This window comes from Cupriavidus sp. GA3-3 (assembly GCF_000389805.1).
Classification (GTDB): domain Bacteria; phylum Pseudomonadota; class Gammaproteobacteria; order Burkholderiales; family Burkholderiaceae; genus Cupriavidus; species Cupriavidus necator_D.
The window spans coordinates 269,746-325,476 of record NZ_KB944504.1 but is presented as its reverse complement, the minus strand read 5'-3'; the positions used below and the strand labels follow the sequence as shown (position 1 = coordinate 325,476).

The 55,731-nt window shown below is 64.0% G+C and carries 56 protein-coding genes and 2 pseudogenes (1 of these 58 only partly in view); 49 read left to right on the top strand and 9 right to left on the bottom strand.

The genetic code is table 11. The features are described 5' to 3' along the window. The 15 genes from C265_RS30000 to C265_RS29930 form a co-directional block, all read left to right on the top strand. Positions 1 to 468 (top strand): methyl-accepting chemotaxis protein (locus C265_RS30000; RefSeq protein WP_010812716.1); only part of this gene is annotated, 468 nt, incomplete at its 5' end. A 101-nt stretch (positions 469 to 569) separates the two neighbouring features. Continuing rightward, positions 570 to 2,399 (top strand): methyl-accepting chemotaxis protein, encoded by a 1,830-nt coding sequence (locus C265_RS29995; protein WP_010812715.1) that lies wholly within the window; start codon positions 570 to 572, stop codon positions 2,397 to 2,399. A 44-nt stretch (positions 2,400 to 2,443) separates the two neighbouring features. Beyond that, positions 2,444 to 3,178, top strand: a complete 735-nt coding sequence (locus C265_RS29990) for a DUF4088 domain-containing protein (RefSeq protein ID WP_010812714.1) — start codon at positions 2,444 to 2,446, stop codon at positions 3,176 to 3,178. Between the two features lie 485 nt (positions 3,179 to 3,663). After that, entirely contained in the window at positions 3,664 to 3,981 is a 318-nt protein-coding gene (gene flhD / locus C265_RS29985) for a flagellar transcriptional regulator FlhD (protein ID WP_010812713.1), read from the top strand. Further along, the gene (gene flhC / locus C265_RS29980; protein WP_010812712.1) at positions 3,978 to 4,583 is read left to right on the top strand and encodes a flagellar transcriptional regulator FlhC; all 606 of its coding nucleotides are present in this window, start codon (positions 3,978 to 3,980) and stop codon (positions 4,581 to 4,583) included. Before flhD ends, flhC begins: the two co-directional genes overlap by 4 nt. Before the next feature lie 119 nt (positions 4,584 to 4,702). Then, entirely contained in the window at positions 4,703 to 5,566 is an 864-nt protein-coding gene (gene motA / locus C265_RS29975) for a flagellar motor stator protein MotA (protein ID WP_010812711.1), read from the top strand. 27 nt (positions 5,567 to 5,593) lie between these two features. After that, positions 5,594 to 6,559: a flagellar motor protein MotB gene (gene motB / locus C265_RS29970; protein WP_010812710.1), complete on the top strand. Its 966-nt coding sequence runs from the start codon at positions 5,594 to 5,596 to the stop codon at positions 6,557 to 6,559. A gap of 52 nt (positions 6,560 to 6,611) precedes the next feature. Further along, positions 6,612 to 8,618, top strand: coding sequence for a chemotaxis protein CheA (gene cheA / locus C265_RS29965; RefSeq protein ID WP_010812709.1), 2,007 nt, complete (start codon positions 6,612 to 6,614; stop codon positions 8,616 to 8,618). 28 nt (positions 8,619 to 8,646) lie between these two features. After that, positions 8,647 to 9,141, top strand: coding sequence for a chemotaxis protein CheW (locus C265_RS29960; RefSeq protein ID WP_010812708.1), 495 nt, complete (start codon positions 8,647 to 8,649; stop codon positions 9,139 to 9,141). Between the two features lie 30 nt (positions 9,142 to 9,171). After that, positions 9,172 to 10,083: a CheR family methyltransferase gene (locus C265_RS29955; protein WP_010812707.1), complete on the top strand. Its 912-nt coding sequence runs from the start codon at positions 9,172 to 9,174 to the stop codon at positions 10,081 to 10,083. After that, positions 10,083 to 10,733: a chemoreceptor glutamine deamidase CheD gene (gene cheD, locus C265_RS29950; protein WP_010812706.1), complete on the top strand. Its 651-nt coding sequence runs from the start codon at positions 10,083 to 10,085 to the stop codon at positions 10,731 to 10,733. Before C265_RS29955 ends, cheD begins: the two co-directional genes overlap by 1 nt. A gap of 23 nt (positions 10,734 to 10,756) precedes the next feature. After that, positions 10,757 to 11,839: a chemotaxis response regulator protein-glutamate methylesterase gene (locus C265_RS29945; RefSeq protein ID WP_010812705.1), complete on the top strand. Its 1,083-nt coding sequence runs from the start codon at positions 10,757 to 10,759 to the stop codon at positions 11,837 to 11,839. A gap of 70 nt (positions 11,840 to 11,909) precedes the next feature. Next, positions 11,910 to 12,296, top strand: a complete 387-nt coding sequence (gene cheY, locus C265_RS29940; protein WP_010812704.1) for a chemotaxis response regulator CheY — start codon at positions 11,910 to 11,912, stop codon at positions 12,294 to 12,296. A gap of 18 nt (positions 12,297 to 12,314) precedes the next feature. Further along, positions 12,315 to 12,950, top strand: a complete 636-nt coding sequence (gene cheZ, locus C265_RS29935) for a protein phosphatase CheZ (protein ID WP_010812703.1) — start codon at positions 12,315 to 12,317, stop codon at positions 12,948 to 12,950. 546 nt (positions 12,951 to 13,496) lie between these two features. After that, entirely contained in the window at positions 13,497 to 13,787 is a 291-nt protein-coding gene (locus tag C265_RS29930) for a hypothetical protein (protein ID WP_037025671.1), read from the top strand. Positions 13,788 to 13,976: 189 nt separating this feature from the next. Here the strand turns inward: C265_RS29930 and C265_RS31130 are convergent, their stop codons facing one another. Next, complete coding sequence (locus tag C265_RS31130) at positions 13,977 to 14,963, bottom strand: toll/interleukin-1 receptor domain-containing protein (protein WP_168163333.1); 987 nt, start codon at positions 14,961 to 14,963, stop codon at positions 13,977 to 13,979. A 208-nt stretch (positions 14,964 to 15,171) separates the two neighbouring features. Further along, entirely contained in the window at positions 15,172 to 16,047 is an 876-nt protein-coding gene (locus tag C265_RS29915; protein ID WP_246840267.1) for a PIN domain-containing protein, read from the bottom strand. 427 nt (positions 16,048 to 16,474) lie between these two features. Between C265_RS29915 and C265_RS29910 the strand changes: the two genes are divergently transcribed. The 7 genes and pseudogenes from C265_RS29910 to C265_RS33260 form a co-directional block, all read left to right on the top strand. After that, positions 16,475 to 18,088, top strand: coding sequence for a hypothetical protein (locus C265_RS29910; RefSeq protein WP_010812699.1), 1,614 nt, complete (start codon positions 16,475 to 16,477; stop codon positions 18,086 to 18,088). A 616-nt stretch (positions 18,089 to 18,704) separates the two neighbouring features. Further along, positions 18,705 to 19,559 carry a DUF1837 domain-containing protein gene (locus C265_RS29905; protein ID WP_010812698.1) on the top strand — a complete coding sequence of 285 codons (855 nt, stop codon included), beginning with the start codon at positions 18,705 to 18,707 and terminating at the stop codon, positions 19,557 to 19,559. Next, complete coding sequence (locus tag C265_RS29900) at positions 19,556 to 21,658, top strand: DEAD/DEAH box helicase (protein ID WP_081645174.1); 2,103 nt, start codon at positions 19,556 to 19,558, stop codon at positions 21,656 to 21,658. Before C265_RS29905 ends, C265_RS29900 begins: the two co-directional genes overlap by 4 nt. 150 nt (positions 21,659 to 21,808) lie before the next feature. Then, entirely contained in the window at positions 21,809 to 22,840 is a 1,032-nt protein-coding gene (locus tag C265_RS31975; protein ID WP_037025667.1) for a YaaC family protein, read from the top strand. A 106-nt stretch (positions 22,841 to 22,946) separates the two neighbouring features. Next, positions 22,947 to 23,360, top strand: a complete 414-nt coding sequence (locus C265_RS32440; RefSeq protein WP_144062278.1) for a hypothetical protein — start codon at positions 22,947 to 22,949, stop codon at positions 23,358 to 23,360. A gap of 283 nt (positions 23,361 to 23,643) precedes the next feature. After that, positions 23,644 to 23,889: pseudogene (locus tag C265_RS31970) on the top strand (IS30 family transposase); the annotation flags it as partial. Then, positions 23,883 to 23,999, top strand: a pseudogene (locus C265_RS33260) (IS30 family transposase); the annotation flags it as partial. The pseudogenes C265_RS31970 and C265_RS33260, both read left to right, overlap by 7 nt. A gap of 268 nt (positions 24,000 to 24,267) precedes the next feature. Here C265_RS33260 and C265_RS29890 read toward each other — a convergent pair. Beyond that, positions 24,268 to 25,164, bottom strand: a complete 897-nt coding sequence (locus tag C265_RS29890; protein ID WP_010812695.1) for an AraC family transcriptional regulator — start codon at positions 25,162 to 25,164, stop codon at positions 24,268 to 24,270. A 100-nt stretch (positions 25,165 to 25,264) separates the two neighbouring features. Here C265_RS29890 and C265_RS29885 point away from each other — a divergent pair, with 100 nt between their 5' ends. The 4 genes from C265_RS29885 to wrbA all read left to right on the top strand — a co-directional run bounded on the left by C265_RS29885 (position 25,265) and on the right by wrbA (position 27,923). Continuing rightward, positions 25,265 to 26,008 (top strand): SDR family oxidoreductase, encoded by a 744-nt coding sequence (locus tag C265_RS29885; protein ID WP_010812694.1) that lies wholly within the window; start codon positions 25,265 to 25,267, stop codon positions 26,006 to 26,008. A 43-nt stretch (positions 26,009 to 26,051) separates the two neighbouring features. Beyond that, complete coding sequence (locus tag C265_RS32435; protein ID WP_144062277.1) at positions 26,052 to 26,237, top strand: hypothetical protein; 186 nt, start codon at positions 26,052 to 26,054, stop codon at positions 26,235 to 26,237. 91 nt (positions 26,238 to 26,328) lie between these two features. Beyond that, positions 26,329 to 27,279: a ring-cleaving dioxygenase gene (locus C265_RS29880; protein WP_037025665.1), complete on the top strand. Its 951-nt coding sequence runs from the start codon at positions 26,329 to 26,331 to the stop codon at positions 27,277 to 27,279. A 17-nt stretch (positions 27,280 to 27,296) separates the two neighbouring features. After that, positions 27,297 to 27,923 (top strand): NAD(P)H:quinone oxidoreductase, encoded by a 627-nt coding sequence (gene wrbA, locus C265_RS29875; protein ID WP_037025737.1) that lies wholly within the window; start codon positions 27,297 to 27,299, stop codon positions 27,921 to 27,923. A 243-nt stretch (positions 27,924 to 28,166) separates the two neighbouring features. On the opposite strand, the gene C265_RS29870 is transcribed toward wrbA, so the two are convergent. Then, on the bottom strand, positions 28,167 to 29,075 hold the full coding sequence (locus C265_RS29870; RefSeq protein WP_037025663.1) for a tryptophan 2,3-dioxygenase: 909 nt from the start codon (positions 29,073 to 29,075) through the stop codon (positions 28,167 to 28,169). A gap of 50 nt (positions 29,076 to 29,125) precedes the next feature. Beyond that, positions 29,126 to 30,244, bottom strand: a complete 1,119-nt coding sequence (locus tag C265_RS29865) for an iron-containing alcohol dehydrogenase (RefSeq protein ID WP_010812690.1) — start codon at positions 30,242 to 30,244, stop codon at positions 29,126 to 29,128. Positions 30,245 to 30,502: 258 nt separating this feature from the next. Here C265_RS29865 and C265_RS29860 point away from each other — a divergent pair, with 258 nt between their 5' ends. The 11 genes from C265_RS29860 to C265_RS29810 all read left to right on the top strand — a co-directional run bounded on the left by C265_RS29860 (position 30,503) and on the right by C265_RS29810 (position 41,022). Continuing rightward, positions 30,503 to 31,186, top strand: a complete 684-nt coding sequence (locus C265_RS29860; RefSeq protein WP_010812689.1) for a nitroreductase — start codon at positions 30,503 to 30,505, stop codon at positions 31,184 to 31,186. 195 nt (positions 31,187 to 31,381) lie between these two features. Next, on the top strand, positions 31,382 to 32,293 hold the full coding sequence (locus C265_RS29855) for a LysR substrate-binding domain-containing protein (RefSeq protein WP_037025735.1): 912 nt from the start codon (positions 31,382 to 31,384) through the stop codon (positions 32,291 to 32,293). 174 nt (positions 32,294 to 32,467) lie between these two features. After that, positions 32,468 to 33,937, top strand: coding sequence for an amidase (locus tag C265_RS29850; protein WP_010812687.1), 1,470 nt, complete (start codon positions 32,468 to 32,470; stop codon positions 33,935 to 33,937). A 68-nt stretch (positions 33,938 to 34,005) separates the two neighbouring features. After that, entirely contained in the window at positions 34,006 to 35,049 is a 1,044-nt protein-coding gene (locus tag C265_RS29845) for a glutathione S-transferase family protein (protein WP_010812686.1), read from the top strand. A gap of 244 nt (positions 35,050 to 35,293) precedes the next feature. Beyond that, positions 35,294 to 36,727 carry a PLP-dependent aminotransferase family protein gene (locus C265_RS29840; RefSeq protein ID WP_037025661.1) on the top strand — a complete coding sequence of 478 codons (1,434 nt, stop codon included), beginning with the start codon at positions 35,294 to 35,296 and terminating at the stop codon, positions 36,725 to 36,727. 241 nt (positions 36,728 to 36,968) lie between these two features. Then, positions 36,969 to 37,958, top strand: a complete 990-nt coding sequence (locus tag C265_RS29835) for an alpha/beta fold hydrolase (protein ID WP_037025659.1) — start codon at positions 36,969 to 36,971, stop codon at positions 37,956 to 37,958. A 67-nt stretch (positions 37,959 to 38,025) separates the two neighbouring features. Beyond that, positions 38,026 to 38,751: a cysteine hydrolase gene (locus C265_RS29830; protein WP_010812683.1), complete on the top strand. Its 726-nt coding sequence runs from the start codon at positions 38,026 to 38,028 to the stop codon at positions 38,749 to 38,751. 51 nt (positions 38,752 to 38,802) lie between these two features. Continuing rightward, positions 38,803 to 39,072, top strand: a complete 270-nt coding sequence (locus C265_RS29825) for a DUF2798 domain-containing protein (protein WP_246840266.1) — start codon at positions 38,803 to 38,805, stop codon at positions 39,070 to 39,072. Positions 39,073 to 39,306: 234 nt separating this feature from the next. Beyond that, a complete protein-coding gene (locus tag C265_RS29820; RefSeq protein ID WP_010812681.1) occupies positions 39,307 to 40,059 on the top strand; it encodes an SDR family oxidoreductase in 753 nt (250 codons plus the stop codon). Positions 40,060 to 40,133: 74 nt separating this feature from the next. Continuing rightward, positions 40,134 to 40,613, top strand: coding sequence for a carboxymuconolactone decarboxylase family protein (locus tag C265_RS29815; RefSeq protein WP_010812680.1), 480 nt, complete (start codon positions 40,134 to 40,136; stop codon positions 40,611 to 40,613). 4 nt (positions 40,614 to 40,617) lie between these two features. Further along, positions 40,618 to 41,022 (top strand): cupin domain-containing protein, encoded by a 405-nt coding sequence (locus C265_RS29810; RefSeq protein ID WP_010812679.1) that lies wholly within the window; start codon positions 40,618 to 40,620, stop codon positions 41,020 to 41,022. Positions 41,023 to 41,167: 145 nt separating this feature from the next. Here the strand turns inward: C265_RS29810 and C265_RS32430 are convergent, their stop codons facing one another. Then, complete coding sequence (locus C265_RS32430) at positions 41,168 to 41,449, bottom strand: hypothetical protein (protein ID WP_144062276.1); 282 nt, start codon at positions 41,447 to 41,449, stop codon at positions 41,168 to 41,170. Between the two features lie 190 nt (positions 41,450 to 41,639). Between C265_RS32430 and flhB the strand changes: the two genes are divergently transcribed. The 6 genes from flhB to C265_RS29780 all read left to right on the top strand — a co-directional run bounded on the left by flhB (position 41,640) and on the right by C265_RS29780 (position 49,258). Beyond that, the gene (gene flhB, locus C265_RS29805) at positions 41,640 to 42,782 is read left to right on the top strand and encodes a flagellar biosynthesis protein FlhB (protein WP_010812678.1); all 1,143 of its coding nucleotides are present in this window, start codon (positions 41,640 to 41,642) and stop codon (positions 42,780 to 42,782) included. Beyond that, the gene (gene flhA, locus C265_RS29800) at positions 42,779 to 44,860 is read left to right on the top strand and encodes a flagellar biosynthesis protein FlhA (protein WP_010812676.1); all 2,082 of its coding nucleotides are present in this window, start codon (positions 42,779 to 42,781) and stop codon (positions 44,858 to 44,860) included. The genes flhB and flhA overlap by 4 nt, the downstream gene beginning before the upstream one ends. A 10-nt stretch (positions 44,861 to 44,870) precedes the next feature. Beyond that, the gene (flhF, locus tag C265_RS29795; RefSeq protein ID WP_010812675.1) at positions 44,871 to 47,201 is read left to right on the top strand and encodes a flagellar biosynthesis protein FlhF; all 2,331 of its coding nucleotides are present in this window, start codon (positions 44,871 to 44,873) and stop codon (positions 47,199 to 47,201) included. Positions 47,202 to 47,212: 11 nt separating this feature from the next. Further along, entirely contained in the window at positions 47,213 to 48,007 is a 795-nt protein-coding gene (locus C265_RS29790; protein WP_010812674.1) for an AAA family ATPase, read from the top strand. A gap of 97 nt (positions 48,008 to 48,104) precedes the next feature. After that, entirely contained in the window at positions 48,105 to 48,821 is a 717-nt protein-coding gene (locus C265_RS29785; RefSeq protein WP_010812673.1) for an RNA polymerase sigma factor FliA, read from the top strand. Then, complete coding sequence (locus C265_RS29780) at positions 48,821 to 49,258, top strand: flagellar protein FlhE (protein ID WP_010812672.1); 438 nt, start codon at positions 48,821 to 48,823, stop codon at positions 49,256 to 49,258. The genes C265_RS29785 and C265_RS29780 overlap by 1 nt, the downstream gene beginning before the upstream one ends. A 68-nt stretch (positions 49,259 to 49,326) precedes the next feature. Here C265_RS29780 and C265_RS29775 read toward each other — a convergent pair whose 3' ends face one another. The 3 genes from C265_RS29775 to flgA form a co-directional block, all read right to left on the bottom strand. After that, on the bottom strand, positions 49,327 to 49,788 hold the full coding sequence (locus C265_RS29775) for a flagellar protein FlgN (protein ID WP_010812671.1): 462 nt from the start codon (positions 49,786 to 49,788) through the stop codon (positions 49,327 to 49,329). A 5-nt stretch (positions 49,789 to 49,793) separates the two neighbouring features. Continuing rightward, positions 49,794 to 50,102 (bottom strand): flagellar biosynthesis anti-sigma factor FlgM, encoded by a 309-nt coding sequence (gene flgM, locus C265_RS29770; protein ID WP_010812670.1) that lies wholly within the window; start codon positions 50,100 to 50,102, stop codon positions 49,794 to 49,796. Positions 50,103 to 50,263: 161 nt separating this feature from the next. Then, positions 50,264 to 51,055, bottom strand: coding sequence for a flagellar basal body P-ring formation chaperone FlgA (gene flgA / locus C265_RS29765; RefSeq protein ID WP_010812669.1), 792 nt, complete (start codon positions 51,053 to 51,055; stop codon positions 50,264 to 50,266). A 245-nt stretch (positions 51,056 to 51,300) separates the two neighbouring features. Here flgA and flgB point away from each other — a divergent pair, with 245 nt between their 5' ends. The 6 genes from flgB to flgG all read left to right on the top strand — a co-directional run. Continuing rightward, positions 51,301 to 51,708, top strand: coding sequence for a flagellar basal body rod protein FlgB (flgB, locus tag C265_RS29760; protein WP_010812668.1), 408 nt, complete (start codon positions 51,301 to 51,303; stop codon positions 51,706 to 51,708). 24 nt (positions 51,709 to 51,732) lie between these two features. Further along, on the top strand, positions 51,733 to 52,140 hold the full coding sequence (flgC, locus tag C265_RS29755; RefSeq protein ID WP_010812667.1) for a flagellar basal body rod protein FlgC: 408 nt from the start codon (positions 51,733 to 51,735) through the stop codon (positions 52,138 to 52,140). A gap of 55 nt (positions 52,141 to 52,195) precedes the next feature. After that, positions 52,196 to 52,861, top strand: a complete 666-nt coding sequence (gene flgD / locus C265_RS29750; RefSeq protein ID WP_010812666.1) for a flagellar hook assembly protein FlgD — start codon at positions 52,196 to 52,198, stop codon at positions 52,859 to 52,861. Positions 52,862 to 52,926: 65 nt separating this feature from the next. Further along, complete coding sequence (flgE, locus tag C265_RS29745) at positions 52,927 to 54,153, top strand: flagellar hook protein FlgE (RefSeq protein ID WP_010812665.1); 1,227 nt, start codon at positions 52,927 to 52,929, stop codon at positions 54,151 to 54,153. 26 nt (positions 54,154 to 54,179) lie between these two features. Further along, positions 54,180 to 54,923, top strand: coding sequence for a flagellar basal body rod protein FlgF (locus C265_RS29740; protein ID WP_010812664.1), 744 nt, complete (start codon positions 54,180 to 54,182; stop codon positions 54,921 to 54,923). Between the two features lie 54 nt (positions 54,924 to 54,977). Beyond that, positions 54,978 to 55,731, top strand: partial view of a flagellar basal-body rod protein FlgG gene (gene flgG / locus C265_RS29735; protein ID WP_010812663.1) — the 5' portion only. Its footprint extends 32 nt past the window's final position; only the first 754 of its 786 coding nucleotides appear in the window; its start codon is at positions 54,978 to 54,980; the stop codon falls past the right edge of the window.

Genomic DNA, 55,731 nt, shown 5'->3' with positions numbered 1-55,731 from the left:
GCCGGCGAGCAGGGCCGCGGCTTCGCGGTGGTGGCGGGCGAGGTGCGCAGCCTGGCGCAGCGTAGCGCCAACGCGGCCAAGGAGATCAAGGGGCTGATCGGCGATACGGTGGAGCGCGTGGACAACGGCTCGGCGCTGGTGGGCCAGGCGGGCAAGACCATGGAAGAGATCGTGCAGGCGGTCAAGCGCGTGACCGACATCATGGGCGAGATCAGCGCGGCGTCGGCCGAGCAGAGCGCGGGCATCGAGCAGGTCAACCAGGCCGTGGCGCAGATGGACGAGGGCACGCAGCAGAACGCGGCGCTGGTGGAAGAAGCCGCCGCCGCCGCCGGCTCGCTCGAAGAGCAGGCCATGCGCCTGCGCGACGCCATCGCCACGTTCCGCGTCAGCATGCAGGCCGAGGTGCGTCCGCAGCGCCTGCCGGCCCATGCGCGTGCCGATGCGGCCCAGTCACTGGCACAGGCCTAGTCCGAATCAAAGACGAGGCAGGCGCGGAGCACCGGCCTGCATGCGTACAAAACGGGTGCGGCACGCCGCGCCCGAGGCTTCAGTTACAAGGGGGAGTTGCTATGCATTGGTTCAATCAATTGCGCGTCACGACCAGGCTGGTTGCCGGATTCCTGGTCGTTGCCGTGATCGGCGCCGTGATGGGGCTGCTGGGTGTGGTCAACATGGGGCGCATGGCCGACTGGACCGGCAAGATCTACAACGGCGACCTGCAGGCGCTGAAGGCCGTGCAGGACGCCAATATCAACCTGGTCTATGCCAGCCGCGCGCAGATCGGGCTGCTGTCGGCATCGACCATGGGCGAGCGGGCGGCCGAGAAGGAGCAGATCGTGAAGTCGCTCGGCGCCATGGACGAGCGCATCCGCCAGGTCGCTGGCGCTTTCGAGAAGGCCGAGGGCAAGGCACTGGTCAAGCAGTACCAGGAGCTGTCGCCGGCGTTCCGCGCGCGCATGGAGAAGTACGTCGAACTGATCAGCAAGCAGCCGCTGGATACCTCGCAGTTTGAAAGCCAGGTGTTCTCCGAGAGCGCCGAGCTGCTCAAGGACAGCCATGCGCTGGAAGCGGTGATGTTCCAGATGGTCAAGCGCCGCGACGACCGCGCCCGCAACAACATGGAAGAAGCGCGCAGCGTTTACGACGCGACGCGCCTGTGGATGCTGGGCCTGGTGCTGGGCGGCGTGGCGTTGTCGGTGCTGCTGGGCGTGCTGCTGGCGCGGGCGCTGTCGCGCCAGCTGGGCGGCGAGCCGGGCTATGCCGCCGCGATTGCCGCGCGCATTGCCGAAGGCGACTTCTCCGCACCGGTGGCCACGCGCGCAGGCGACAAGGGCAGCCTGGTCTATGCGATGCAGCAGATGCAGCAGCAGCTGTCGCGCATGGTGCGCGATTTCAAGGTGTCGGCCGAATCCATCGGCAGCGCCTCGCGTGAAATCGCCGCGGGCAACAACGACTTGTCGCAACGCACCGAGCAGCAGGCGGCAGCCCTGGAGCAGACGGCGTCGAGCATGGAAGAGCTGACCAGCACGGTGCGCCAGAACGCGGACAACGCGCGCCAGGCCAGCGGGCTGGCGGCGAACGCGTCGGAGACAGCGCTGCGCGGCGGCGAAGTGGTGGGCCGGGTGGTGCAGACCATGGACGAGATCAACGATGCCTCGAAGAAGATCGTCGACATCATCGGCGTGATCGAAGGCATCGCCTTCCAGACCAACATCCTGGCGCTGAACGCGGCGGTGGAAGCGGCGCGCGCCGGCGAGCAGGGCCGCGGCTTCGCGGTGGTGGCGGGCGAGGTGCGCAGCCTGGCGCAGCGTAGCGCCAACGCGGCCAAGGAGATCAAGGGGCTGATCGGCGATACGGTGGAGCGCGTGGACAACGGCTCGGCGCTGGTGGGCCAGGCGGGCAAGACCATGGAAGAGATCGTGCAGGCGGTCAAGCGCGTGACCGACATCATGGGCGAGATCAGCGCGGCGTCGGCCGAGCAGAGCGCGGGCATCGAGCAGGTCAACCAGGCCGTGGCACAGATGGACGAGGGCACGCAGCAGAACGCGGCGCTGGTGGAAGAAGCCGCCGCCGCCGCAGGCGCGCTGGAAGAGCAGGCCAGCCGGCTGCAGGGGGCCGTGGCGACGTTCCGCCTGGCGGCCGAGGATGCCCGCGCGGATTCGTTCGTGGCCCACTCGCTGCCTGCGGCGACGGCAGTGCCGGCCAAGGTGTCTCGTGCCGCCGGCGCGGTGCGCGCCATCGCTGCCGGCAAGCGGGTCGCCAAGGCCCTGCCCGCCAGCACGAAGGCCGCAGCCGAGGCGGCAGATGCCGTCGCCACGCAGCCGGCGCGGCTGGTCGCAGGCAGAGCCTCGCGGCCCGCGCTGGCAGCCGCCGACAACGGCGACTGGAGCGCGTTCTGATCCCCACTGGCAACGGGCCGCGCGGCGTCCCGGATGGCAAGGCTATGACGACCGAGATCAACCTGGCTCTGCCGCATGACGATGCGGCCCGTCTGCGCAAGGAATTCGAGCAGTTCGTCGGGGTCTCGAGCGGCCTGGACCGCGAGTTCCTGCCGCCCGATTTCCAGGAATTCCTGCGCGCGCGGCTGCTGCAGCATGACGGCCCGCTCACCGAGCGCGCGGTCTCGCGGCTGCTGTCCGGCGGTGAATACGGCTGGGCCCGCCGCGTGTTCGACAAGCAGTTGCCCAATGCGCTGGCGGCGCTGATGCGCGATGCCCAGCGCTTTGGCTTCGGGCTGGCGGTGCAGCCGGAGTGGACGCCGGACCAGCGCCTGGCGCATGCGCGCGAATGGGCGGCGCAGGTGCTGTCGGAATGCGGCGCCGATGCTGCCTTCACCGAGGCGCTCGCCACGCAGGTGGCGGCTTCCGCGGAAGACGTGCGGGTGCTGGAAGAGCGCATGCGCACGCCCGCATGGCGCCTGGCCGAAAGCCTGCGCCAGCGCGCCTATGACCTGATGTACGCGCTGCAGACCGAAGACAGCGAAGCCGCTGGCCGCGCACGTGTGGGCGAGCTGCGCGGCATGCTGGGCCTCGCCCTGGAGTACGGCTCGGTGCGGCCGGAAGAAGCCTCGCGCGTGCTGGAGCAGGTGGAGCGCATGCGCCCGGCACTGTTCCGCGAAGCGCCCGACGATGTGTTCGACCGGTTGGCGGCATGGCTGCGGCGCATGTTCGGGCACTGAGGGCGCGGTCGGAATCCGGCCCCGCTGCCTCCGGCCATGAATTTCGTACAGGGATGACGGACAGTGTCTGCGTGCTGAACGCCACATGCGGCACTCGTCAATAGAGGAATCCAGCAGGCTACCGAAGGCGCTGGTCGCGCGTTTGCAGAAATGACGCTTGCAGAACTGGTTTGCGCCAGATCAAGTGTCAGGGATGTGAACTGTTACAAAATGTGCGCGCCCATGTATGTTCCATGCGACATTTGGTTCCCCCCCGCGTAAGTAGGGATTGGCATTGCGGGTCGATTGCCGATATAAACGTAACAGTCTCACTTACACTCTGTAACACTTGTAACGGAGTTGATTACAGTTTGACACGGGCGTAGTTCCTTAGTCGTACGTTGTACCCGCCCAGCCGCATACAAACGATCTGGTCGCCGGGCCCGCAAGGGCATCGGTAAGCGCCGGACAAGCGGCCACGGTGGGTTTTTGGTAGCGGGGATAAATTGGAAAGCAGTGAAGTTCTCCAGGAGATCAGGGAGGTTAACCTCGCCTATCTGCTGCTCGCGCAACGCCTGGTGCGCGAAAACCAGGTCGAAGCCATGTTCCGGCTCGGGGTCAGCAAGGAAATTGCGGATATTCTTGCCAAGCTGACTTCCGCGCAACTCGTCAAGCTGGCGGCATCCAACATGGTGCTGTGCAGGTTCCGCTTCGACGACCATGCGCTTCTGTCCACTCTCACCCACACGGCCAAGAGTCATGACATGCAGCAGATCCACGCCGCGATCCTGCTTGCACGCCAGCCTGTGGAGTCGCTCAATTGACCGTGCTCCTGCAGGCCGAGCCGACCCGGAGTTACACGGCCACCTCCGTTCCCAGCCGCAAGAGCGTGCTCCAGGATGCGAACCAGACCCAGCTTGCGATCGAGCTGATCGGCCTGGGTGCGCGCCTGCAGGTGCTTGAAGCCGAGACCACGCTGTCGCGTGACCGGCTCATCCGCCTGTACAAGGAGCTGCGCGGCGTCTCGCCCCCCAAGGGCATGCTTCCCTTCTCGACGGACTGGTTCACCACCTGGCTGCCGAATATCCACTCGTCGCTGTTCTTCTCTGCTTACCAGTTCATGGTGCAGGAGGGCGAGACCGTGGGCATTCGCGCGGTGGTGGCTGCCTACCGCCTGTACCTTGAGCATGTTTCGCTGCTCGGCGGCGAAATTGTCTTAAGTTTCACGCGTGCCTGGACGTTAGTACGGTTCTTCGAGAGCAACATGCTGCAGCTGTCCCGGTGCACGTGTTGCGGCGGGCAGTTTGTCACGCACGCGTATGAGCCGCACGCGAATTTTGTGTGCAGCCTGTGCCGTCCGCCGTCACGCGCAGGGAAAGTGAAGAAGCTCTCGAAAGACGCCGCCGCCGTGCAGACCAACGCCTGATCCTGGTCAAGGTCCGCCGGCTGGCAAGCTTGCAGCGCTGGCGGACGGACCACTCTCCGTTCGCCCGTGCCCGGGCAATTGTGCGTGACTGACGCGCGTATTTAGACGGGGATCCGATCGTGCTAGTAGTTCTTGGCTATGTCGTCGTGGTTGTGGCGGTGCTTGGCGGTTACGCCATGACCGGCGGCCACATGGGCGCGCTATATCAACCGGCGGAATTTGTGATCATCGGGGGCGCCGCCTTCGGCGCCTTCATCGCCACCAATACAGCAAAGGCCATCAAGGCCACCATCAAGGCCCTGCCGGGCCTGTTCAAGAGTTCCAAGTACAAGAAAGAGCTGTACCTGGACGTCATGTCGCTGCTGTACGTGCTGCTGTCCAAGGCACGGCGCGAAGGCATCCTGTTCCTGGAAAAGGAAATCGCGGACCCCGCCGCCAGCAGCGTCTTCAGCCAGTACCCGCGCATCCTGTCGGATCCGGTAGTGATGGAATTCCTCACCGACTACCTGCGCATGATGGTCAACGGCAACATGAACGCCTTCGAGATCGAGGCCCTGATGGACCACGAGATCGAGACCTTCCGCCACGAGGCCGAGATCCCCGCCCATGCGCTGTCGCGCGTCGGCGACGCGCTGCCCGCCTTCGGCATCGTTGCCGCGGTGATGGGCGTGGTGCACGCGCTGGGTTCGGCCGACCTGCCGCCGGCCGAGCTGGGTGCGCTGATCGCGCACGCCATGGTCGGCACCTTCCTCGGCATCCTGCTGGCCTATGGCTTTGTCTCGCCGCTGGCCGCGCGCATCGAGCTGCAGGTATCCGAGAACGTCAAGGTCTACGAATGCATCAAGGTGGTGCTGCTGGCCTCGCTCAACGGTTACGCGCCGCTGGTGGCGGTGGAATTCGGCCGCAAGGTGCTGTATTCCACGGTGCGGCCGTCGTTCCTTGAGCTCGACGACCACGTGCGTGAAGTCAAGAGCCTGAATTAAGGCGCGCAAGCAGCAAGGGGCACCGTCATGAGCAGCGCACACGATATGCGTCCGATCATCGTCCGCCGGGCAAAGTCGCACGCCAGGCCGCACGGCAACCACAGCTGGAAGATCGCCTACGCCGACTTCATGACGGCGATGATGGCGCTGTTCCTGGTGCTGTGGCTGCTGTCCAGCGCCAACAAGAAGACGCTGGAAGGCATTGCCGAGTACTTCCGCATGCCGCTCAAGGTGGCCATCGTCGGCGGCGAGAAGAGCAGCCAGACCCCGAGCGTGATCCCGGGCGGCGGCCAGGATGCGCTGCGCAAGGACGGCGACACCATGCGCGCGCGCACCAACGAACCCAGCGACGAGCAGCGGCGCAACGAGCAGCAGGAAGCGCAGCGCCTGCGCGCGCTCAAGCAGCGGCTCGAGCAGATCATCGAGAACAACCCGGTGCTGCGCCAGTTCCGCCCGCAGCTGCTGCTGGACATCACCAGCGAGGGGCTGCGCATCCAGATCCTGGATACGCAGAACCGGCCGATGTTCCGCACCGGCAGCGCCACGGTCGAGACCTATATGCGCACCATCCTGCGCGAGATCGGGCCGGTGCTGAACGAGCTGCCCAACAAGGTCAGCCTGTCGGGCCATACCGATGCGGCCAACTATTCCAACGGCGAGCGCACCTACAGCAACTGGGAGCTGTCGGGCGACCGCGCCAACGCTTCGCGCCGCGAGCTGATCGCCGGCGGCATGCAGGAGGGCAAGGTGCTGCGCGTGCTGGGCCTGGCCGCGACCATGCCGCTGGACAAGGAAGACCTGCTGGCGCCGGTGAACCGGCGCATCAGCATCGTGGTGCTCAACCACAAGGCCCAGGCGCGCTTCGAGGCCGAGAACGCCAGCGCTGCCGAGGTCACGGTGGCGGCGCAGGCCGGCAAGGCCGCGCAGGAGATGCAGGCAGGGCTGGCAGCGGCCTCAGCGCCCGCGGCTGCGCCCACGGGCAGCAAACCATGACGCGCGGCCGTTGCGGCAGCGCCAGTGCAGTAACCAAGTGACTCAGGACGCCATGTCTGTCGATATCGATATCACACAGTTTTACCAGACCTTCTTCGAGGAAGCGGAAGAACTGCTCGTCGAAATGGAGCAGCTGCTGCTCGGCCTGGACATTGAGTCGCCCGATCCCGAGCATCTGAACGCGATCTTCCGGGCGGCGCATTCCATCAAGGGCGGGGCTGCCACCTTCGGCTTCGCGGCGCTGACCGAGACCACCCATATTTTCGAGAACCTGCTGGACCGCACGCGCCGGCAGGAACTGGCGTTGACCAGGACCATCATCGACACCTTTCTGGAAACCAAGGACGTGTTGCAAGACCAGCTCAACGCCTACCGCAACGGCACCGAACCCGATCCGGAAACGCTGGCGCGCATCTGCGCCGTGCTGCAACAGCTGGCGCAGGAAGCCGCCGGCCATGCCGGCGCAGCTGCCCCGGCGCCCGTACCTGTTGCCGCAACGCCCCCCGCTGCTGCTCCTGCGGGCGGCGGGCTCAAGATCCGCCTGATCCGGGTTTCCGCCTCCGACCAGGCGCTGCTGCGCGAGGAACTGGCCAACCTGGGCGAGATCACCGGCCAGCAAGAGGTGAATGGCGAACTGGTGGTGTGGCTCAACACCCAGTGCAGTGCCGACGACATCATCGCGGTGTGCTGCTTCGTGATCGACCTGGACCAGATCGTGATCGAAGCCGAAGCCGAGGCCCCTGCTGCTGCCCCCGCGGTGGTCGAGGCCCCTGTCCCGGCGCCCGTCCCGGTCGCCACGGCCCCCGCCCCCGCAGCGGCAGCGCCCGCCGCCGCGCGCGAGAAGGCCAAGCCGCAGGCGAGCGCCGCGCACGGCGAAGGCTCGATCCGCGTGCCGACCGAAAAGGTCGACCAGATCATCAACCTGGTGGGCGAGCTGGTGATCACGCAGTCGATGCTGGCGCAGACCGCCTCGGCGCTGGACCCGGTGCTGTTCGACCGCCTGTTCTCCGGCATGGGCCAGCTCGAGCGCAATGCGCGCGACCTGCAGGAAGCGGTGATGTCGATCCGCATGATGCCGATGGACTATGTGTTCTCGCGCTTCCCGCGGCTGGTGCGCGACCTGGCCAGCAAGCTCGGCAAGCAGATCGACCTGGTCACCTTCGGCAAGGCCACCGAACTGGACAAGAGCCTGATCGAACGCATCATCGATCCGCTCACGCACCTGGTGCGCAACAGCCTGGACCACGGCATCGAAACCCCTGACAAGCGCGTGGCCGCCGGCAAGGACGCGACCGGCCAGCTGATCCTGTCCGCGCAGCACCATGGCGGCAATATCGTCATTGAAGTCAGCGACGACGGCGGCGGCCTGAACCGCGAACGCATCCTGGCCAAGGCCATTCAGAACGGCCTGCCGGTGTCGGAGAACATCACCGACGAGGAAGTCTGGCAGCTGATCTTCGCGCCGGGTTTCTCCACCGCCGAGGTCGTCACCGACGTGTCGGGCCGCGGCGTTGGCATGGACGTGGTCAAGCGCAATATCCAGGAGATGGGCGGCCACGTCCAGATCAGCTCGCGCCCGGGCCTGGGCACCACCATCCGCATCGTGCTGCCGCTGACGCTGGCGATCCTGGACGGCATGTCGGTCAAGGTGGGCGAAGAGACCTTCATCCTGCCGCTGAACTGCGTGATGGAGTCGCTGCAGCCCAAGGCCGAGGACGTGCATACCGCCGCCAACTCCGATCGCGTCATGCACGTGCGCGGCGAATACCTGCCGCTGCTGGAAATGCACCGCGTCTTCAACGTCGCCGACGCGCTGCAAGAGCCGACGCATGGCATTGCCGTGATCCTGCAGGCCGAAGGCAAGCGCTTTGCGCTGCTGGTGGACCAGCTGATCGGCCAGCACCAGGTGGTGCTGAAGAACCTGGAAACCAACTATCGCAAGGTGCCGTGCATCTCGGCGGCGACCATCCTTGGCGACGGCAGCGTGGCGCTGATCGTCGATGTCGGCGCGCTGCAGCGCACCGGCGTGCGCCGGCAGGAACCGGCGCTGGCGCAGTAACCGACCAAACACAGGAGAACTAGACATCATGGCCGGCATCGGACACATCGATACCCCCGGAAGCGACGCTTCGGGCCAGGAGTTCCTGGTCTTCACGCTGGGGTCGGAGGAATACGGCATCGACATCCTCAAGGTGCAGGAGATCCGCAGCTACGAGACCGTGACTCGCATCTCCAGCGCGCCGGACTTCATCAAGGGCGTGACCAACCTGCGCGGCGTGATCGTGCCGATCGTCGACCTGCGCCTGAAGTTCCGCCTGGGCAACGTGCGCTACGACCACCAGACCGTGGTCATCATCCTGAACGTGGCCGGCCGCGTGGTCGGCATCGTGGTCGATGGCGTGTCCGATGTGCTGACGCTGACCGGCGATGCGATCAAGCCCGCGCCGGAGTTCGGCGTGTCGATCTCGACCGAGCACCTGACCGGGCTGGGCACCATCGACGGCCGCATGCTGGTGCTGATCGATATCGAACGCCTGATGACCAGCGCCGAGATGGCGCTGGTCGAGGCCGAGCTGGCCTGACCCTGCGCACGCACCACTGAAGCAAATCCCATGACGCCGTTCCGCACCGCCGCCAGCGTTCCCGGCCAGACCGGGTCGGTCCTTGCGCCGGGCGCCATCCTGCGGCGCGACGACGCGCGCGACTTCCTGCTGACCGAACGCGATTTCGAGAAAATCCGCGCACTGATCCACCGGCGCGCGGGCATCTCGCTGGGCAGCCACAAGCGCGAGATGGTCTACAGCCGGCTGGTGCGCCGGCTGCGCACGCTGCAGCTGTCGGACTTCGCCTCGTACCTGGCGCTGCTGGACGCTGACGACCGCTCTTCGGAGTGGGAGTTCTTCACCAATGCGCTGACCACCAACCTGACCTCGTTCTTCCGCGAGGCCCATCACTTCCCGCTGCTGGCCGAGCACGCCAAAAAGACCGGCCGCCCCTACAGCGTCTGGTGCTCGGCCGCGTCCACCGGCGAAGAGCCGTACTCGATCGCCATCACGCTGGCGGAGGCGCTGGGCGACCGCGCCGGCACTGTGCTGGCCACTGACATCGACACCCAGGTGCTGGCCAAGGCCCGCGGCGGCGTGTATTCCGCGGAGCAGGTCGCGCGGCTGTCGCCGGAACGGCTCAAGCGCTTCTTCCTGAAGGGCACCGGGCCGCGCACCGGTTCGGTCAAGGTCAAGCCGGAACTGGCCGCCACCATCGCGTTCGAGCCGCTGAACCTGCTCGCACCCGACTGGGGCATGCGCGAGCAGTTCGATGCCATCTTCTGCCGCAACGTGATGATCTACTTCGACAAGCCGACCCAGGGACGCATCCTGGAGCGCTTCGTGCCGCTGCTCAAACCGCACGGGCTGCTCTTTGCCGGCCACTCGGAGAACTTCTCTTATGTCACGCGCGCCTTCCAGCTGCGTGGGCAGACCGTATATGAACTGGCGCCGGACGCGGCCAGGGCGGGAAGGCCGTGATGCGCACGCCCCATCTGCCCGAAGCGCTTGCCACGCGCACGTATTTCGACCGCGAGTTCGGCAAGCAGGCCATCAAGCTGTTGCCCAACGAGTACTACGTGACCCGCGAGGACGTGGTGCTGACCACCGTGCTGGGCTCGTGCGTGGCGGCCTGCATCCGCGACGAGAGCGCCGGCGTGGGCGGCATGAACCACTTCATGCTGCCCGATGACGACGGCAGCGCCGACCGCATGCTGTCGGCGTCGATGCGCTACGGCAGCTATGCGCTGGAAGTGCTGATCAACGAACTGCTCAAGATGGGCGCGCGCCGCGAGCGGCTGGAGGCCAAGGTCTTCGGCGGCGGGGCGGTGCTGGCCAATATGACCACGCTGAATATCGGCGAGCGGAACGCGGATTTCGTCCTGCGCTACCTGAAGACCGAGGAGATCCGCGTTGCGGCGCAGGACCTGCGCGGCCCGCATGCGCGCCGTGTCAGCTACTTCCCGGTCGGCGGGCTGGCGCTGGTGCGCCGCCTGACGCGGCAGGACGACCAGGTTTCGGTGGCGCGCGACGAGCGCGCACTGGCCCGCGCCATTGCCACCTCGGCGCGGGCGCCGGCGCAATCGCCTGAATTGTTTGCGCGGCAGTCTTTCTCGCGCCAGCTTGCCTGAAACCAATACAAGCACGATCAATCATGACAGCCGCCAAGATCAAGGTGCTCTGCGTGGACGATTCCGCGCTGATCCGCAGCCTGATGACGGAGATCATCAACAGCCAGCCCGACATGGAAGTGGTGGGCACCGCGCCCGACCCGCTGGTGGCGCGCGACCTGATCAAGCGCCTGAACCCGGATGTGCTGACGCTGGACGTCGAAATGCCGCGCATGGACGGCCTGGACTTCCTGGAACGCCTGATGCGGCTGCGGCCGATGCCGGTACTGATGGTGTCGTCGCTGACCGAGCGCGGTTCCGAGATCACCATGCGCGCGCTGGAGCTGGGCGCCGTGGACTTTGTCACCAAGCCCAAGCTGGGCATCCGCGACGGGCTGCTGGAATACACCCACACCATCGCCGACAAGCTGCGCGCCGCGTCGCGCGCCCGCGTGCGCGCGGCCGCGCAACCGGCCGCGCCGACGGCGGCCGGCACCGAGCCCGTGCCGATGCTGCGCAGCCCGCTGCTGTCGACCGAAAAGCTGATCATCCTGGGCGCCTCCACCGGCGGCACCGAGGCCATCAAGGAATTCCTGATGCCGCTGCCGCCCGACAGCCCGGCGGTCATGATCGTCCAGCATATGCCGGCCGGCTTTACGCGCTCGTTCGCGCAGCGGCTGGATGGCCTGTGCCGCATCACCGTCAAGGAAGCCGTGCACGGCGAGCGCGTGCTGCCCGGCCATGCGTATATCGCGCCGGGCGATTCGCACCTGCTGCTCGCGCGCAGCGGCGCCAACTATGTCGCGCACCTGTCGCAGGAAGCGCCGGTGAATCGCCACCGCCCGTCGGTCGACGTGCTGTTCGATTCGGCCGCGCAGCATGGCGGCAAGAACGTGATCGGCGTGATCCTGACCGGCATGGGCCGCGACGGCGCGCGCGGCATGCTGCGCATGCGCGAGGCCGGTGCCTATAACCTGGCCCAGGACGAGCACACATGCATTGTGTTTGGCATGCCGAAGGAGGCGATCGCCACCGGCGGCGTGCATGAAGTCGTGCCCTTGCCGGCGATGACCCAGCGCGTGATGGCACGCCTGGCCACATACGGCACGCGCGCGCAACGCGTCTAGTCGAGCCGGCAAGCCGAAACAACAAAGCCGGACCAACAAGTCATCACTGCATTTACCTGGAGCCCTCAAAGTGGACAAGAACATCAAGATCCTGGTCGTGGACGATTTCCCGACCATGCGCCGGATCATCCGCAACCTGCTCAAGGAGCTGGGTTTCGTCAACGTCGAAGAAGCCGAGGACGGCGCCGCCGGCCTGGAAAAGGCCAAGGACGGCAGCTTCCAGTTCGTGATCTCGGACTGGAACATGCCCAACATGGACGGGCTGTCGATGCTGCAAGCCATCCGCGCCGACGCCAGCATCGGCAAGATCCCGGTGCTGATGGTCACCGCCGAGGCCAAGAAGGAAAACATCATCGCCGCGGCCCAGGCGGGCGCCAACGGCTACGTGGTCAAGCCCTTCACGGCCGCCACGCTGGACGAGAAGATCACCAAGATCTTCGAGAAACTCGGCGGCTGAGGCGGAGGCGCGTTTGTCATGACCCCGACCCTGAGCAACGATTCCGCCGAACAACTGATCCTGCGCATCGGCAACCTGACGCGCATGCTGCGCGACAACATGCGCGAGCTTGGCCTGGATAAGGAGATCGAGCGCGCCGCGCAGGCCATTCCCGATGCGCGCGACCGCCTGAACTACATCGCCGCGATGACCGAGCAGGCCGCCGAGCGCACGCTGAACGCGGTCGAACTGGCGCAACCGATCCAGTCCGACATCGAACAGCAGGCCGAGACGCTGGATAAGCGCTGGGCCGCCTGGTTTGAAAAGCCGGTGGAACTGGCCGACGCCCGCTCGCTGGTACTGGACACCCGCGCCTTCCTGTCCGAGGTGCCCGGCCAGGCCCGCGCCACCAACAGCCACCTGCTCGACATCATGATGGCGCAGGACTTCCAGGACCTGACCGGCCAGGTCATCAAGAAGATGATGGACATGATCCGCACGCTGGAGCAGGAGTTGCTGCAGGTGCTGATCGACAACGTGCCGTCAGAACGGCGGGTGGAAGTGCAGGCGCCGTCGACGCTGATGAATGGGCCGCAGGTGAATCCGGAAGGGAAGCCGGATGTGGTGTCGGACCAGGCGCAGGTGGATGATTTGTTGGCGAGTTTGGGGTTTTGAAGTTTGAATAGCCTGCGGCATTTCGCGGTGCCACGTGTTTTCTCCCCTCTCCCGCTTGCGGGAGAGGGGCGGGGGAGAGGGCCGGCGCATCCACGAAGTCAACCGCATCAACACTTGCGGACCGCTTCATCCCGGCAATCCGGCGATGAACGCTTTTTTAAGAGTTTGCCCATACTCGGGCTTGCTGCGCCTCTTCATACTGGGTTCGTCGCTGCGTCGTGGCGACCGGGTTTAGCAGCCCGAATGGATTAGTGCCGAACGACCGCCGTCAGGCGGTATCCTTACGTTCGCCGTGCCTGAGCACGCCCCTTCAATGGGCGGGCGCAGGCAGGGGAGCCTCCGGGCTCGCCGGCTCCTAATCCCCGGTCTGCTAACCCTGCCTTGCGCCCGCCCACCCCAATCATCACGTGGGGAGCGGGACTGAACCTGTATGGATAGGGGGCATTCCCATGCTTCAGTTCTTACTTGCCCATTCTGGGCGATTGGCACTCTCCAGTACGTTCACAATGCAGCAGCGCGCGCGGGACGCGAATGCGGAGGTGCGTTATGTATAGCCATAGTCATCACGGTATTACAGCAGAACACAATGGTGTCGACATGCTCGTGACCGCCCATAGTCCGGGAGAGAATCCGCTGAGTCTTGCGGTGCAACGTGCGGCGCAGCTTCATGGGCTTTTGCTTGTGGCTAGCGAGCATGGTGCCTCGAGTCTGGATGCGGTGGATCTGGAGCAGGGGACGTGGGAGAGCTTGCTTTCCCTCGCGGCCTGGCTGGCGCATGAGACGCAGGTGTTGAGTGAGCTAGCTGTGCTGCAGGGGCAGGCGTTGCAGGTTGAGTGACGTCGGGCGGAGCGCGCAGCCGTGCAATCGGCTGCCGCCCCAGCCTGGGAGCATGGGCGATTTGGCCTTGGGACTGAGGGTCGCAGAACGACCCTAAGCAGGCCTTGGGTTGTTGGAAAAGCAGACGTTCACCGTGGAAGTCAGCTGCACGCGTCGCCGCGCAGTTGCTTGTCCGCGTCGAACGGCCTATTAGGCCGTATCCCCGGTATTTTCTGCTTTTCCATCTGCCGCCTCTAAGTCATCGTTGATCTTTACCTCTTGGCCCTCATCCGTGTAAATCGAGATGACGTGTTCAGGAAGGAAGACGATTTGATCTCCCGCGTGGAGGTGATCTTGTTCGTCTGAGCATGCCGGAACGTTGTCTAAGTTCCCTATGTAATAGGGCCCGGCCCGCCGTTCAACAATCACCCACATCCGCTCGCTACTAACGTTACCGAGTTCCTCGCTAGGCGGTACCGCAATATCAAACTGGAGTTTGACAATGTCGCCCTTCTGGAGCCCACGGCGCTCCTTCTCGTCTGGAATCTCGAATGTCTGCGGCCATCGGTGATGACTAGCAACTCCACTCCTCAAGTGCCATCCATCAATCTCCATCACGGGAAGGCGAAGGGTTTCGAGCTCCGCCTGCTCGGACGCCTCCATCTCTGCCGCCTCAGCAACGCCGGCGTCCAAGAAGGTAGGCTTTGTTCCAATCGGAGGCTGTTTGTATTCAGGTTGTCCAAATACAGCCCTGAGGAGAGTCTCCGTCGCCTTGTCCATGTCTACGCCGTCTCGCAGATCAATGGCATATATGCCCAAGAACTGACCAGGAACCGAGCACTCGGGGCCGGGCGCGAATTCTCCGTCTCGCACCAGCGGAATGAACTGCTCCCGCGGCTTACCTCCCACGATATTACCGGTAATGATCTGCTGCTCGTAGCCAACACCACCCTCCCGTGCCAAGGCTTTTCGGCAATAAGCTTTTGTGCAGATGACGAGAACGAAATCGGAAACGTGGACCTCAGCCTCCATGAATTGCGTCAAGCTTTGCCCGGGCCCGATGTGCCATTGGTCGAGCCGCACGTTGACTCCATTCCTGGTCAAACGCTCCGCGAAGCTACGTACCCAATCTTTGTGCGCGTCGCTCTCCCATGAGTACGAGATGAAGACGCGGGGTGGTGAGGTTGTCTTTGACATTGTGTGGTTCAACTTTGCAGGGGGATGGCTGTCATTTGCTGCTTCGCTCAATGACAGCCAGATTGTGCCCATGGCTCTGCAGGTCGTCATACGCCTGGCTGTTTCGAAACAATTATCCCCTAGGATCGCTTCTGGCCGGTCTTGGACGACGGCTCGTCGCGAAACAGCGACCGCGGCAGACCGGCGGCGCCGCATGCCACTCGTTTCGTCAAAAGTGGTAGGTGATCGCTCCTTCGGCGTCGCTGATAGCGCGGTTGGCGATGAGCTTTGTGATGATGGACTCCACCTCGCGCTCGGCGATCGCGTGCGCTTTGAACATGGCCTGAATGTGCTTGGCGAGTGTCGCCCTGCGTCGCGGCCGGGCTGCCTTCTGCGAGCGAGCCAAGATTTGGCGCGTGAGCTCGGCGTTTGGCTTGGCGCCGCCCTTTTTGCCGCCGCCCGGCTGGGGCGGGGCGGCCTTCTTGGTGGGCGGTTTTGCCGGGGCCACCTTGGCTGCCTTCGACGGCATGGGGGCCGTGGGCTTGGCGCTCGTGCTCGTCGTTGGGGCGGCCGCCGGAGCTGCTGGCGACGCAGCAGGCTGGCCGGCAGCGCCGAACTCCTCGGAGAGCGAGGCGACGCGCCGCGCAGGAATCCCCAGCTCTGCGCCGAGCCAGGCGAGCAGTGGGTCGAACCCCTTGTCGCGGGACAGCACTAGCACGGGCCCCTTCTCGCCTTTCTCCACCATGCGGCCGATTTCGAAGGCTATGTGGAAATCCAGGGCGTTGGGCCCAACCCCGCTTGAGCGAACCCACCGTGCGCGCTCGCCAAGCGTTTGCAGCCCCATGGCCACTTCAATCGGGACTTTCCTCTGGACTTCGCCGGCGAACACCACCAGACGGGAGCCAGCGAGCCGGGAGAAGTCAATGACCTGGACGCTCTCAAAGTCGACCAGCACCACGGCGCCGGCGCCCATCATTAGTCCTCCCATTGCGTCTCGAAGCCCCTCTTTGAGGCCGCCTCCGCAAGGGTGGCGCGCCAGCCAATCCTTTCCCGCAAGACCCCCATGGCTCATGCTCCCGATGATGTTCTTGGTTTCGGCGTCCATTCTACCCAACGCCGCGGGGCCTTTATCTTGGCTCTTCGTCGATTTGCGGGTGAGGGATCGTCACAGAACGACCCGTTGCAGATAATCGTTCGACTGCACCGAGCGCCCGCTTTTGCGGCGAACAGCGGTCATAGATACTACGGCTTAGCGTACTGCTGAAGTCGGCGAAGGCCTCGATTGTTGGTTCATTTCAGCTCTAATTGCGTTCCATAGGCAGTTTGAGCCTATGCCTACTGCCCGTGCCGTACCATGCCTGCGTACCGAGACGGTTCGACATTGGCAAGAATAGCGGTTCTTGGGGCAAGATACTCCTTCTTTTTTGCTGACCTATGCAAGTGCCTGCGTGCTCAGTCAATCTGCGGCACCGCGATTTTTTTGCATCTAGAATCGCCCCACTTCGGGTCATAACTTTGACGAGAGAGATGACATGGCTGAGTACAGCCAACCTACGAAAATCCGCGCGCGCTCACTAGCACTATCACATGCCGTCGAATTGCTAACGACGCGCCGCGAACACGCCGCGGTCGTTCCAAAGGACTATGTGGCTCGCGTCAAGAAAACATTAAGCGAGCGAAAAGAAACGTTCGACTCGTATGCCGCGGCCAATGCCGACGAGCATTTCATCAGCGACTGGGAGGCGTTCTGGTTTAGTAAGGTGGGATCTAAAGTTCCGTCAGACCTGACCGTTGCCTACTTGGCGGGCCCCGAGCCTCTTAATGACTTCCGTGAGCTCGTCAAGCTCGGCGTTCACCCCCACAACATCTTTGGGTTCGAATCGGAGACGAAGGAGTTCAATCGAGCGTTGGCGAACGCCAAGTCCTCGGAGTTCCCGCTGCTCAAGATCATCAAGATGCCGCTGGACCGATACCTGCAGGCCGTTCCGATGTCGTTCGACATCATCTACTTTGATGCCTGTGGCCCATTCCCGAGTCCGAACCAGCGCACTCTGCGCACAGTCGCGACCATTTTCAGATATCAGCGCCTCAATCCGCTCTCCGTATTAATCACGAATTTCGCAGGACCCGACCAAACCAATACCACATTGACTCACGCCTTCGCCGACTTGGTGAGCTGCTACCTTTATCCCCGCGCGTTCCAAGAGTCGGAAGATCCCGATTGGAATATGGAAGACGGCCCCGTGGCACAAGGTCTCGTGCCCAAGGAGCCGGGCGGCGGCGATTCATTCTACGACATCGTCTTGAAGGATCTGCCTCGCTTCTACGGTAACTTCATCACCCGCCAACTGTTTGACCTGGGATCTTTTATCGTGCCGCTGGCGCGGCTCGCCTCGGGCGGTAGCACCAGTCTGTGGAACACCTTCTTCGCGAAGAGCGCAGAGGAACTCGCCAAGCTGGCAATTGATCGCAAAACGTTCGATGTCGATGGCAACGGTGGCGACTACATCGTCGATCCCGATATGAACGCGATGGGCTGGACATTTAGCGCCTTGCTTGATCCCAACGACACGGAGGACTACCCAACAATCGATCCGCGGTCGCGTGCGCTGCTGCAGACTTGGGCTCGTGAGTTGGGTGGCTCGCCCGAAGTAAAGGCGCGCGAAGCTATCGACGCCTACCTCCTGCTCAAGAACTTGCGGGAAGCGGATTGGCTTAGGCCGACGATGCAGGAGCTTCTTATCGGCTATCGCTACCTGCAGAACATGCATATGTTCTGTGATGTGCCTACGCACGAACTTGCACTGTTCCCTGTGGCGGCCCAATTTTCCTATCCGTATCACTACAACGTACAGGAAACCCAGCGCTATCGCTACGTCGCAGAAGGGAAGTCTACGGACATGTATCTGGACGTCATCCCATTCGATACCTGTCGGTACCTCTACGACTGGCTACCGTCTACGGAACTGGTGTCCGAGTCTTTCGATCTCGTCGGCCATCAACTCGTGTATCGCTTTGCGCTCGATGCCCTGCTCAAGCACTCGATTCGATACAACAACGAGTATGTCTTCGGCGGACATGTCGTCGGAGTCAACGAAGAGGGCTATTCCGAGCATCTACTGAAACCGAGACAAGTAATCCTCTAACCAGTCGTGACCCCTCGGCTCCCGACCATTGCGGCAGAAGTCGAGGGTTGGTCTGTCGGTTTCCCTGCCGTTTTGCTCATTCGCAGCTTCGATACGTCCGCTCTAAGCGACCAGACGCAGACGCATTAGCGATCAATGGCTATTCGTGGCCGGTAAGAGTCGGCCGCCCGTCGGATGCATTATTGGATCGACTCGTCGACCGGTTCAAAGGACGCGTATCCCTTTGCAACCAACGGTGCTTCCCCAAGAGGCAAGTTCTCAGTTCTTCGAAGAGGGCCGCAGTGCTCTACAGTCCTGAGAGAAGGAAATCTACGCCGGGGAGCCGACAAGGAAACCTCCGCACGTCGGGATTCGAAAGGGCTTTGACGCCCCCCACGAAGGAAGGGGATTGACCAAAATGTTTGACGATGCTCTCCATTCTATGGCTCTATTCGCTAAGATCCGTCATCGGGGTCCTGCGGCGGATGCGTTCGCCTTCGAAACGCCCGAACGTGACCGAGGTCAATTTTTCAGAATGGTTCTGCATCCTTAGGGATGCAACGCTTGTGCAACGTATTATGTGGCGAAATTTCGGCGCCACAAGCGCGAAGTTGCAGGGGTCATCAAAAGAATGAGTATGGAGGGGGTATACGGCGACAAGCCGCAACGTTTGCTCACGCAACTCTTTCCGATTGCCGGGGCGCCACCTGGAAGCAGTTTCTGCGCTGGATTCGAACTGGAGCAGTGGCGGTGCGACGCGCTCGCAGACCACTTGATGGATTGGATCGCAGACTACGCGCTTGCCGAGGACGAACTGGCTGTCCGGCACACCAACATGTATGTACGGCTCAAGGAGGCAGCGGCACGAGTCTACTCCAGTGATAAGTATCGCAAGCGGGGAGAAGTCGGGGAGATCATTCAGCATGCTATCTGTCGCGACTTCTTCGATACGATTCCTTTCGCGCCGCGCGTCTTTTACTTAACGGCATCCAACGATGTCGTCAAATCGTTCGACATGGTCCATGTACGCTATGTCGACAAGACGAATATTGAGCTTTGGCTCGGTGAAGCGAAGTTCTATAGCTCTGGGGCGGAAGCGGTAGCATCCGCAATCGAATCGATCAGAGCGCACATCGATGCCGGCTTTCTTCGGAACGAGAAGCTCCTGCTTGGACCGCAAGTCTCCAAGACCATTCCGAGGCACGAAGAAATTCGCCGACTCTTGTCCCGGCAGACGTCACTCGATGAGCTGTTCAGCGCGGCGGTTTTCCCGGTATGTATCGCGTGCGATAGCGAAGCGGTCGCCATGCGCGACAGCCAAAAGGCGCAGTATTCGGTGGACGTGCAGGAGGAGATGGAGGTCCTGCTCAGCAAGCTGCGCGCGTCCGGCCTAACCCAACACATCCGAATCGTTTTGATCTACGTGCCGCTAGGTTCCAAAGAGCTCCTGGCGGACGCCTTTGATGCGCGGCTGAAGGGGTTGGCACGATGACAATCGCGAGGCAAGATTGGAATGCGTTAGGCGCAATGCAGGGCGGTGCTTTGAAGAAGGCAGTCTTCCAGGTCATGCGTGACGCCGCACTGGCGATCAATGAGTCTGGCGAGGACGATCCAGCGCTGCTGGAGGTTGTGCCCCGGTTGGCCAACCTTATGGCGACCAGACAAGAGCTTGAGTCCTTTCGCGAAGTCTTTAGTTCACTGGCCCGCGCGACGGGCTTGTGGAACTACATTGACAAAAGCACCGCAGACGGACCAGAAGCGCTCATCGCAGAAGCGGTGACAGTTCCCGAGCTGGATAACGTCACCTTGCATCGTGAGCAAGTCGCAGCCCTCAACGGCTTGCTTTCCGGACAGAATCTGATCCTCAGTGCGCCAACTAGCTTTGGAAAGAGTCTTCTGGTGGATGCGCTGCTCGCCACGCGAAAGTATCGACGCATCGCCATCGTCTTACCGACCATCGCGTTGCTGGACGAATTTCGCCGCCGTATTAAAAGGCGGTTTGGAGACGGTTTCCACGTCGTGATGCATCCGAGCGATCAGTCGACCGACGCGCCCACGATTTTCCTGGGGACGCAGGAACGTCTCATCAATAGAGCTGACCTGGGGAAGCTCGATCTAACCGTGGTCGACGAGTTCTACAAGCTCGATCCCGCTCGTCGCGATGAGCGCAGCGTCATGCTGAACGCCGCTGTCCACAAGCTGCTCGGTCGTTCCCGCCAGTTCTTCTTCCTGGGCCCCAATATTGACGGCGTGAAAGTATCGGGGGATGGCCGCTGGAACTTTAGGTTCTTTCGTACGCGTTTTTCCACCGTCGCGGTTGATACCTTCGATTTGCACCATGTCGAAGACAAGCGAGGGCGGCTTCTTGAGGAACTCGCAGAGGATGAGCATTGGCCCGCGCTCGTGTTCGTGTCGTCGCCTGATAAGGCGAATCGGCTTGCGGTGGAGGCGGCACAGGCGATGGCGGTATCCGACGAGAGCGCCGCATTTGCATCGTGGCTGGCCGACAATGTCGGCACCAGATGGCCTTTGGTCGAAGCCGTGAAGTATGGATTCGCGGTTCACCACGGGAGGCTGCCGCGAGCGATTGCTGCGCAAATGGTGCGACTTTTCAATACGCGAGCGCTTCCCGTCTTGTTCTGTACCTCAACCCTGATTGAGGGCGTTAACACCGCCGCGAAGACCGTATTCATTTTCGACAAGGCGATTAACAGGGCGCGATACGATTTCTTCACGTACTCGAACATCAAGGGTCGGGCGGGACGTCTTGGGCAACATCACGTTGGAAAAGTGTTTCTCTTCAACAAGCCTCCCGAGCAAATCGAAACAGAGGTTGCTCCAACGCTTTTTGCTGATGAGGACGATGCGCCGGATGATTACGTCGTGTATCTCGACGAGCCCAAGAGGGCTGATGTCGTGGACAATCGCGTCGGCGCTCTTGGGAATGCGCTGGGCCTGAGTCCTGTTGAACTTCGCCTTGCCGCGTCGATTGGGCTGGATGATGCCGCCATACTGAAAGAAATGGTTGAGAGATCGCTACGACAGGGACGCAGCCTAGTTTGGCACGGAGTTCCGAAGTACCAGGATCTCGTCGCGCTCACAACGGTAATTGGATCGGTGCGCAAGCCGTCAAGCTTTGGGTTGCGAAAGATGACACAGTTGCCGCTTTTCATCTCCCGCCTCCGCGCTATCAAATCCATGCGCGATTTCCTGCGCTGGTACGACGAGAGCTATCAGGGCGATCTGGAACAGTACGACAATGTGTTCAAATTCCTACGCACATGCGAGTACGGACTGCCTCAGATCGTTGCGGTCATCGAACTCTTCGCCAAGAAGCTGCGTCCGGAGGTTGACTACAGCGTCCTCATCCAAGGCTTGAGTCGATGGTTCAAGCCTGAGGAGCTCAAGGATCTCGACGAAGAGGGCATACCGATCCAGATCGCGGAGCGCTTCTATACTCACGGTGATACCCGCCAACACGTAATCCATCGACTGACCCAGGCGGTCAGACAGTCAAACTCCGCAATCACTGCTTTCGAGCGGCAATGGCTGATTGGGGCGCTTGAACTAACGGTCTCGTCTCGGCCGTAACACCATGCGGCGAGAGTGCGCGAGTCTCAGCCCCGAAACTGATTAGCGCGAGGCTTCAGTCGTTGGCTCCGAAACGCTAGGCTGCTTCTGGCCGGTATCGGTCTGGATGCCGCTGCGCGAGCCCGAAAAATCTGCATGGAAAGTGAGATTATGGAACAGATCACGATCGGAAATAAGGCGCTCACCTTAACCAAAGCAGTCAAGGAGCCGCAATTTAGCAAGAAGACGGTCCTCACTCTGGACCCGTTCGACTATGTCGACCTTTGGCTTCGCCGGGAGCACAAGGACGAAGCGCTGCACTATTGGCGCCAAGCGAGAAACTTTCATCGTGCAGCGGGCGGATTGCCGATCGAATCCGCCCCGCTCGTACTCTATTACTGTTTCATGAATGCCGCAAAAGCTCTACTTTCCGCTAAAGGTGTCGCATTCAATCCATACCACGGCGTCGGTCCGCACCTTATGCGCGGCCCGAATAGCAGAATCATGCTTAGCAACGAGGGGATTGCGATTAAGCAGCAGGGCATTGTACCGGCTCTGATTTCCTATTTCGGTGAGACCGAGCCCTCCCCGCATCACAGCTTGGAGGACGTACTTTATAATTTAGTATGCGTCCATAGGACCTATTGTCTAAGTTATGCAAACAAAAGGGAGCGATTTATACCTCTGAGAACTGCTGCCTTTCTCCGTGATCCCGCATCAGGTGGAGTGCGGCTTAAGGCAGAATTCGTCGACAACATTGATTGGACGTATTATCGGAAGCGCCTCCCTGTTGAAGTAGTAGCTCTCCCTGGAAGTACGCCGGCTATTCAGTCGGTCGCCTCGATAACTTGGGCGACGGCGAACTCGCCTACAATTGCTGAACTGGATGCACTTTGTCAGCTGAACGCTTCGCTGCGTAGGGTGTTTCATTATATCAATGGCCCTCACACGCTCTGGTATCTAAAGTCGGCCGGCGCGTATGAAATCAACCGAATGCCAACCACTCTGATACTCTCGGCGATGCACCGGCTTAGTGAGATCTGCCGCTATAAGCCATCTCAGTTGCAGTCTTATCTCGACGGACAAAAGAACTGGTTACTCAGCGAGTTTGTCGCGATGGCGCCGGCCCAGTTCCTTGACGAGATAGCAAGTGAGATGACTGGTCACCAAATCATGATCCCGAATGTCCGCTTGCCAAACTAAGTACAGAATGCAGATTTACATAGCATGTGGGCTTACTCATGTTCCCCGAGATATTTTCCCTCAATACACAACCTATCTTCACGCGCTCGCCGAGCAACTACGGACAATGGATGCCATTGAGAAGGTGCGATACGCCTTAGTTGATAGCGATCCGCAACTAGCATTCAAGCCTGAAGCGGATCAAGCAAACCTATGCTACGACTGGGACCGTCGCATGGTCGAAGAGGCCGATTTGGTCGTTGCCGATGCAAGCTTTCCTTCAACAGGCTTAGGGATTGAGCTTCAGATTGCTGAGAGCTCAGGCATTCCCGTGATCATGCTGGTTGGCGATCTCGGTATCAACCGAGTGAAGGGGGCGCGATACCAAAATCCAGACCACGAATACCATGATCTGCAGATTGGCAAGGGAATCGTGTCACTCATGGCATTGGGTCTGCCCGCAATACGCAAAACCATCTCCTACAAGACTTTCTCTGAAGCAATCCAAGGCGCAGTCGCAGCTGTACGCTTATATTGCTGACCCGCGGGTGCCGCTCGCGCCGCCTAGAATCGTATTGATCACGGCATGAGACGCGGAAATCGACGCCGATAGTCCTTTTCCGATCCAATAACTGTCGTTCATTCGACCGAATTTCGATGACCGTTACAGCCGAATTGCGTGCCTAGCTTGTCCGTCAGCTTCCGGAGTGATACAGCGGTTTCAACGGCGGGCTTTCCGGCTCTCTGAACGGCAGCACTTGGCTGCGGATTCAACCGGTCGATGCAACACACTAAAGGCTTTGCGAGCCTGAGGGGTGCTGCAAATGAAACAAAGACGGTGGATCTACTACACCGAGACTCAAAAAGGACTGATGTGGGAGTGGTGGCGCAAGAGCGACACGCTTGCGCAGATTGCCCGACTGTTCGATCGCTACCACTCCTCCATACAAGTGATTCTCGCCAAGACTGGCGGAATACAGCCAGCGCAACGACACCGCTTCAGGCTGGCCTTGACGCTTGCCGAACGAGAGGAGATCTCGCGCGCAGTAGTCGCCGGCCACTCCATTCGCAAGCCAAGCTCAATGCCATCGCCAGGCGGCTTAACGAACGACCGCGCAAGACACTAAACTTCGATACACCGGCTGAACGGTTCCATCAAGCTGTTGCGTTGACCGGTTGAATCTGCGGCCGGCATGCGACGACTGCAATCTTAGAGCTTCCATCCGTACCCGCCCGAGATCAGCGGTTTTCGGCCAAGCGTAAATCGCCGATTGACGGAAGCCGGTGCGAGCGATTTTCGAGTTGGTAACCTGGATCGACGATACGCGCGTACAGCCGTTAGGCCCGCGCGGCTGGGACAGCGGTTCGCCGCGATGGTGCATGGTGGCGGGCGACATGGGAGATTGGACAAATGCGCGGCCCTTCCATTCCTTGATCGGCAGGCGTTCTTACACTGCGCGCGCGTAGTGGCTGGGTGGCTGCCCGACATGCCTGGTGAATGCCACGCTGAACGCACTGGTCGAGCCGTAGCCGATGCGTTCGGCTATCTCCGAAACGGACAATTCATCTCGACGCAGGAGTTCCTTCGCGATTTCCATACGCCACGAGAGCAGGTACTCCATCGGCGCGACCCCGACTGTCCGCGTGAATCGCTCAAAGAAGCTGGATCGCGATAATGCAGCGATCTTGGCAAGTTGGGCAACCGACCAGCTCCGGTCAATATGCGCATGCATCTGCTTCAACGCGGCCGCCAATCGCTCATCGCCCAATCCACGGAGCAGGCCTGGTGGGGCGCTTCCCGACGTGGTTGAACGCATGGCCTCGACGAGCAGCATTTCGACCAGCCGGGAGCGCATGAACTCATTGCCTGGTTTTTCATCCGCGGACTCTTCACCCACCATCTGCACTAGCTGCGACAGCCGCGTCGAACCTTGCACGTGCACCACTTTCGGCAGCATCGACACCAGCAGACCCGGATCGGCGCAGTCGAACAAGAACGAACCACCCAATGAGCGCATGTCGGGTTGGCCTGTCTGCTCGCCATACCGCAATTCGCCCCGCCCCTCCCGCACTTGGTTGGGGTCCATGTAGGCCGGGGGCGCTGGGGTGAAGCTGGATATCGTAAAGCCCGGCGTGGTGGGAAGCAGCACGAAATCTCCGGCGCTGAGCGTCGTCGGCTCGTGTCCATCCACGGCCAGCCGACAACTGCCTTCCAGCATGATGCAGAAGCTGGGCTTGCCGAACTCGGAGTAGCGCACCGCCCAATTGCCCTTGCCGCTGATCAGGTTGGCGAACACGGCCTGCGGATGCAGCAGTCGGACGATTTCGGAGAGAGGGTCACTCATTTGGACGTTCGCTAAAAGAAAGCGGATTTTTTTATATCGACGATCCGCCTAGCGTTACCTATCGTTCCCTCTGAGTCAATCACCCACCTCGGAGCACGAAATGAAGACTGTACTGATCACTGGCTCTTCGTCCGGCTATGGCCTGGAAACCGCCCGTCACTTCCTCGCAAACGGCTGGAAGGTCATCGCTACCATGCGGACCCCCCGGTCGGACCTGCTTCCAGCCTCGGAGAACCTGCGCGTCTTGCCGCTGGATGTCACGCAGACCGAGAGCATCGACCGGGCCTTGGAGGCCGCTGGCCCCATCGATGTACTGGTGAACAATGCCGGCATCGGCCTGTTCGGTGCATTTGAAGCCACCCCCATGTCCACGGTGCGGGAGATCTTCGAGACCAACACGTTCGGCGTCATGGCGATGTGCCAGGCGGTGATCCCACAGTTCCGCGAACGCCGAGCCGGCACGATCGTCAATGTCACGTCCAGCGCGACGCTGGCCCCGTTCCCGTTGGTGGCCGTCTACACGGCCAGCAAGACCGCCATCGAAGGCTTCACGGCATCGCTGGAGCATGAACTCAAGGTGCTGGGCGTGCGGGTCAAGCTGGTCGAGCCCGGCTACGGACCTTCCACGAGCTTCACCGCCAATGGCCAGCAGCGCATGCAGGGCCTGATCACGAAGCCTTACGAGCCCGTCGCCCATGAAGTGTTCGCGGGATTCAGCCAGCTCTCCGCAGTGACGGCTGCGACGGATGTCGCCGAAGGCGTCTGGGACGCCGCCAACGACACCTCTGACCGGCTGCATTTCCCGGCGGGTGCCGACGCCGTTGCACTGGCGCGCGCTGGCTGACGGCAAGCGTCGCCGCGACTCGCCCACTCACGACGATCTTCTCATGATCACGCGAGAAGGGCGATGTGCTCTACCAATCGACGCCCGCAACTACCGTGCCGAGTTGGCGGCGCGCGCGGAGGCCGAACTGGCGCGCGTGCGCACCCAGGTCGAACTGAACCGCAGCGAGACCGAGCGCCTCACAGGGCCGCATTGTCCAAGTTTGCCGAACCCTGCGTACAACCCGTGACGGCTGCCCAATCGGTATCTGCCGTCCTAAGCTGTTGCACAGGAGCGGCTATGCGCTGTTTCTACATGCCTATTTCAAACTGGAGAGGACAATGTCAATGTTGAAGGGATTTCATCACCTGACCGCCGGCGTGAGGCACGCGCAGGAGGATGTGGACTTCTACGTCAAGCTGCTCGGGCAGAGCCTCGTGAAGAAGACCGTGCTGCTCGACGGAGAGGATCCCATCTACCATCTCTACTACGGCAACGCGAATGGCGATCCGGGAACCTTGGTGACGTCGTTCCCGTTCCGCCAGCGAGGGGTCATGGCGCGTCAGGGATCGGGCCAGGTGCGGGTCATCAACTACTCGGTCCCCACGGGTTCGCTCGAGTTCTGGCGCAGCCGCTTCGATGCCATGGACGTGCCGTATGACAGCGAGATCATCGAGCGCTTCGGAGAGCGCCGCCAGCGCTTCCAACATCCGTGTGGCATCGAGTTCGATCTTGTCGAAACGGATCTCGACCCGCGTCCGGCATGCGTGGCCAGCGATATTCCCGAAGTCCATGCCATCCGCGGCGTGCACAGCATCACGCTGTCGCTGCGGGATGTCGCCGAATCGATCCGCTTCATGAGCGAAGCGATCGGCTTCCGGAACGTAGGCCAGGAGGGACCCTACCACCGCTTCGAGACGTACACCGGCGGCCCCGGCACGGTCGTCGAGTTCCTGCATGAGCCGGACCGGCACCAAGGCTCGTCGATCTACGGCGAAGGCACGGTCCACCATGTCGCCTTCGCGGTGGACAACGTGGAACAGCAGGCGATCCTGAAGGAGAAACTGTTTGCCCTGGGGTACATCGATACGTCCGAATCGGTGCACCGCAACTACTTCCGCTCGATGTACTTCAAGATGCCCGGCGGCGTCATGTTTGAGGCGACGACCACCGACATCGGCTTCGCGATCGATGAAGCGCCCGGCCATTTTGGCGAGGAGTTCCAGCTCCCGCCCTGGCTGGCGGATCGCAAGGACGAACTGCTGGGCCGGCTCGAGCCCATCTCTGCATGACGTTGCCGGGGATCACCATGCATAAACCGAAAGTACTGATTGTTTTCTACTCACGGAACAGCTCCACCGAGATGCTGGCCAAGGCTGTCGCCGAGGGGGCCCTCGAGGCTGGCGCTGAAATCCGCATGCGGCGTGTGCGGGAGGTCGTCGGCCCCGACGTCATGCGGCAGGCGCCGGGCTGGCTCGAGAACGCCACGGAGATGAATGCGAAATACGAGGCGCCGACCGAAGCCGATGCCGAGTGGGCTGATGCCATCGTGTTCGGCACGCCGACGCGGTTCGGGTCGATCTCGGCCGAACTCAAGGCGTATATCGATGGGCTTGGCGGCCTCTGGTTCGCCGGAAAGCTGAACGGCAAGGTGGGCTCTGTCTTCGGCTCGACGTCCTCGCGCCACGGCGGCAATGAAGCCACGCTGCTGGCGACCTACGCGCCCATGGCTCACCTGGGCCTGATCATCGTGCCGCTGGGCTATGCCGACGCGGCGATGTTCAAGGCCGGCACCCCATACGGCGCGACTCACGTCTCGCAGCGTGACGCCGTGAAGCCCGACGACGATCACCTGGCGGTTGCCCGGTTCCAGGGCCGCAGGGTGACGACCATCGCCCGTGCCTTGCACGTCCAGCCGCAGCCCGTGGAAGCCTGATAGCAAAAATGGGCGGAGACTCGCAGTTTCCGCCCGAGGCTGCTGACAAAGTCAAAAATGCGAGTGTTGCCGCCCCTCTCCCATTGATGGGAGAGGGGCGGGGGAGACGGCGAGAGCCTCCACGGAGTGAGGCGTCATGATGCTTGCCACGCGCCGCTCCTCTCCCCCGGCCCCTCTCCCGCGCGCGGGAGAGGGGAGCAAGCCGGCGGCAGGGGCGCAATTTCCATGACCGTCTTGAGCGTGTCACTCCGCAGCCCGGCCGCTTCCCTGTCCGCGGGCGTGCGGGCACACCGCAGGCGGGTCGCCGATGAAGCCGCGCGCAGACCAGAGTTCCGGGAACGGGATCTCGTTCATGGTTGGCAGCAGCCAGGCAATGCCCTCGGTGCCGAAGTACGCCGGCCGGGCGCCGAACGTCCGGCGCGTTGCCATCAGGTGCAGGTGCTTCCACGCGGAGAATCCCTCCGCGATATCGGCCAGCGTCTCGCCGAGCTGCTGCAGTTCGCGGTGCTGGTCCGGGTCGGCGTAGACCTCGCGCCAGACGTTCTCGACCGCCTTGTCCGGTGCGTAGGGCACACTGAAATCGCGGTCGAGTACCACCGCTGGCACGGCGAAGCCCTTGCGGCTCAGGTGGGCGAGCACGTCGTCATAGAGGCTCGGCTCTGCCAGCGCCTTGCTGAGTTGTTCCCAGCGCCGGGGTTGCGGCAGGAAGTGCTGCAGGTGCTCCCCCTGCTTGATGCCGAACAGGTAGACCATCTGCCGGTACGTCCAGCCCTGGAGGGCGGTGTCCTTGCCGTACTTCGGGCCAACGCAGGACAGGATGGCCAGCAGGTCGGCCGGCGTCATCCACGCGATGGAGCGCCATGTGGCATTGAGCGGCTCGTGGTGGGCGACGACGCGCCGCAGCGTCCGGCAGGCCCCGGCCAGGTCATCGGCACGCAATTGCGCCTGCGCGGCCTGTATTTCCTTGATGATCAGCATCCAGTACAGCTCGGACACCTGCGCCGATACGATCCAGGCGTGCTCGCCGGGATGATCGCTGACCGGTTGCTGCAGCGAGTGGAGCACGTCTGTCTGTAACCAGTCGCTGTACGGCGTGCGTCCGGCTGGCGTTTCTGCCGCAGTGGGGGATGGGGGCTTGACGGTATCGTTCACTTTGGTCTCCTCGTGGTGGTGGGGTCAGGCAATTTCTGTGGGACGGCGAATTACCACAGGCTCTCCAATAGCGCATCCAGCTTCGTGCCGGCATCCTTGCCAAGGTCACCGACTTCGGAGGGATAGTTCTGCTTGAGCAGGGCAGCCATCTCGGGAAGCCTCGCCCGATCGAAATCGAGGTCGCTGAGCCGGCTCGGCAATTCCAGTGCGTCCACGGCTGCCTCGATGCGGTCAGCGAGGAATGCGGCGGGCGTGCGGCCGCCACGGTTCGCGGAGAAAATCTCGAGCTTTCGGCCATAGGCATAGGCGCAGGCGCGGATGACGGGCGCCAGCGCGATGCACGATGTCACGCTGTGCGGTACCCCGAACGTCCCGCCGAGGATATGTCCGATGCGGTGGCTCAGGCCGTAAATGACCGAAGCAGGATAGAAGTAGCACTGCCACGCGGCGAGCTGAAGCTGCAACAGGTCGTCGGTCGACACATGGCCGCCTGCGATGGCCTCGCGCGTTTCCAGCTTGCGCGGCCACTTCTCCAGCACGGCAAGGAAGCGCTCCACGCCCCTGGCGGCCAGGATGGCGTGAGGATGGTCCACGTCGACCCGGCGCATGCCTTCCACTGCATGGTCGATTCCCTTGATGGCCGAACTCAGCAGCAGCGTACGTGGTGTGTCGACAATCATCTGGGAATCGAGCACCACCAGCCTGGGTGTCGTCTCGCGCACGGCATAGCTGCGCTTGAACTTCTGGGGGCCGTCCGTTTCCGTCACCCCGAAGTAGTGGGAAAACTCCGAACCCGACAGGGTCGTCGGAATCGCGGCAATGGGCAGGTAGCGGCCTGTCTGCTCGAAATGCTGCCAGGAGACTGCCTTGGCCGCGTCGAGTACCGAGCCGCCGCCGAGGGCGATGATCGAGCCGGCCTTGGCTTCGATGCATGCACGCAGTCCGTCGCGCACGGCAAAATCGGGCACATGCGGCGGCAGGCCGTTGAAAGTCCCCACGCCGTCGCCGATGGCAGGCTGCAGGTGCTCGCGATTCAATGCATCGAGGAATTCCACCGTGAACGTCATCGGACGGCGGATGCCGTACTTCTCCATGGAGGCAGCGACGGTTTTCAGCACGTCGTGTCCCCAGACAATCTCTTCCTGCGGCAAGCATTTCAGCTGGTTCATTCCATCTCCACCATGATCTTGTATGCGATCGGGGCTCCGATCCCGAGTAGGAAGATAGGCGAATCGGGTTCGCGCGTGCGCGCGGGATTGGGGAACGGAGCGTCCAGGAATCTGGACGCCGCACCTTTGCGGGCGGGGCGCCTGTCGTTCGTGGTTTCCGAACGAAGCTTTCAAGTATTGCCGGCTTCTCAAGGCGGGGGAGGTGTCTATGATCTTTTCCACCGTAGCGATCCCCACCACTAGAACGGAGACATGAAGATGGAGGCAATCCAGATCACAGAAGCGCTGATTCGCGGACGCCATAGCAAGCGCGGCTTCCTTGACCAGCCGGTGCCGATCGAGACTGTCAGGAACATCCTGTCAGTCGCGAAATACGCGCCGAGTTCGAGCAACACGCAGCCCTGGCGCTGCTATGTGCTGACCGGAAAGGCGCGCGAGAAGATCACGGAAGCCGCGGTCGAGGCGTATCGCGCCACGCCTGAGGGACTGGTGCCCGATTACCCGTTCTTTCCACAAGAATTGCCGGCGCCATTCTCGTCGCGCTTCAACACGTTTCGCGGCATGCTGGGCGATGCGCAGGGCGTGCACAGGAGCGATATCGCCGGGCGCCGGCGCGACGTCGAACGGCAGTTCCGGTTCTTCGATGCGCCCGTGGGGCTGATCTTCACCATGGACCGGCGCCTGGAATGGGCCAGCTTCATCTGCTATGGCTGTTTTCTCCAGAATCTCATGCTGGCCGCGCGCGCCCGGGGGCTGGACACCTGCCCGCAGCAGATCTGGTCGCTGCAATCGGCGGTGCTTCGTGAAGGCCTCGCCATTCCCGACGGGGACATGATCGTGGCCGGCATGTCACTCGGCTATGCAGACAACAACATTCCGGAGAACAACATGGAGCTCGGCAAGCTGGAACTCGACGAGTTCGTCTCGTTCGTCGACCGCTGACACGAGGAACCGTTCAGTTCGTCGCGATGTCGCTGTGTGCGATTCGGTGGCGAACCACGCACAGATGGCTGTGGCCGGGCTACAGCAATGGCGGTCCTTGGGGCGCCCAACAGTGCACTGCGCGCAACCGTTGCAGTACCATGCGATGGAAAGCACACGCCATTGGCCCGACCCAACCGCTACCAAGGCAGCCAGATGCTGGACCTCAAAGACGTTTTCTACTTCGTGCAAGTGGTCGACCGCGGTGGCTTTACGTCTGCCGGCAACAGTCTGGCGCTGCCGAAGTCCACGTTAAGTCACAGGGTCAAGGAGCTGGAGGCTTCGCTTGGCGTTCGCCTGATCAATCGGACCTCGCGCCAGTTTTCCCTGACCGACGTAGGCGCGGAGTTCTACCAGTACGCTGTCGCCTTGCTGCAGAGCGCCGACGTCGCGGAACAGGCGATGCGCCAGAGGCTCGCGGAACCCAGCGGGATCATTCGCTTGACGGTAGCGGTCGAGCTTGCGCAGTTTGCGCTGCGCCAGGTCCTGCCGACGTTCCTGAGCAGCCATCCCAAGGTCAGCATCGTGGAAATCGCCACGGACAGACTCGTCGACGTTGTCGGCGAGGGCTTCGACCTGGCGCTGCGCGGACATACCTCGGCACTGCAGGATTCCAACCTGGTCCAACGGCCCATTGTCAGGGCACCATGGTACTTGTTTGCGGGTGCCGACTACCTCGAACGGATGCCACGCCTGGAGGAACCGGAGCAACTTGCATCCCATGCCATCGTCTCGATGGTGCGCAAAGGGCCGCTGCAGTGGCAACTGCGCGGCCCCGACGACAGGCTCGTCACCATCCCGATCGATCCAAGATTCCAGAGCAACAGCATGATGTCCCTGAAAGAGGCAGCCTGCGCCAACGTTGGCGTGGCAGCCCTGCCCGGGTATATCTGCCGGCCCGAGCTGCAGGCCGGCGTGCTGCGGCAAGTACTGCCGGGCTGGATCGCCGCGGATGCGCGCATCTCCGCGCTCATCCCCTATCGGACCGGACTGCTTCCCGCGGTGCGGTCGCTGGTCGATTTCCTCGCCGTAGAGCTGCCCAAGGTCACCGCGTTCGACGGCCGCTGACCCGGCACTACCTCCTCTATCTCCAATGCCACGCGGGCCACGCCCGGTGTGTCCCGCCGGGCGTTCCATATTCATGGACGCTGCGTTCGGCGCCAGCCGGCTTCCAAGGCCGAGCCGATCAACTATCGTTTCCAACCAGGGATAAGCCAACCACGTCACCCTGGAGTGGAATACATGAATCAGCTGAACTGCCTGCCACAAGACACGATCTTCTCTGGCCACGACATACTTCCGACGGCTGTCGCGTCGCTCGACCAGCACGGCATCCGGCGCCCATCCCGAACGACGGCCCCGCATTCCATGGGCTTGCGCAACGCGCTGGATGCCCTTGCCACGCGGCAGATCACCGCGACGGCATTGACGGAGCAGGCACTCGAACGCGCGGAAGCCAGCAAGCGGCTGCTCAATGCATTCTCGGCGATCGATTGGGACCGTGCCCTGAAGGCGGCCGCGGAAAGCGATCGCCGCTATGGCGAACGCCGGCCGCGGCCACTGGAAGGACTGCCGATTGCGGTCAAGGATCTGATCGACACCAAGGGCATGGAGACCCGCTACGGTTCCGCAGCCTATCTCGGTCATGTGCCATCCGCCGATGCGGACATCGTGAAAACTCTGGTGGAGCGCGGCGCGATCATCATCGGCAAGACCACGACCCACGAATTCGCGTGGGGCGTGACCACCGCCAGCGCCAGGTTTGGCGATACGCTGAATCCGCTGGACCATGCGCGCATACCCGGGGGATCCAGTGGTGGCGCCGCGGCGGCGATTGCGCACGGTGCCATCATGGCGGGCGTGGGCACGGATACCGGCGGCTCGGTCCGGATTCCCGCCGCGCTGTGCGGCGTCGTCGGATACAAGCCCACGCTCGGCACGCTATCCACGCGCGGCGTGTTCCCCCTGGCGCCCACTTGCGACCACGTTGGCCTGCTCGGCGAGCAGGTCGATGACGTGCTGTTGCTTGCCGATGCCATTGATATCAAGGTTCCCGAGAGCGATGCGTGGCTGTCGGCACGGCTGGGCGTCATTCGTGACATCGCACCTGTTCCACTCAGTCCGGAAATTGCGGTGGCATTCGATGGCGCGATGAAGCGGCTGGCGCACGTCTTTTCCTGTGTGAACATCAGCACGTCCGGCCTGTTCGATGCGGTATTCGGTGCCTTCGCGAGCATCGTCCTGATCGAAGGCGGCATCGAGCATTTCCGCCGCAACGACTGGGACCGCATCTCGACGCACTACAACCCGGAAACCGTCGACCGGCTGAAACGCGCCGAAACCATGGACCTGCGCGCCTACGCGGCGGCCCAGCAGGCCAGGCGAGATTTCACGGCAAGGCTGCACGAGGTGATGTCGACGGTTGACTATCTCGTGCTGCCGACATGCCCGTGCACCGCACCGCATCTCGATGCTGGCTCGGTCAGCATCGGCGCCTGGACCGGCACAGTCCGGGAGGCGCTGATGACCTATACGGCACCGTTCAATGTCGCGGGATTTCCTGCCATTTCGATTCCCCTGGCGACCGGCGAGCGCAGCCTTCCCGCTGCCTTGCAGATTGTCGCGAAGCCCGGCGACGACGGTGCGCTGCTGCAGATTGCACAGCAGATGGAGCTGATGCTGCGAGCGGACACCGCCCAAAAGAGTTGGTAGACGTCAACCCCACAACCAGGAGACAACGATGAACGATAGCGCCAAACCTGAGTGTCAGGAAACCAGCAATGAGCCATGAAACATTGATGAGTATGGCGGCCGGTGCCCGTGCCGCCATCGCGGACCCCGCGCGAATCTCTCTCGTGGGTAGTGACGCCAACCCGCGCTTTGAACTGTTCCACGCGGCCAGTTCGCTCTGCTCGCAGAAAGTGCGCACGGTACTGTTCGAGAAGCAGTTGCCATACCGCTCGAACAATATGATGATCCTCGGTTCGATGGGTCCGGATGGCGTGGTTCCAGCCGAGCACTACCATCCACCCTACGTCCGACTGCGCTTGCTTGCAGGCCGGGAAGTGGGGCGGGAACTTGTCAGCGGCTATAGCGGGCGCACTTCGGTAGAGACCGAGGGCTTTGATCCCTGCGCGGTCCCGTTGCTTGTGGACTACAAGGCTGGCCGTGTCATTGCCGACTCCAGACGGATCTGCTGCTATCTCGATGCGGTGTCGCGCGATCCAATTCAACTCGTGCCGGAAGATGCCGATGCGCGTGCCCGGGTGATGCATCAGGTGAGCATCGTCGATCAGATCCCGAATGGCGCCTTGCTCTACGGCTTTCATCCCGATGCCGACCTGCGGCCTGAAGCGCTCAAGACGGCCATGGAAACGGTCTACGACTACAAGATCAAGGCGCTCGAAGCCATGATTGACGCCAATGCCGACGATGCCGGGCTCGTTGCAGCCTATCGCGCGAAGATCGCGAAGGAGCAGGGCGGCAAATCGGTCCGCCACGATGCGGCATTTCAGCGCGCCGCACGCCAGCACGTCGCGGGCCTCTTGACGGACCTCGACCATGCGCTTGGTTCGTCGTCACCGTACCTCAGGGGGGAATCATTCTCGCTCGGCGATGTGCTGTGGGGTGTCAACCTGGTCCGGATGGCTTATCTGGGTCTTGCGTCGATGTGGGAAAACCTGCCCAACGTGGGGCGATATGTGGATGCGCTGGCCAGGCGTCCGTCCCTGTGCACGGAAGCGGTCCAGGCCACGGTCGATTCCATGCCTCCTTCGCGCTATTTGCATGCCATTGCGGGCTGCGGGGAAGCGGTGCCGGGGTAGTCCACCATCCCGACGCCATGGTCAATACCGGTGCCTGTAGCAAGAGGGGGAGTGGGCGGAGACTCTGACCTCCGCCCATTTGCTTTCTCAGGCTGCCACGGGCCGGATCCCGGCAGATGCGGCGCCCTGGGGGTATGATCGGAGGTCAAGATCACCGCCAAATCCGATCCTTTGCCACCGCCGGCAATGATCCGCATTCCCATGCATCGGCGTTGCGGCATTGACCGGATACGTCTGCCAGGCTATGACGAAGTCACCGGCTCAGGATCCATCCAATGCAGCGCCTCTGCATGAGCAGATCTACGCACGGATTCGTGCCTCTATTCGGCAAGGGCAACTGAAACCCGGGCAGCGGGTGCCATCCTTGCGTGCGTTTGCGGGCGAACTCGGAGTAGCCCGCGGGACCGTCCAGGTTGCCTATGACCGGCTCCTGGGCGAAGGTTACCTGACCGCTAAGGGCCCCGCGGGAACGTTCGTTTCCGAGCAAATTGCGCCATCCCGCCCCGACCGCGTCGTCGCAGCGGCTGGTCCCGGCCCCACGCCACCGGACCAGGAACTTGCCGAGTTTTCGACCGACGCGGAAGGGGGCGTCCCTGCGCCGTTGCAGCTGGGGCTGCCCGCGCTGGATGAGTTCCCTCGAAAACTATGGACGAGGTTGATGGCGCGGCAAATACGCCGGGCCGGCTCGCTGACCAGGCCGGCGCCCGCCGGATTTGGTCCGCTGCGCGAAGCGCTGGCCACTTACTTGCATCGCTCGCGAGGCATCGACGCCCAGCCGCACCAGGTGTTCGTCGTGCCGGCCTATACGGCCAGCCTTGCATTGATTGTGGATGCGCTCAGCCTGGCGGGTGAAAGCACCTGGGTTGAAGATCCCGGCTACCCTCCGACAGCCCAGTCACTCAGGCGCCTGAACCTGCAGGTCCGGCATGTGCCAGTAGACGCACATGGCCTCGACGTCGCATTTGGGCGTCAGCATTTTCCAGATGCACGCCTGGCCGTAGTGACGCCATCGCACCAGAGCCCGACTGGCGTGGCACTGACACTGCAACGCCGCGTCGAACTGCTCGACTGGGCCGGTGAGCGGGGCGCATGGATCATCGAGGACGACTACGACGGCGAGTATCGTTACCGCGGCCACCCGTTGCCGGCCTTGAAGAGCCTGGACACAGGCGAGCGGGTGATCTACTGCGGCACGCTTAGCAAGGTGCTGTACCCGGGGCTACGGCTCGCTTACGTGGTCGCGCCACCAAGTCTGGTGCCGACCATGGATCTGGCCTGCAGGCGCACGGTGCATGGCGGCTGCCCCGAACTCTTGCAAGCCGTGGCGGCGGAGTTCATCGAGCAGGGGCACTTCGCCCGGCATATCAAACGCATGCGCACGCTTTACGCGCGACGACGTGCAATGCTGGCCGAGGCGCTGGCTCCGTACGCAACGGACGGCCTCACTGTTTGCCTGCAGGATGGCGGCATGCACCTTCTGGTCGACATCAGGGACGATCTTGACGATCTGGCCATGGCCCGCCGTGCGCGCGAGGCAGGATTCGCCGTTCATTCGCTGACTGCCTGGCGGCATGGTGCGCCAGGGCGGCGTGGCTTGATGATCGGCTTCACCAATCTGCGTAGCCAGACGGAAGCCGATCGACTGGTTGCCGAACTGATGCGCGCGCTGAAAGCATAGACGATCGTCATATGCGCACTCGCGCCGATCGATCACCTGATCGACGCGCTACCAACCATAGGTCATGCCTCCCCGTGTCGATGGCCCAGTCGATAACGACAAACATGTGTCTGTCGACTGTGTTATCGCACAACTACATTGAACCCCACACAAACCAGCATGCATCGGCACCATGACCAAGGACCCGATGCTCTGACCTGTTCAAGGCAACGCGCGCACGCGCCAATATGGGAGTATCGATATGTCTTCAGATCGCAGCCTCGACCAAGGCCTGTCGCGACGTGGCCTGCTGTTGGGCAGCGCGGCCGCGGCCGGCGCGCTGGCGGCTTCCGGCTTGCCCGGACCAGCGGCGGCAGCAACGTCGGCAGAAAAGGCGAGAGCCGCAAAGGCAGGCGGCAAGGCTTCAGGCAGCTATATCACGGCAAAGGACGGTACCCAGCTCTATTTCAAGGACTGGGGCGCCGGTCGCCCCGTTGTATTCAGTCATGGCTGGCCACTGAGCTCGGACAGTTGGGAATCCCAGATGGTGCTCGTTGCGTCGGAAGGGCATCGCGCCGTTGCACATGACCGTCGTGGCCACGGCCGTTCAAGCCAGCCATGGAATGGCAATGAGATGAACACTTATGCCGACGATCTGGCCGCAGTGTTCGAAGCCCTTGAACTGCGGGATGCCATCCTGGTTGGCTTCTCCACAGGTGGAGGCGAGGTGGCCCGGTATATCGGCCGGCATGGGACGCGACGCGTTTCAAAGGTGGTGCTGGTTTCAGCGGTGCCGCCTTTGATGGTGAAGACCGCCGCCAATCCGCGCGGATTGCCAATTGAAGTGTTCGACGGCCTGCGTGCCGCACAACTTGCCAATCGGTCGCAGTTCTACAAGGACGTGCCGGCGGGGCCGTTCTATGGCTTCAACCGTCCCGGTTCCAAGCCGTCGCAGGGGTTGATCGACGCATGGTGGGCGCAGGGCATGCAGGGTGGGCACAAGAATACTTACGACTCGATCAAGGCGTTCTCCGAGACCGATTTCACCGAGGATCTCAGGAAGATCGATGTGCCGACCCTGATCATCCACGGCGACGACGATCAGATCGTGCCGATCGACGCCGCTGGACGCGCATCGGCAAAGCTCGTCAGGAACTCGAAGCTGATCGTCTACCCCGGTGCGCCGCATGGGCTCACCGACACCCACAAGGACAGGTTCAACGCCGACCTGCTGGCATTCATCCGTAGTTAAACGACGCCGCACCTGCCGGGCCCCACGAAGGCGCCGGCAGACTGGCTCATCCCAAGAGGTACTTCCCATGTGCAACCACCACGGCCCCTATGCAGATCCCGTTGACCCGGCTCTGCCGAAGTCCAGCCTTACGCTGGACCTGTCACGCACCGCGCTTGTCGTGATTGACCCGCAGATCGACTTCATGAGCCCCGAAGGCCGCAGCTGGGGCGTGGTCGGAGAAAGCGTGACGGAGCAGAACCTGGTGCCCAACCTGGTCCGTCTGTTCGAGGCCGCAAAACAGGCGGGCATCACGGTCGCCATCTCTCCCCACTATTACTTTCCCCATGATCACACATGGAAAGTGCAGGGCCCCGCCGAAATGTTCCAGCATGCCATCGGCATGTTCGACCGTCCGGGCGCGCTGAACCTGGATGGATTCCGCGGCTCGGGCGCGGACTTCATGCCGGAGCTCAAGCCGTATATCGAGGATGGCAAGACCATCATCTGCTCCACGCACAAGCTGTACGGCCCGCAGGCCAACGACCTTGTCCTGCAGTTGCGCAAGCAGCGCGTCGACCAGGTGATTCTTGCGGGCATGGCCGCCAATCTGTGCGTCGAATCCCATTTGCGTGATCTGCTGGAGCAGGGTTTCGAAGTTGCTATCGTGCGTGACGCCGTGGCAGGGCCAAAGCTACCCGAAGGGGACGGGTATCACGCGGCACTGGTCAACTTCCGCTTCATCGCAAACGCGCTGTGGGATACCAGCGAAACCGTGCAGCGGTTGGCAGGAAAGGTTGGAGCACCCGCGTAGCGCCTGTCGTGCGCCAGTGCGACAGCGCCCTGGCGCGGCAATGCAAAGTGCATGAATGTCCAGTTCAAAGAATGCATAGAGGCGACTCATATGCCTAAGATTCCTTCGCGCTACAGCCATTTCGCCTATGGTGTTATCCAGGCCGGCTTGACCTGCTCCATCGCTGCTGCCATCGCAAGCATTCCATTTGCGGACGAAGGCCTGTTTTTTCAGCACTGGCTTAAGTCCTGGAGCGTTTCCTGGCTGACCATGCTGCCGGTTGTCGTGTCGGCCACGCCTGTCATTCGCCGCCTGGTCGATTGCATGACGAGCCACTCTTAGGTCATACCGTCCAATGCCGATGGCCCAGTTGAAAACGATAAACATGTGCCTGTTGACTGCGTCATCGCTCCACTACATTGAAGCCGAGGCCCCTCAGCCTGCTGCGGCTCGATTGCAGCCCGCGCCGTGACTATTCCAGACAGGAAGCGAGGTGCGCTCCAAGCCGATCTGGCGCGGGGATGCGGCGTTCCCTAACATGGAATCGTTCCCCTTTCCTCAGTACGGAGAAGCATCATGAAGATTGTCATCATCGGCGGGACCGGCCTGATCGGCTCGAAGACCGTTGCCATTCTGCGCCAGGGCGGCCACGAGGTCGTCGCCGCCTCGCCCAGGAGCGGTGTCAACAGCATCACCGGCGAGGGGCTCCAGGGGGCCCTGGCCGGCGCTCAGGTGGTGATCGATCTTGCCAATTCCCCGTCGTTTGAAGACAAGGCGGTGCTGGAGTTCTTCGAGACTTCCGGCCGCAACCTTCACGCGGCGGAGACCGCGGCGGGCGTTCAGCACCATGTCGCGCTGTCCATCGTCGGCACCGACCGGACGCCCGACAACGGCTATTTCCGCGCCAAGGTCGCGCAAGAAAAACTGATCGAGGCCTCGGGCATCCCCTACACCATCATCCGCTCGACCCAGTTCATGGAATTCATCGGCGGCATCGCCGATTCCAGTACACAAGGAAATATCGTCAGCCTTTCGCCGGGGCTGTTCCAGCCGATCGCGGCGGACGACGTTGCCGCCCTCGTTGCCGATGTCGCGCTCGCGCCCCCCAGAAACGGCATCGTCGAGATCGCTGGACCGGAGCGAGCCCCGTTCAATGAGATCGTCGCCCGCTATCTCAAGGCGGTTGGCGACCCGCGTGAAGTCGTGCGTGACCCCGAGGCCCGCTACTTTGGCGGCCTGGTCGAGGAACATTCGCTCGTGCCGTTGGGCGAGGCACGCCTCGGCCGCATCGGTTTGGAGGAATGGATGCGTCAAGCACAGCAACGATAGTCCCCAGGGCGCATGCCCACGCAAGCAGCACCGGTTTCGCAAGCACAACATTGATCAGATTACCAGGAGCGAACATGACCCAACGTACGAATTACTTCCAGCAATCCCCGGAACTGTCCAAGAAGCTCATGGAATTCGGGCCGCTGTTCCAGAAGACCACGATCGAAGCGCCCATTCGCGAACTCGTCGAGATTCGCGCATCGCAACTCAATGGCTGCGCGTTCTGCGTCGACATGCATATCAAGATGGCGAAGATCCACGGCGAGCGCGAATTGCGCCTGCATCATGTGGCGATCTGGCGCGAGTCGACACTGTTCTCGCCGCGCGAACGCGCCGCGCTGGCCTGGACCGAGGTGCTGACCCGGCTTCCCGCCGACGGCGTGCCCGACGATATCTATGAGCGCGTGCGCACCCAGTACAGCGAGAAGGAACTGTCGGACCTCACCTTCCTGGTGGGGGCGATCAATACCTGGAACCGCCTGAACGTGGCGTTCCGCATGGTGCCTGGTTCGTCGGACAAGGCGTTCGGGCTCGACAAGGCCAACCTAGAGTGATGCCATGAAGACGGTCACTTCCGTTGCGGCAGCACTGGTGTTGTCATGCCTGACGGTTGCAAGGCCGGCCGCCGCCGCGCCGGAGGCCAGTGTCACGCCCCTGGTCAAGGAAGCGTTGCCCGAATATCCGGGCAAGGAAGCCGAGATGATCATCGTGGAGTATCCGCCGGGCAGCGCCGATCCCGTGCATCGCCATGACGCCCACGCCTTCGTCTACGTGCTCGAGGGCAGCATCGTCATGGGCCTCAAGGGCGGAAAAGAGGTAACGCTCAAAGCGGGCGATACCTTCCACGAAGGTCCCAACGATATCCACACCGTCGGACGCAATGCCAGCAAGACGCAGCCAGCAAAGTTTGTCGTGTTCCTGCTCAAGAAAAAGGGCGCGCCGATCCTGACGCCGGTAAAGTAGCGGTCGTCCATTCAGGCACCGGCAATGCCAGTGCGCACTGTCCGGCCGGCAAGAGCGGCGCTACCGCATGCTCTTGCCGTGCCGCTGCTTTCCCGGGTGGCGTGACAGTCACGATGAAGCGGCAGGATGGGCCCGCACGGTGACCTCAACGGCGCCGCCGCGAGGGAGGTTTTCTCTCGCTCACGATCGGCCGCCATGCGCGATCGATGATCGAACGGGAGATCGACAGCTCCATGCCCAGGCCGATGGCGTTGCTGAAACCCGTGTCGATGTCCGCGATGATGGGCACGAGGTGGGTGACGTGGTTGTCGATTCTTTTTCTGGATGGGGAACGCTTCTTCAGATGACGAAACATGGCGCTGGCGAGGCGGAGTGGATTCCGTAATGTGAAACGCGCTTGCAGGCGACGGGCGGTTGCTTGCTTCACGGCACTCGCCGGCCGACGGCTTCGCCAGATTCCCCCTAAAGTCCCCCAGCCTGCTCGCCGTTAACCCCCAGGCGTCCCCATTTCCCAAACAACACCCAATTCCCCCGCCTGTTCGCGCGAATGGGAAGCCCCCCACGCTTCGATAATCCCTGCTGACGAATAGCGGCCTGCCGCTTCGCACGGAGCATGGATGTCCGAAGAAAGCGACCTCGAGAAAACCGAACCCGCCTCACCCCGGCGCCTGGAAAAGGCGCGCGAGGAGGGGCAGGTAGTGCGTTCGCGCGAGCTCGCCACGTTCGTCATGCTGATCGCCGGCGTGACCGGCCTGTGGACGCTGGGCGGCCATCTGGGCCGCAGCCTGAACCAGGTGATGCAGGGGGCGCTGCGCTTCGAGCCGGCAACGGCGTTCGATACCTCGCGCATGCTGTCGCGCTTTGCCATGATGGTGTGGGACAGCCTGCTGGCCTTCCTGCCGCTGCTGTTCCTGTTCGGCGTTGCCGCGCTGGCGGCGCCGTTGCTGCTGGGGGGCTGGGTGTTCTCGGGCAAGTCCTTCGCGCCGCAGTTCTCGCGCCTGTCGCCGCTGGCGGGGCTGGGCCGGATGTTCTCCGCGCATTCGCTGGTGGAGCTGCTCAAGGCCGTGGCCAAGTCGCTGCTGGTGGGCAGCGTGGGCGCCTGGGTGCTGTGGCGGCGCCTGCCCGAGGCCATCGCGCTGATGAATGCGCCGGTGCAGGAAGCGCTGCTGCACATGGTCGACCTGGTCATGTATTGCTGCCTGGTGGTGTCGCTGTCGCTGCTGGTGGTGGCGGCCATCGACGTGCCGTGGCAGTACTGGGAGTTCTTCAAGAAGCTGCGCATGACCAAGGAAGAGGTCAAGCAGGAATTCAAGGAAAGCGAGGGCGACCCGCATATCAAGGGCCGCATCCGCCAGCAGCAGCGCGCCATGGCGCGCCGCCGCATGATGACCGAGGTGCCCAAGGCCGACGTGGTGGTGACCAACCCCACCCACTTTGCCGTGGCGCTGCGCTATGAGGAAGGGCGCATGGGCGCGCCGCGCGTGGTGGCCAAGGGCACCGGCGATATTGCCGCCCGCATCCGCGAGCTGGCTGCAGAGCACCGCGTGCCGCTGATGTCGGCCCCGCCGCTGGCGCGTGCGCTGCACCGCCACGTGGAGCTGGGCCAGGAAATCCCCGCCGGACTGTATACCGCCGTGGCCGAAGTGCTGGCCTGGGTCTATCAACTGAAGCACTGGCATTACTCGCAGGGCCCGCAGCCGCAGGCACCCGCGGACCTGCCGGTGCCCGATGAACTCGCCGTACCGGAAATGCGCCAATGAACGCTCTGAGCAACCTGTTGAACCTGCCCGGCCTGCGCTCCGCCGGCCAGCTCAAGGCCATGACCGGGCCGCTGCTGATCATCATGATCCTGGGGATGATGATCCTGCCGCTGCCGGCCTTCGTGCTGGACCTGCTGTTCACCTTCAATATCGCGCTGGCGATCATGGTGCTGCTGGTCAGCATGTACACGCAGAAGCCGCTGGACTTTGCCGCCTTCCCGGCGGTGCTGCTGTTCACCACGCTGCTGCGCCTGTCGCTGAACGTGGCGTCCACGCGCGTGGTGCTGCTCGAAGGCCATACCGGCCCGGACGCCGCGGGCAAGGTGGTGGAGGCCTTCGGCCACTTCCTGGTAGGGGGCAACTTCGCGGTCGGCATCGTGGTGTTTGCGATCCTGGTGGTGATCAACTTCATGGTGATCACCAAGGGTGCGGGGCGTATCGCCGAAGTCGGCGCGCGCTTCATGCTGGATTCGATGCCCGGCAAGCAGATGTCGATCGATGCCGACCTGAACGCCGGCCTGATTGACGAAGCCGCCGCCAAGAAGCGCCGCGCCGAAGTGGCGCAGGAATCCGACTTCTACGGCGCCATGGACGGCGCCAGCAAGTTCGTGCGCGGCGATGCCGTGGCGGGCCTGCTGATCATGTTCATCAACGTCGCCGCCGGCATGGTGGTGGGCATGGTGCAGCACGACCTGGACTTCGGCACCGCCGTGCACAACTACACGCTGCTGACCATCGGCGACGGCCTGGTGGCGCAGATCCCGGCGCTGGTGATCTCCACGGCCGCCGGCGTGATCGTGTCGCGCGTGTCGAACGAGCAGGACGTGGGCGAGCAGCTTACCGGCCAGCTCTTTGCCAACCCGCGCGTGCTGTACCTGACCGCGGGCATCATCGGCCTGATGGGCATCATCCCGGGCATGCCGCATTTTGCCTTCCTGCTGCTGGCGGGCGCGCTGGTGTGGATGGGCCGTTATATGTCGCGCCGCGCCGCCACGCAGGAGCAGGTCAAGCAGCGCGAGGAGCGCACCCCGGCGGTGGCGCAGGAATCCACTGAAGCCAGCTGGGACGACGTCACGCTGGTCGACCCCCTCGGCATGGAAGTGGGCTACCGCCTGATCACGCTGGTGGACCGCGCGCAGGACGGCGAGCTGCTGGGCCGCATCAAGAGCATCCGCAAGAAGGTGGCGCAGGAGATCGGTTTCCTGGTGCCGGTGGTGCATATCCGCGACAACCTGGAGCTCAAGCCCAACGCCTACCGCATCACGCTCAAGGGCGTGGAGATCGGCCGCGGCGAAGCCATGCCGGGGCAGTGGATGGCGATCAACCCCGGGCAGGTCAGCGGCACGCTGCCGGGCGCGGCCACGCGCGATCCCGCCTTCGGCCTGCCGGCGGTGTGGATCGACGCGGGCATCAAGGAGCAGGCGCAATCCTACGGTTATACCGTGGTCGATGCCAGCACCGTGGTGGCCACGCACCTGAACCACGTGATCCACATGCACGCCGCCGAGCTGCTGGGCCGCCAGGAAGTGCAGGCGCTGCTGGACCGCATCGCCAAGGACTCGCCCAAGCTGACCGAAGACCTGGTGCCGAAGGCCATTTCGCTGACCGCGCTGCAGAAGATCCTGCAGAACCTGCTGGACGAAGGCGTTCCCATCCGCGACATGCGCACCATCCTGGATGTGGTGGCCGAGCATGCGCCCAGGATCAGCGACCCGAACGAGCTGACCGCGATGGTGCGCGTGGCGCTGGGCCGCGCGATCACGCAGCAGCTGTTTCCGAACAACGCCGACCTGCAGGTGATTGGCCTGGATGCCGGCCTGGAGCGTGTGCTGTCGCAGGCACTGACCAATGGCGGCGGGATCGAGCCGGGCCTGGCCGATGCGTTGCTGCAGCAGACCCAGGGCGCGGTCACGCGTCAGGAGCAGCTGGGCATGGACCCGGTGCTGCTGGTGCCGTCGCAGCTGCGCCCGCTGATGGCGCGCTTCCTGCGGCGCACCATGCCGCAGCTGAGGGTGCTGTCGCATGCCGAGGTGCCGGACAACCGCAATATCCGCATCACCGCCATGATCGGCGCGTGAGGAGTCATAGATGAGCGTAGCCAAGTTTGTCGCGGCCAACGGCCGCGAAGCCATGCGCCAGGTGCGCGAAGCCATGGGCCCGGACGCCGTGGTGCTGTCCAACCGCACCGTCGAGGGCGGCGTGGAGATCGTCGCCATGCGCGATGCGGATCTGGGCAGCGTGCAGGCCACGGCACAGGTCTACGTGCCGCCCGCGCCGGTGGTCGAGCCCGCCGCCATCGGCGACCTGCGCGGTGAGCTGCAATCGATGCGCGCAATGCTGGAGCGCCAGCTGGCCGGGATCAGCCCTGCCCAAAGCGCGGTTCCAAGCGCGGCAGCGCACGGCGTGGCCGCCAGCGACCCGCTGCGCGAATCCCTGTTTGAATGGATGGTCGGCGCCGGCTTCTCCGGGCAGCTGGCGCGCACGCTGCTGGCGCGGCTGCCGCTGGGCTACGACCGCCCCGCGGCCATGGGCTGGATCCGCACCGAACTGGCCAGCAAGCTGCCGGTGCTGGGCGATGAGGACAGCCTGTTCGCGCAAGGCGGCGTGCTGGCGCTGGTGGGTCCCACCGGCGTAGGCAAGACCACCACCACGGCCAAGCTGGCGGCGCGCTTCGTGCTGCGCCACGGCGCCGACAAGCTGGCGCTGCTGACCACCGACAGCTTCCGTATCGGCGCGCACGAACAGCTGCGCATCTACGGCGACATCCTGGGCGTGCCGGTGCATGCGGTAAAGGATGCCGCCGACCTGCGCTTCGCGCTGGCGGCGATGAAGGACAAGCACCTGGTGATCATCGACACCGTCGGCATGAGCCAGCGCGACCGCAGCCTGTCGGAACAGATCGCGATGCTGGCCGGCGTGCCGGCGCCGGTGCAGCGCGTGCTGCTGCTCAACGGCGCCAGCCACGGCGATACCCTCAATGAAGTGGTGCATGCCTACCGTCATGACGCCGCGCCGGATGGGGGCGGCATCGACGGCTGCATCATCAGCAAGCTGGATGAGGCCACCCACCTGGGCTCGGTGCTGGACGTGGTGATCCGCCACCGCCTGCCGGTGTTCTACGCCTCCACCGGCCAGCGCGTGCCCGAGCACCTTGAGCTGGCCAACAGCACCGCGCTGGTGGAGCGCGCCTTCCTGACGCCGCGCCGCGGTTCGGTATTTGCCGATGCGGACGCCGCACGCCGGCGCAGCGCCGGCACCGATGACGAGGCCCCCGCGCGTGGCGGTGCCGACGAGGTGCTGCGCTCGCTGACCGACAGCGCCGACGCGCTGAGCCAGTGCGTGGCGGAACTCAATGGCGCGGGCCTGGGTCTGGACCTGGCGCGCTCGCTGTGGCAACAGCGCAGCGCCGGCGCCCCGGCCCTGCGCGCGATGTCGCAGCAGGTGCGCGAAGCGGTCTGCCGCGACGTGACCCGCCAGTGCGAGCAGTACGTGCTGGCCAGTGCCGCCACGCTGCAAGTGGCCGTGCCCGGCCGCCGCACGCCGCAGCCGATGCAGCACACGCTGTGGCTCGCCGACCGCGACGGCATGCCGCTGGCCGCCACCGTGACCCCGACCGGCCGTGCCGGCCAGCCGTTGGGCGAGGCCGAGTCCGATGCCGCCAGCCTGCGCGCCGCCATGAGCGCCGCGCGCAAGGTGGTCAACCTGATCGATGCCGTACCGACCGCCGCCACGCTGGCACGCTGGCAGCAGGCCGGCGAGCGCTGGGTGGCCAGCGCGCGCAAGACCGCGCGCGTGGTCAGCGCCGGCGCCGCCTGGAAGCTCGATGCGCTGGCCGACACGCTGACCTTCCACGCCGTGGGCGAGGACACCGTGCGCGAGCGTGAAGCCGTGCGCTGGCTGGCCAGCGCCGAAGTGCGCGTGCCGGACAGCCCGGTGCGCGGCAAGGGCACGCCCGAAGGCGGCATCGATGCCTGCCTGGTGGTGGCCCGCCTGGCCGACCGCGCCACCGGCGAACTGCTGGATACCCGTTACCTGCTGTGCGACCCGGCGCTGGCGCAAGATGCCGCGCAGGTGGCGCGCTGGGCCTTGTGGACCGACGCAGCCGATGCGCGCCTGCGCACGCTGCGCCACGCCATCGACCACTTCGCCCAGGACGCCGAAAGCGGCCACGCCGCCGGCGCCGCGCTGGCCGCATTGCAGCTGGGCCTGTCGGTGCTGCGCCTGGAACACGCGCCAACCGCGGCCGCGCCCGCCTTCCTCGCGCGCCTGGCTGGCCGCACGGTGCGCCAGGGCGTGCCGGTGCCGGGCGCGGTGCTCAATGAAGGCATGGGCCGCATGCTGGCATTGCTCGACGTGCTGGAAAACTATCCGGGCCGTGGCACCGCCGTGCCCGCTGAAGCGATGGAGGTGTTGCAGTGAGCGCTCTCGCCATGGACCAGGCCGAGAGCCTGCGCCGGATGCTGGCGCCGCGCACGACGCGCCGTATCGCCGTGGTCGCCAGCGAACGCGGTGCCGGCGCCACCACCGTGGCGCTGGGCTTGTCGCACGCGCTGGCCATGCAGGGCGAACGCGTGCTGCTGGTCGACGAAGACGCCGCCGCGGCGTGCGCCACGCGGCTGTCCGGCGCCAGGCCCGCCGGCACCCTGGCCGATGTCAGCGCAGGCCGCCTGTCGCTGGAAGCTGCTGCAGGCACCGGTCCCGGTGGCGTGCTGTCGGTGCTGCCGGCTGGCCGGCCTGTGCCGGGCTGCGCCTTGCCGGCTGCTGCCGCGAGCGGTTTTCGCAGCGTGCTGGTGGATGCCGGCGTCGATGCCGACGGCGCGCTGTCGCCGCTCGCGGGCGGCGCGCACAACGTGCTGATCGTGATGCGGCCTGAACTGGCGTCGATCACCGCCGCCTACGCGTGTATCAAGCGCCTGCACCACCTGTATGCCTGGCGCCAGTTCCACCTGATCGTCAACATGGCGGCGAGCGAGGCTACGGTGCAGGCGATCCTGCGCAACCTCGCGCGCACGGCCAGCCAGTACCTGGGCGTTGAGGCGTTGTGCGCGGGCTGGCTGCCATCCGACCCGCTGGTGGCGCGCGGCGTGCAACTGGGGCGCTGCGTGGTCGAGGCGTTTCCGGCGGCGCCGGCCACCACCGCGCTGCGCCGCACCGCCGGCAGCATCGGTGCCTGGCCGCTGCGCGCGGACACGTCCGCGCCCGCGCCCGCAGCCGCAATGGCCTGAGCCTGCCAGCCATGCCATCCAACCGAACCAGACCCTGAGCCAGCCCCCGCCGCACGTTGCGGCGGTCCAGCAATCCAGCATTCACGAAAATTGCACCATGTACACGATCCAGGGAAAGCTCGAACAGGCCGATGTGGTCAAGGCGCATGCACAGCTGGTGCGCCGCATCGCCCTGCAACTGGCCGCCAGGCTGCCTGCCAGCGTGCAGATCGACGACCTGATCCAGGCCGGCATGATCGGCCTGCTGGATGCCGCCAAGCGTTATGAAGACACCCACGGCGCGCGCTTCGAGACCTACGCCAGCCAGCGCATCCGCGGCGCCATGCTTGACGAGGTGCGCGCCAACGACTGGCAGTCGCGCAGCCTGCGCCAGTTCACCCGGCGCATCGAGCGCACGCAGCGCGGGCTGGAGCAGAAGCTCGGGCGCGCGCCGCTCGACTCCGAAGTGGCCGAGGCCATGGAGATGGCGCTGGACGAATACCAGCTGCTGCTCAATGAGGTCTATGGCTGCCAGCTGCTGCACTACGAGGATTTCGAGCGCTCCGGCGAAGAAGACTTCCTGGACCGGCACCTTGGCGGCAGCGATGACGGCAACCCGCTGACCGTGCTGATGGAAAGCGGCATGCGCGAGGCGCTGATCCGCGCCATCGACCGGCTGCCGGAGCGCGAGAAGCTGGTGCTGTCGCTGTGCTATGACCAGGAGCTGAACCTGCGCGAGATCGGCGCGGTGCTCGATGTGACCGAGTCGCGCGTGTGCCAGATCCGCGGCCAGGCGATCACGCGGCTGCGCAACCAGCTGCGCGGCTTGCTGTGATGCAGGCGCTGGGCCGCGCCGCGCGCGGCGCTTGCTGGCTGCTGGCTGCCGCATCGGCCTGCGCCTGGGCCGCCATCGAGGGCGGCACCCGCCACGCCTGGACCGGATCGGTCAACGGGCCGGCACTCCACGGCCGCGGACAGCGCGCGGTGTCGCCGCCGATCCTGCCCACCGGCGTCTTGCCGCAGTCAGAAGGGGTCATCACGTCGGTGCGCTGGCGCTACAGCTTCGCCAAGACCCCACCGCTGGAACTGCAAGCCTATCTCTGCAATGCCCAGCGCTGCGTGCTGCTGCCGCAGGCGGAAGGCAAGACCGATGCGTTCTTCGGGGATGATGCCACCAAGGGCTTTGTGTTTGCGTTCCGGGTGCCGGGGCAGGGCAGCCTGGTGCCGGTGCTGCAGGGGCGCAGCAATGAGGTGGTGGTGGGGTTTAGGTAGGAGTGAATGTTCGGTTCTTTCGTCACTTCTGAATAAGTGACGAAAGAACGGAACATCTGGCGATCGCCTCAACCCGCCGCCAGACTCACCCCACCAGCCCCGGCCGCCGCCTTCCCATCCTTCCCATACAACCCCGCATCCCCGCCACTATGCTGGCGCAGCGCCTGAATGGCTTCGCGGGTGAAATCGAGATGGGCATTGACGACGGCGCCGTTCAGGGCGTTGCCGTCGCGCGCGGTGCGCGCGGCGAAGATCAGCTGGCGCCAGGCGTCGGCCACGGCCGGGTCGACCTGGCGGCCGAGCAGCTGGCCTTCGGGGCCGGCGCGCAGGCCAAGCGCGCCCATCTGGGCTTCGCGGGCCTTGAGCTGGCGGGACAGGGCCTGGCCCAGTTCAACCTTGCGCGTCAGCAGTCCGCTCAGGGACTGGAAGTCGCCCCGCTTGAGGGCGTCGCGCTCTTCGGCGAGGAGTTGGCCGAAGGCCTGGATGCCTTCGGTTTCGCGCTGCAGGGACTGGATCAGGCTCTGGTTCATTTGGGCTAGCGGGGTTCGGCCTGGCCAAGCTCGCGCAGGGTCGCGAGCAGGCCGTCGGCAATCTTGCCCGGGTCGATCCTGATCCGGCCCTCGGCGATGGCCTGGCGGATCTCTTCGACCTTGGCGGTGTCGATATCGTCGTCCGTGGGCTGCGTCAGGCGGGCGCTGATGTCGCGCACCTGGGCGGCCAGCGGGCTGACGCTCAGGCCGGCGGACGGCGCCGCGGCGCTGGCCGGCGCGGCCTGGGGCCGGGCGGCGGCAGCGTCCGCGGGGGCGTCGGCGGGCCGGGACGAGGCGGTGTGGTTGATCTTCACGGGGCGTTCCTTGCTGGTTTCCTATGGCATTACGGTTGCGCCGGCGAATTCTTTAGGGCGCTCGCCCCGATTTCGCCGCGCAGCGATGTCGGCGGCATTTTCGCATGCCGCCCGCCACGGGTTTGCAGTCTTTTGGCCACGATCAAGGCACTTTCGGCGGGCTACTGCAGCACCACGGTGTCGCCGCTGCGCACCAGCCCGTTGACCACTTGGCCGCTGCGCAGGCGCACCTGCACGGTGTTGCCAGTGGCGGCATCGGCCAGCACCTTGCCTTCGCTGGTGATCTGGAAGGCATCGCCTTCCACGGCCACGGTGACGGTCTGGCCCTGGCGCACGGCGATGGCCTTGCGCAGCAGGTCAGACCGTATCGGCGAGCCGGCGGCAATACGGTTGACGGTGACCGCGCCGGCAAGCTGCGCCGGGTCGGTGATCACCGCGCGCGGCAGCGTGCCCAGGTCGCCCTGGCGGACTTCGATATCGGCCTGGCCGACCGGCTCGCCCGGGCCCAGCGCGCGCGCGGCGACGTAGTAATCGGTCAGCACCGACACGCGGGCCTGCATGTAGCGCACCCAGGGCCGCTCGCCGCCGCAGCGCACGCCGACGGAGACGCGGCCCCACGGCGACGTGCCGGCAGGCAGGAACGGGTCGGGCGCAAGGCAGTCCGGCGCGCGGCCACCCGAAGGCGGCGCCACCTGCACGCTGACCTTGCCCGGCAGGCCGGCGGTCTGCTGCAGCAGGAAGCGTTCGACGGCAACGCGCGCGGGGTCTTCGGCAAAGGGGCTGGCAGCGGGGTTGGCAGCATAGGCAGCCTGCTGCTGGCCGTGCGCGGCCGCCGCCTGCATGGCGACGGGCATGACCTGCGCCGGCGCGGCACCGGCGGCGGCGGGCCCAAGCAGGCAGGCCGCCAGCAGGGCTTGCGCCAGGCTGCGGGCGTTGCGGCGATTCTGTTTCATCTGGACTTCCCGGCAAGGACGGCACGGCATGCACGGCATGCCTGGCGCACCGCCCCGTGACTGGCCGCGCGCCCCGTTTACATCTGTCATCGGGGTCCCATTGTAGGCAGCCCCTCGCGCGAGGGCGGGCCGAAATGCATGGATTTCCCGTCCTTATTCATCCGATTGGCGTGACAGGTCGCCGCCTAAGATGGCAACCCTGAAGAAGGTCGTTCGCTCCGTTCACGTGAGCAGGGAGATGCCAGATGATTGACAGACTCGACGCGGCACTACGTTTCCAGCAGGAAGCGCTGAGCCTGCGCAACCAGCGGCAGTCGGTGATTGCCTCCAACATCGCGCACGCGGACACGCCCGGCTACAAGGCGCGCGATTTTGATTTCTCCAGCACGCTGGCGCAGAGCGTCGAACGCGGCCATCGCAATGAGGGCATGTCGCTGTCCACCACCTCGGTGCGCCATCTGCCCGCGCAGGCCCCGGGGCGCGAGGAATTCGACCTGGCTTACCGCATCCCGCTGCAGTCCAGCGTCGACGGCAACACCGTGGAAATGGATGCCGAGCGCGTGGCCTTCGCCGACAACGCCGTGCACTTCGAGTCCGGCCTGACGGTGATGAATTCAAAGATCAAGACCATGCTGGCCGCCATCCAGCAATAGATCGAGCAGTAAGGGAGAGAGCGCATGCCGGCAATGAACATCTTCGACGTCGCGGGCTCGGCCATGGCCGCGCAGTCGCAGCGCATGAACGTGACCGCTTCCAACCTGGCCAACGCCGACAGCGTGGTCAGCCCCGACGGCCAGGCCTATCGCGCCAAGCAGGTCGTGTTCGGCATGGCGCCCACGCCGGGGCAGACGGACATCGGCGGCGTGCAGGTGCGAGGCGTGTCGGAAGACCCGTCGCCGCCGCGCATGGTGCACAACCCCACGCACCCCATGGCCAATGCCCAGGGCTACGTGGTGATGCCCAACGTCAACCCGGTGGAGGAGATGGTCAACATGATCTCGGCCTCGCGCTCCTACCAGGCCAACGTGGAAGTGCTCAATACCGCCAAGAACATGATGCTCAAGACGCTGACGATCGGCCAGTGACAAGCCTCGGCCTGTATCGGCAACGCCTCCACCAGCACGCACACAACGAACCGACATGACAACCACCTCCGCGGTAGGCAGCAACACCCAGGGCATCAACGACGCCCTCAAGAGCGGCAGCGCCAGCGCGTCCGAGCTGCAGAACAACTTCCTGACCATGCTCGTCACGCAGATGAACAACCAGGACCCGCTCAACCCGATGGACAACGCGCAGCTGACCTCGCAGCTGGCGCAGATCAGCACGGTCAGCGGCATGCAGACCATGAACGCGACGCTGTCGCAGTTGCTGTCGCAGGTCAGCGCCAGCCGCGCCATGGACTCCGCGGCGCTGATCGGCCATACCGTGATGGTGCCGGGCAAGCAGGTGTCGGTGGCAGGCGGCGTGCCGGGCAAGTTTGGCCTGGACCTGCCGTCGACTGCGGATGCGGTCACCGTCGACGTGCTCGACAAGGACGGCAACGTGGTGCGCACCATCGACATGAAGGGGCAGACCGCGGGCGTGCACAACGTCGCATGGGACGGCAAGAACAATGCCGGCGCGGCCGTGGCCGACGGCGACTACACCTTCAAGGTGACCGCCACCGCCAACGGCACCTCGGTGCAGCCGGTGGCGCTGGTCTACGGCAAGGTCCAGAGCATCAGCGGCGACGCCAGCGGCGTGCTGGTGGACCTGGGCGACGGACAGACCGCGAACGTCGACGACGTACGCCGCATTCTCTGAAACGCAGGTGCCGGCAGCGCACAGGCGCCGGCCGGCTTCAACGACCAAGCAAAAAGGAAGCAATCATGGGTTTCGGTCAAGGGGTAAGCGGCCTGAACGCCGCCGCGTCCAATCTGGACGTGATTGGCAACAACATCGCCAACGCCAACACGGTTGGCTACAAGCAATCGGCAGCGCAGTTTGCCGATGTCTACGCAGGCACCAAGATCGGCCTGGGCGTGCGCGTGAACTCGGTGGTGCAGTCGTTCAACCAGGGCAATATCGAAGCCTCAGGGCGCTCGCTGGATGTGGCTATCACCAACGGCAACGGCTTCTTCCGCCTGACCAGCCCGGAAGGCGCGGTCTACTACTCGCGCAACGGCCAGTTCCAGCGCCAGGAAGACGGCCGCATCACCAATATGCAGGGCCTGCAGGTGACCGGCTATCCGGCGGGCGTGGCCGGCGGCGCGGGCGTGCAGCCGCAGCCGCTGGTGATCAGCAACGCGCAGATGGAGCCCCGCGCTACCAGCAACATCACCGCCAAGTTCCAGCTTGACTCGCGCGCCACCGTGCCGACGCAGGCCTTCGCCAGCGCGGCCGGCTCGCCGCCGACCAGCAATATGTTCAACTACAGCACGGCGATCAACGTCTATGACTCGCTGGGCAACAAGCAGCAGCTGATGGCGTACTTCGCCAAGTCGGCGGGCGCCCCGACCGTCGCCGGTGGCACCGACTGGCGCATGTATGTGACCGACGTCAACGGCAACGCCGTCGGCGGCGCACCGGTCACACTCGCGTTCGACAACGCCGGCGCACTGCAATCGCCGGCGGCCGGCGCCATCACCCTGAGCCAGCCGGCCGCCAATGGCGCGCAGGCTATGGCGATGAAGCTGGACCTGACCGGCACCACCCAGTTCGGCGCCGACAACGACGTCAAGCAGCTCAGCCAGAACGGCTACACCTCGGGCAGCCTGCTGGGCTTCTCGGTCAATGGCGACGGCACCATCACCGGCAACTATTCCAACGAGCAGACCAAGCCGCTCGGCCAGATCGTGATGGCCGCATTCGGCAACGTCGAAGGCCTGAAGCCGGAGGGCGACAACGTGTGGTCGGCCACCGGCGCCTCCGGCCAGGCGCTGGTCGGCGTGGCCGGTGGCAGCATGGGCACGCTGCGCTCCAATGCGGTGGAAGCTTCCAACGTGGACCTGTCCGGCCAGCTGGTCAACCTGATCGTTGCGCAGCGCAACTACCAGGCCAATGCGCAGACCATCAAGGCGCAGGACACGGTCATGCAGACCCTGGTCAACCTGTGATCGCCACGCTGAGCTGAGCCGCCGCCATGGACCGCATGATCTACACCGCCCTGTCGGGCGCCAAGCAGATACTCGACCAGCAAGCGGCGGTATCGAACAACCTCGCCAACGTCTCCACGCCGGCCTTCCGCGCGCAGGTCAACCTGTACCGCGCGGTGCCGGTGGTGGGGCCGGAGGCGGGCACGCGCGCGTTTGCGCTGGCCTCGACCCCCGGTGCCGACATGCGCGCCGGCCCGCTGACCTACACCGGCCGCACGCTGGATGTGGCGCTGCAAGGCAATGGCTGGCTGGTGGTGCAGGCACCGGACGGCACTGAGGCCTACACCCGCGCCGGCGCGCTGCAGGTGGCGCAGGACGGCCAGGTGCAGACCATCTCCGGCCTGCCGGTGATGGGCGATGGCGGTCCGCTGGCGGTGCCGCCGGGCTCGCAGGTGACCATCGGCACCGACGGCACCATCACCGCGCGCGGCCCCGGCGAAGCCTCTGCCGGCCTGGCGCAGGTGGGCCGGCTGCGCGTGGTCAACCCGCCCAACGACGCCATCGCGCGCGGCGATGACGGCCTGTTCCGCCTGCGTCCCGGCGCGCAGCCGCTGGAGGCCGATCCCACCGTGCGCGTGATCTCGGGCGCGCTGGAAGGCAGCAACGTCAACCCGACCGAAGCCATGGTCGAGATGATCGCCAATGCCCGCCGCTTCGAGATGCAGATGAAGATGATCCAGGGCGCCGACGGCAACGAGCAGCGCGCCAACCAGCTGCTCTCGACCAACTGACCTGAATGACTGACCGGCACGGCGCACCGTGCCAGCACCAACGCAAGGACCACCATGATCCGCTCTCTCTGGATTGCCAAGACCGGCCTTGATGCGCAGCAGACGCAGATGGACGTGATCTCGAACAACCTGGCCAACGTGTCGACCAACGGCTTCAAGCGCGGCCGCGCGGTGTTCGAGGAACTGATGTACCAGACCATCCGCCAGCCCGGCGCGCTGTCGTCGGACCAGACCACGCTGCCGTCGGGCATGCAGCTGGGCACCGGCGTGCGCCCCGTGGCCACCGAGCGCATCCACACCCAGGGCAACCCGCAGCAGACCGGCAATGCCAAGGACGTGGCCATCCTGGGACAGGGCTTCTTCCAGGTGGCGCTGCCCGACGGCACCACCGCCTACACCCGCGACGGCTCGTTCCAGGTGGACCAGAACGGCCAGCTGGTGACCTCCAGCGGCTTCGTGATCCAGCCCGCCATCACCATCCCGGCCAATACGCTGTCGATGACCATTGCGCGCGATGGCACCGTGTCGGTGACGCAGCCCGGCTCCAGCGCCAACGTGCAGGTGGGGCAGCTGCAGCTGGCCACCTTCATGAACCCGGCCGGCCTGGAAAGCATGGGCGAGAACCTGTACGTGCAGACCGATGCCTCGGGCGCGCCCAACACCACCGTGCCGGGCCTGAACGGCGCTGGCGTGGTGCAGCAGAACTACGTGGAAGCGTCCAACGTGAACGTGGTGGAAGAGCTGGTCAGCATGATCCAGACCCAGCGCGCGTATGAGATCAACAGCAAGGCCGTGCAGGCATCCGACC

Bases quoted from the DNA above. Each gene is read 5' to 3' on its own strand.
- C265_RS29995 (WP_010812715.1), top strand. From the start codon at position 570: ATGCATTGGTTCAATCAATTGCGCGTCACGACCAGGCTGGTTGCCGGA.
- C265_RS29990 (WP_010812714.1), top strand. From the start codon at position 2,444: ATGACGACCGAGATCAACCTGGCTCTGCCGCATGACGATGCGGCCCGT.
- motB (WP_010812710.1), top strand. From the start codon at position 5,594: ATGAGCAGCGCACACGATATGCGTCCGATCATCGTCCGCCGGGCAAAG.
- cheA (WP_010812709.1), top strand. From the start codon at position 6,612: ATGTCTGTCGATATCGATATCACACAGTTTTACCAGACCTTCTTCGAG.
- C265_RS29960 (WP_010812708.1), top strand. From the start codon at position 8,647: ATGGCCGGCATCGGACACATCGATACCCCCGGAAGCGACGCTTCGGGC.
- C265_RS29955 (WP_010812707.1), top strand. From the start codon at position 9,172: ATGACGCCGTTCCGCACCGCCGCCAGCGTTCCCGGCCAGACCGGGTCG.
- cheD (WP_010812706.1), top strand. From the start codon at position 10,083: ATGCGCACGCCCCATCTGCCCGAAGCGCTTGCCACGCGCACGTATTTC.
- C265_RS29945 (WP_010812705.1), top strand. From the start codon at position 10,757: ATGACAGCCGCCAAGATCAAGGTGCTCTGCGTGGACGATTCCGCGCTG.
- cheZ (WP_010812703.1), top strand. From the start codon at position 12,315: ATGACCCCGACCCTGAGCAACGATTCCGCCGAACAACTGATCCTGCGC.
- C265_RS29930 (WP_037025671.1), top strand. From the start codon at position 13,497: ATGTATAGCCATAGTCATCACGGTATTACAGCAGAACACAATGGTGTC.
- C265_RS31130 (WP_168163333.1), bottom strand. From the start codon at position 14,963: ATGTCAAAGACAACCTCACCACCCCGCGTCTTCATCTCGTACTCATGG.
- C265_RS29915 (WP_246840267.1), bottom strand. From the start codon at position 16,047: ATGGACGCCGAAACCAAGAACATCATCGGGAGCATGAGCCATGGGGGT.
- C265_RS29910 (WP_010812699.1), top strand. From the start codon at position 16,475: ATGGCTGAGTACAGCCAACCTACGAAAATCCGCGCGCGCTCACTAGCA.
- C265_RS29905 (WP_010812698.1), top strand. From the start codon at position 18,705: ATGGAGGGGGTATACGGCGACAAGCCGCAACGTTTGCTCACGCAACTC.
- C265_RS29900 (WP_081645174.1), top strand. From the start codon at position 19,556: ATGACAATCGCGAGGCAAGATTGGAATGCGTTAGGCGCAATGCAGGGC.
- C265_RS31975 (WP_037025667.1), top strand. From the start codon at position 21,809: ATGGAACAGATCACGATCGGAAATAAGGCGCTCACCTTAACCAAAGCA.
- C265_RS32440 (WP_144062278.1), top strand. From the start codon at position 22,947: ATGGATGCCATTGAGAAGGTGCGATACGCCTTAGTTGATAGCGATCCG.
- C265_RS29890 (WP_010812695.1), bottom strand. From the start codon at position 25,164: ATGAGTGACCCTCTCTCCGAAATCGTCCGACTGCTGCATCCGCAGGCC.
- C265_RS29885 (WP_010812694.1), top strand. From the start codon at position 25,265: ATGAAGACTGTACTGATCACTGGCTCTTCGTCCGGCTATGGCCTGGAA.
- C265_RS32435 (WP_144062277.1), top strand. From the start codon at position 26,052: ATGATCACGCGAGAAGGGCGATGTGCTCTACCAATCGACGCCCGCAAC.
- C265_RS29880 (WP_037025665.1), top strand. From the start codon at position 26,329: ATGTCAATGTTGAAGGGATTTCATCACCTGACCGCCGGCGTGAGGCAC.
- wrbA (WP_037025737.1), top strand. From the start codon at position 27,297: ATGCATAAACCGAAAGTACTGATTGTTTTCTACTCACGGAACAGCTCC.
- C265_RS29865 (WP_010812690.1), bottom strand. From the start codon at position 30,244: ATGAACCAGCTGAAATGCTTGCCGCAGGAAGAGATTGTCTGGGGACAC.
- C265_RS29860 (WP_010812689.1), top strand. From the start codon at position 30,503: ATGGAGGCAATCCAGATCACAGAAGCGCTGATTCGCGGACGCCATAGC.
- C265_RS29855 (WP_037025735.1), top strand. From the start codon at position 31,382: ATGCTGGACCTCAAAGACGTTTTCTACTTCGTGCAAGTGGTCGACCGC.
- C265_RS29850 (WP_010812687.1), top strand. From the start codon at position 32,468: ATGAATCAGCTGAACTGCCTGCCACAAGACACGATCTTCTCTGGCCAC.
- C265_RS29845 (WP_010812686.1), top strand. From the start codon at position 34,006: ATGAGCCATGAAACATTGATGAGTATGGCGGCCGGTGCCCGTGCCGCC.
- C265_RS29840 (WP_037025661.1), top strand. From the start codon at position 35,294: ATGACGAAGTCACCGGCTCAGGATCCATCCAATGCAGCGCCTCTGCAT.
- C265_RS29835 (WP_037025659.1), top strand. From the start codon at position 36,969: ATGTCTTCAGATCGCAGCCTCGACCAAGGCCTGTCGCGACGTGGCCTG.
- C265_RS29830 (WP_010812683.1), top strand. From the start codon at position 38,026: ATGTGCAACCACCACGGCCCCTATGCAGATCCCGTTGACCCGGCTCTG.
- C265_RS29825 (WP_246840266.1), top strand. From the start codon at position 38,803: ATGAATGTCCAGTTCAAAGAATGCATAGAGGCGACTCATATGCCTAAG.
- C265_RS29820 (WP_010812681.1), top strand. From the start codon at position 39,307: ATGAAGATTGTCATCATCGGCGGGACCGGCCTGATCGGCTCGAAGACC.
- C265_RS29815 (WP_010812680.1), top strand. From the start codon at position 40,134: ATGACCCAACGTACGAATTACTTCCAGCAATCCCCGGAACTGTCCAAG.
- C265_RS29810 (WP_010812679.1), top strand. From the start codon at position 40,618: ATGAAGACGGTCACTTCCGTTGCGGCAGCACTGGTGTTGTCATGCCTG.
- flhB (WP_010812678.1), top strand. From the start codon at position 41,640: ATGTCCGAAGAAAGCGACCTCGAGAAAACCGAACCCGCCTCACCCCGG.
- flhA (WP_010812676.1), top strand. From the start codon at position 42,779: ATGAACGCTCTGAGCAACCTGTTGAACCTGCCCGGCCTGCGCTCCGCC.
- flhF (WP_010812675.1), top strand. From the start codon at position 44,871: ATGAGCGTAGCCAAGTTTGTCGCGGCCAACGGCCGCGAAGCCATGCGC.
- C265_RS29790 (WP_010812674.1), top strand. From the start codon at position 47,213: ATGGACCAGGCCGAGAGCCTGCGCCGGATGCTGGCGCCGCGCACGACG.
- C265_RS29785 (WP_010812673.1), top strand. From the start codon at position 48,105: ATGTACACGATCCAGGGAAAGCTCGAACAGGCCGATGTGGTCAAGGCG.
- C265_RS29780 (WP_010812672.1), top strand. From the start codon at position 48,821: ATGCAGGCGCTGGGCCGCGCCGCGCGCGGCGCTTGCTGGCTGCTGGCT.
- C265_RS29775 (WP_010812671.1), bottom strand. From the start codon at position 49,788: ATGAACCAGAGCCTGATCCAGTCCCTGCAGCGCGAAACCGAAGGCATC.
- flgA (WP_010812669.1), bottom strand. From the start codon at position 51,055: ATGAAACAGAATCGCCGCAACGCCCGCAGCCTGGCGCAAGCCCTGCTG.
- flgB (WP_010812668.1), top strand. From the start codon at position 51,301: ATGATTGACAGACTCGACGCGGCACTACGTTTCCAGCAGGAAGCGCTG.
- flgC (WP_010812667.1), top strand. From the start codon at position 51,733: ATGCCGGCAATGAACATCTTCGACGTCGCGGGCTCGGCCATGGCCGCG.
- flgD (WP_010812666.1), top strand. From the start codon at position 52,196: ATGACAACCACCTCCGCGGTAGGCAGCAACACCCAGGGCATCAACGAC.
- flgE (WP_010812665.1), top strand. From the start codon at position 52,927: ATGGGTTTCGGTCAAGGGGTAAGCGGCCTGAACGCCGCCGCGTCCAAT.
- C265_RS29740 (WP_010812664.1), top strand. From the start codon at position 54,180: ATGGACCGCATGATCTACACCGCCCTGTCGGGCGCCAAGCAGATACTC.